This is a genomic window from Cystobacter fuscus (genome assembly GCF_002305875.1).
GTDB lineage: Bacteria > Myxococcota > Myxococcia > Myxococcales > Myxococcaceae > Cystobacter > Cystobacter fuscus_A.
In genome coordinates this window covers 3960363-4016674 of record NZ_CP022098.1, presented here as the reverse complement: position 1 = coordinate 4016674, position 56312 = coordinate 3960363, and the positions used below count along the sequence as shown (strand labels likewise).

Here is a 56312-nt window from a genome sequence, read left to right as displayed (position 1 = left end):
GCGTGGTGCTGCTCGCCGCGAAGGACCTCGCGGCCCTGGGCGTGAAGCCCCCGGCGCGCGGCGCGGAGGTGATGCCGGTGGAGGTGCCCCGGCTGCCGCCCGACGAGCGCGTGGTGCTCAAGGACCCCGCCAGCCGGGCCCCCGGCGCGGACGCCTTCCGCTGGTTCTTCTTCGCCGCCAGCCCCACCTGGTCCAACACGCGCCACTCGCTGAGCAACGTGCGCATGTTGCAGAAGGACTTCCAGGTCAAGCTGCGCAACGTCTACTCGTTCTTCACCATCTACGCGAACATCGACGGCTTCTCTCCGGCCAAGGGCAACCCGGACGCCACCGAGGTGCCCTGGCGCGCCATCCAGAAGAGCACCGGCTGGCGCCCCCCCGCCCAGCGTCCGGTGCTGGACAGGTGGATCCTCTCCGAGGTGCAGCTCGCCCTGCGCGACGTCACCCGGGGCCTGGACACCTACCAGGTGTACGACGCCGCCCAGCGCATGGTGGCGCTCGTGGACGCCCTGTCCAACTGGTACCTGCGCCGCAGCCGGGACCGCTTCTGGGCGCCGGGCCTGGAGCAGGACAAGCAGGACGCGTACTTCACCCTGTACGAGGTGCTCACCACGCTCGCGGCGATGAGCGCCCCCTTCACGCCCTTCTTCTCCGAGGAGATGTGGGGCAACCTCGTGCGCCAGCCCTGGCCCACCACCCAGCCGGAGAGCGTCCACCTGGGCCACTACCCGGAAGCGGACGCGAGCCTCATCGACGAGGCGCTCTCCACGGAGATGGGCGCGGTGCGCGAGCTCGTGTCGCTCGGCCTCAAGGTGCGCACGGACAACCGTCTCAAGGTGCGCCAGCCGCTCTCGCGCGTGGACGTGGTGCTCGCGCGCCGCGAGCTGCGCGAGCGCGTGGCCCACTACGAGCACCTGCTCACCGACGAGCTGAACGTGCACACGGTGCGCTTCCTCGAGGCGGGCCAGGAGGCGGACGTGGTGCGCTACAAGGTCCGGCCCAACCTGCGCACCATGGGCAGCCGCCTGGGCCCCAAGCTCGCCCCGGTGCGCAAGGCCTTCGACGCCGCCGACAGCCGCCTGCTCCAGGCGGAGCTCGCCCGCGAGGGCAAGGTGGCCCTGACGGTGGGCGGCGAGGCCATGGTGTTCCCCGCCGAGGAGCTCGAAGTCCTCGTGGAGGCCAACGCGGGCTATGCCGCCGCGGGCTCGGGCGTGGGCGTGGTGGTGCTCCACACGGAGCTCACGGAGGCGCTCGTGGACGAGGGCCTGGTGCGCGAGCTGCTCGCCCGCGTGCAGGCGGCGCGCAAGGACATGGCGCTCGGGTACACGGATCGCATCCGCCTGTGGGTGGACGGAGACGCGCGCGTGCGCAAGGTGACCCAGGAGGCGCGTGAGCTCATCTCCCGGGAGACGCTCACCTCGGAGCTGAACGTGGGCCCCGAGGGCTTCACCACCGAGGAGGAAGTGAGCCTCAACGGGCTGCCCGCGCGTGTGCGCGTCGAGCGGGTCTGAGACTCGGCCTGCTCCCCGGGGTCGAGGGCACGGGCCCTTGCCCCGGGGCGGGTGTGCTTCAGATCTGCGCCGCGCCGCCGTCGACGAAGAGCTCGGCTCCGTTGACGAAGCTGCTGTCCTCCGAGCCGAGGAACACCGCCGTCCTGGCGACCTCGTCCGGGTCGCCCAGCCGGCCCAGGGGAATGGTGGTGGCCATCTGCTCGAAGAGCGCCCGCGCCGCCTCCTCATTCGGGGCGAGCCCATGCAGACCGGGCGTCTTGATGGGGCCCGGGCTGATGACGTTGACGCGGATGCGGCGGTCCTTCAAATCGAGGATCCAATTGCGGGCGAAGCTGCGCACGGCGGCCTTGGTCGCGGAGTAGACGCTGAACGCCGGAGTGCCCTGGATGCCCGCCGTCGAGCCCGTGAGGATGATGGAGGCGCCGTCGCGCAGCAGCGGCAGGGCCTTCTGCACCGTGAACAGCATGCCCTTGACGTTGGTGGCGAAGGTGTCGTCGAAGTGCTTCTCGGTGATGGAGCCCAGGGGGGCGAACTCACCGCCTCCCGCGTTGGCGACGAGGATGTCGAGGGGGGCCTTGTTCTGCTTCACCACCTCGTAGAGGCGGTCGAGATCGGCCAGGTTCGAGGCATCCGCCCGAACCCCCGTGGCGCTGGGGCCGATCAACTTCACCGCGGCATCCAGCTCCGCCTGGCGGCGGCCCGTGATGAAGACGGTGGCGCCCTCGGCGGCGAACCGCTTCGCCGTGGCCAGCCCGATTCCCGACGTCCCACCCGTCACGACCGCCACCTTGCCCTGAAGTTTGTTGCTCATGGTCTTTCTCCCTGTGATGCGGCGGCGGAGTTCGTCGTCGCGATGGGATAGATCTAGATTTGGAACGATGAATCCGATAGCTGGGCTTTTCGGGAACCTGCGTTCCTCTTTTGGAACGATGAGGGCGTGATGCAGGACTTGAATGACCTGTTCTTCTTCACCGAGGTGGTCGCCAACGGGGGCTTCGCGTCGGCCGGACGGGTGCTGCGGCAACCCAAGTCGAAGCTCAGCCGCCGGGTGGCGCAGCTCGAGGAGCGGCTGGGTGTCCGGCTGATCGAACGGACCTCGCGCCGCTTCCGCGTCACCGACGTCGGGCAGGCCTTCTACGAGCACTGCCAGAACGTGTTGATGGAAGTGAAGCGGGCCGAGGCGGCGGTGGCCGCGACCCAGGGCGAGCCCCATGGGACGGTCCGGTTCAGCTGTCCCCTGGGGATGATGGAGCCCGTGTCGGGCGTCCTGGCACGCTTCATGGACCGCTATCCCCGGGTGAAGCTGGTGGTGGTGGCCACCAACCGGCGGGTCGATCTCATCTCCGAGCGCATCGACGTCGCGCTCCGGGTGCGCATCTCGCTCGACACCGACGCGGCGCTCACCGTGCGCAAGCTCGCCCGGAGCCGCCGCATCCTCGTGGCGAGCCCCACGTGGGCCGAGCGCCTCGGCGACACTCGGGACGTGGAGATGCTCTCCTCGGTGCCAACCCTGAGCCCGACGGAGCAACCGGGCCAGGACGTCTGGGAGCTCATCGGCCCCGAGCAGCGGACGATCACCCTGCGTCATGAGCCTCGGCTGGCCTGCGGGGATTTCCAGGCCCTGCGGGAGGCGGTGATCGCCGGGCTGGGCGTGTCCCTGCTGCCCGACCATACCTGTGCGCTCGCCCTGCGCTCCGGCCAGTTCGTCCAGGTGTTTCCAGACTGGCACGCTCCGGACGGAACGGTGCACCTCGTCTTCACCAGCCGCCGGGGTCTGCCGCCGCCCGTGAGCGCGTTGATCGATTATCTCGCCGAGCACCTTCGCGACGCGTTGATGCTGGAAGCGGACACATGAACCTCCCCCTCGCCCAACTCGGCCCCGCGCTCGTCTGGCTCAACATCATCGGTATCGCGGTGTTCGCCGCCTCGGGCGCACTCGCCGCCGCCCGGCGCCAACAGAACCTCGTCACGTTCGCCTTCTTCGCCGCCATCACCAGCACGGGCGGCGGCACCGTGAGGGATCTGCTCCTCGACGCCCCCGTCTTCTGGATGCATGACTCGGGCGCGATCGCGGTCAGTCTGGGCATGGCGGTCCTGGTCTGGGTCACGCCCTCTTGGCTGTGGAGGGGCAAGGCGCTCGACTGGTTCGACGCGATCGGCCTCGCCGCCTATGCCGTCTATGGCGCCGCCAAGGCACGCAGCCTGGGCATCCCCGCCCTGCCCGCCGTGGTGATGGGCGTCGTCACCGCCTGCATGGGGGGCATCATCCGCGACGTGCTGGCGGGTGAGCCGTCCATCCTCCTGCGTCCGGAGATCTACGTCACCGCCGCCGCGCTCGCCGCCGCGCTGTACGTCGGGCTCGGCTCCCTGGGCGTCCCCATGCCCCTGGCCGCCGGCATCGCGGCCACCGCCGGCTTCGTCCTGCGGGCGCTCGCCATCACCCGAGGGCTCGCCCTCCCCCTTTATCGAGGTTGAACACCGTGCGCGTCCTTCCACGTGGGTGGCCTTCCGGCGGGCTCTGGAGCCACCCGGATTTCCTGCGGCTCTGGGGCGCGCAGATCGTCAGCGCGTTCGGCAGCCGCATCACCCGCACCGCCCTGCCCATTCTCGCCCTGCTCACGCTCCAGGCGACGCCCACCGAGATCGCCCTCCTCTCGGCGCTCGGGGTCGCGCCCGGTCTGCTCGTGGGCCTGTTCATGGGCGGGCACGTCGATCGAAACGCCAAACGGCCGCTCCTCATCGGCGCGGATGTCGTCAGGGCCCTGTTGCTCCTCACCCTGCCCCTGGCCGCGAGGTTCGGGACCCTGTCGATGCCCCAGCTCTACCTCGTGGCGGCAGCGGTCGGAGCCGCCACGACGCTGTTCCAGATCGCCGACAACAGCTACCTGCCCACGCTCGTGGACAAGGCGCTGCTGGTGGAGGCCAATGCCCGCCTGGAGGCCTCGGAGTCCGTCGCGGAGGCGGCCGGGCCCGGACTGGCGGGCGTGCTGGTGCAGTGGCTGACGGCGCCGGTGGCGATCGGGGTGGACGCGCTGTCGTATGTCTGGTCGGCCCTGTGGCTCGGCCGGATCCGCACCCCCGAGCCACCCGCGGCGGCCACCGGGGCCCACGTGAGCGTCCTCGGCGACATCGTGACGGGCTTTCGCGCCTGCCTCGCCCATCCGCTGATCCGTCCGGTGTTGATCGCGGAGGCCGTCATGTACTTCTTCGGCGGCTTCTTCCTCGCGCTCTACATGGTCTTCACGCTGGAGACGCTGGGCCTGACGCCCGCCACCGTGGGCGTCATCATCGGCGTGGGAGGGGTGGGCTCCTTCGTGGGGGCGTTGATCGCGCGGCCCATGGTGCGCCGGGGCCTCGGCCCCGCGATGGGCATCTCACTGCTCGTGGGACAAGGCGCGAACCTGCTGATTCCCCTCGCGAGGGAGGCGGGAGCGTGGAGCATCCCCCTGCTCGTCCTGCAGCAGTTGCTCGGGGATGCCCTGCTCGGCGCGTACGTGATTCACGCGCTCAGCCTCCGGCAGTGGGTCATGGACTCCGAGGTGCTGGGCCGCGCCAACGCGACCTTCCACGTGGTGACCGGGCTGCTGCTGTCCCTGGGGGCGTTGCTGGCGGGCCCCCTGGTGGGCGTGCTCGGGATGGTGCCCACCCTGTGGATCGGCGCGGGGGGAGGCCTGCTCGCCGTCCCCCTGCTGCTGGGCGGGTCCCCGCTCACCTGGCGGAATTAGCGCTTGTACGAATCCACCGCCTTGCGACCCACGGCGGGGTCATCGGTGAAGAAGCCATCGATGCCGGCATCGAGGTACGCCTGGATCTCCTTGATGGCGCCAGCCTCGTTGTGCGTGGAGTCCGTCCCCTCGGCCTTGAGCGGAGCGGGCAGGAAGCTGTTCTCCGGGCGGAAGGTGTAGGGGTGCACGGTCAGGTTGGCCGCGTGGGCGTTGCGCACGAGGCTGCTGGGCTTCAGGAAGGCCCCCGTCGTGGTGTCCACGTCGATGATGCTGCGCTTGTAGGGCCCGACCCCGTTCGCGTAGGTGGCGATCTCCTTCATGCCCGCCTCGGTCATCAAGTCGGCGTAGGTGCGCGCGTCCTTGGCGACGACGAAGTCATAGGGCTGCAAGGACCCCTCCTCCATCAACTGCACGAGCTTCCAGTTGGGCTGCGAGGTGCCGAGCTTCGCGCGGATGGCCTTGAGGTTGGCCACCTCGAAGGACTGGATGTAGACGGTGGCGGTGCTACGGGTGAAGTCATCCGCGCGTAGCGCCTCGATGAGCTTGTCCTCCAGCGGCAGGTTCACGGACTGGAAGTAGGTGGGGTGCTTGGTCTCCGGGTAGATGTGGATGGTGCGGCCGGAACTCTGCGACAGCTCCTTGGCGAGCGCGATCACCTCGGTGAGCGTGGGGATCTCGAACTGATCGTTGTACTGGGTGTTGCCCGGGCGCACGGCGGGAATCCGCTCACGCGCGCGCAGCTCCTTGAGTTCCGCCAGGGTGAAGTCCTCGGTGAACCACCCGGTGAGCGGCTTGCCGTCGATCATCTTCGTGGTCTTGCGCGAGGCGAACTTCGCCACGTCCGCCACGTTGGTGGTGCCGGAGATCTCGTTCTCGTGACGGGCCACGAGCACGCCGTCCTGGGTCGACACGAGATCCGGCTCGATGATGTCCGCGCCGTCCTCGACGGCCTTGCGGTAGCTGGCGAGCGTGTGCTCCGGGCGCAGGGCGCTGGCACCGCGGTGGCCCACCACGAGGAGCTTGTCGGCGAGCGCGGGCGTGCGGTCGTCACAACCCGTCAGCGCGAGCGCGCCGGCCAGGGCGAGCGGCATCATGGCGAACAGACGGCGAGAGAAACGCGAGGAAGAGCGAGAGGCGGAATGCGGGTGCACGGAAGTCTCCCAGTCAGGGGACGCGTCACGTCCCGAGAGATCCGGGCACATAGCATTGGCGGGTGACAACCCGTGGGTGACAGCCCGGTGAAAACGGGCGGCGTCATCTCCCGGCCGCGCATGTCCCCACGGAGGCGTCGACGCACGGCCGTCCAGGCCCCCCGGTCAGACGCCCGAGGACACTGCGGAGGGCTCGGGGCGCGGCTGTTCGCCACTGGACTCCGGGCCGGTCTTGCGCGAGGGAAACCCGATGCTCCAGCGGAAGAGCGGATGATCCTTGAGGAGCAGGTAGATGACCCAGGGGCCGAGCAGTCCCATCGTCCAGCCGACCACGAGGTGCACCGCCAGCGGCATGCCCGGGGACAGGTGCTCGAGCACCAGGCGCGTGCCCGACACGAAGTAGATGTGGAAGAGGTAGAAGAGCATGCTGATGGAGCCCACGGTGGCGAAGCGCCCACGCAGGGCCTTCCACACCGCGCCTCCCTCGCGCGCCCGGCTGCCCAGGAAGACCGAGAGCGAGATCAACAGGCAGAAGCCCAGCGGCCCGTTGATGACGCACACCAGCTCGTAGTCCGGTATCCCCGCGTACACGGCCACCAGCGCCGCGGCGAGCCCCAGGGACACCAGCACCTGCCGCGGCGCGGAGCGCCGTGAGAGCACCTGGCAGGCGCCCGCCAGGGCCGGCTGGATGAAGAGGCCCAGGCCGAAGAAGCGGTTCCAGTACGTCACCAGGGACACGTACTCGCCCATCACCGACGGCGTGGGACCCACCCACTCCACCAGGGCGGCGTGCATCACGATGGCGGCGCCCAGGTAGACCAGGGACGCCCAACGGCCGAGCCGCGGCGCGGCGAAGCGCCGGAAGATCCAGCTCAGCAGGGTGCACCACACCAGCACGTGCACGAACCAGAAGATGGCGTACACGGGGAACCACGCCGTGGGCACGCGCGCGAGCAGCGCCCCCCACGCCCTCACCCCGTGGGGAAGGCCCGCCGACAGCTCCTGCATGAGCAGCAGCATGGGCGCCCAGATGAGCATCGGGACGACGAGCTTATCCAGCTTCTTGCGCAGGAAGCCGATCAGCGACCGGTTCACCTTCCCGAAGGCGCTCACGGCCACGCCCGCCGCGATCAACATCACGGCCATATTGAAGCTATGGATGAAATCGTACGCGATGCGCAGGTCCGCCCGTCCCGGGATGAAGAGCTTGCGCACCCCGTGCTGGTCATCCACGCCGAGTACGTGCACGAGGACCACCAGTGCGATGCCAAAACCCCGCATGCAGAACAAATCGCCGGAGATCGACTGGCTCTCCGTCCGCTCTCCCTGCACGCCGCTCTCACCCATGGAAAACCTCGACAAGGCCGAAAGGGACGTGCCTCCAGCGTACCGCCGACACTCCGGGTCTCTACCGCCTTCCAGGCGATTCTGACCTGGATTCAAGCCCCGAACAACAGGAGTCCACTCGAGTGCAGGGTGAGCGAGCGAGCATGGGACGGTTCATCGCCGTCGCCAGTTCATCACCCGCGCGAACAACACGGTGCCAAAGACAAGCACGGTGAAGGCGGCGGTGTAGCCCAGGAAGATGAGCCAGCCGGTGGTGGCGCCCGGAATCCCCACCGAGGGGCTCATGTCTTGGAACTGCGCGCCGGAGAAGAAGCCGCAGGCGAGGCTCACCGGCAGGAAGACGAAGACGAGCAGGCCCACCATGCGATCGAACTGATCGCGCTTGTACTGGTCCAGCTCGGCTGCCTGGTCGCGCATGGACGTCACCGTCTCCTGCAGGCCGTGCAGCGAGTGCCAGGCGAGGTAGCGAGCGTTGACGTCCGGGTCCTCGCTCACGCGCGTGTGCCAGAGGGAGTTGGTGAAGAGCATCACGTCCGAGCGCACGCTGCGTGCGGGCCTCAGGCTCTGCCAGCGCGAGGTGCGGTAGCGCTGCTCCACCTCGGCCATGCGCCGGCTGATCTCGAAGGCCGAGTAGCGCTGGCCCAGGGTGAGCAGGAAGAGGAAGAAATCGCGGTCGCACGCGAGAGGCCCGCGCTCCTCCTCCTCGAGGAGGAACTCGACCCGCGCCCCGCCCGTGGACGTCAGCCAGTGCTCGGTTTCCCCGGCGGCGTCGCGCAGCACGCGCCGGCTCTCGGCGGCGGCTTCCGAGGGCAGCTTCTCCAGGGAGGGCCGCGTGCCGGAGGCGAGCGCGTGGAAGAGCCCCTGCATGGAGCGCGAGTCATCCAGCATGGACGAGCGGCCACGCGACACGCGATAGGCGCCATAGACGAGCCAGCGCTCGGGGCCGAGCGGCGCCAGCCACGGCGCGAGCGCGCGCAACGGCTCCAGCTCCCACAACGCACGGCCCTCGACGAGCTCCTCCTGCTCCAGGGCGAGCGCGTACAACGAGGTGGCCTCGGCCCGGGGCCGCTCCACCCAGACGGCGACGAGCCGGTTGGGGTAGACGGAGACGTGGACGGTGTGGGCCCCGGCGGGCTTCTCGTAGTGCAGCACGTCCGCCTCCTCCGTGGCGCCGAGGAAGGACAGGACCACGGCGGGGTGGAAGGTGGCGCCCTGGCTGGAGAGATCCCTCCGCTGGAAGCCCCGGGACACGAGCTCCGCGCCCGGCACGGGCCCACGCCACAGGAAGGGCCGGGCGAAGATGGTGTGGGCGCGCAGGACATGGACGTGGCGGCCCACGTTGAAGCGGTCCCAGAGCGTCTCCCACAGCTCGCGGCGCGACAGCCGGGTGCCCGAGTAGGGGCCGGCCACCATCGTCGCGCGGCCGGTGGGGCTCGCGTAGCCATCCGAGTACCACGGGTCCGAGTAGTCGTTGGGCTGGCGCTCGAAGCGCCGTCCGCGCTTGCGCGGGGTGCCATCCAGCAGCCGCGGCCCCTCGAGCTCGTCCAGCGTGCCCGCCAGGTCTCCCAGGGTGCCCGCGCGCTCGGGGGTGAGGGAGAAGGAGTGCCAGGGCCGGGACTGCTCGGGCCGGGCGATGTGGATGGCCATGAAGTCGAAGCCCTGGCCGTAGTGGGTGTTCTCCGTGTCGTTGCGCGCGAGCAGCCGCAGGACGGTGACGTCCTGGAAGGAGGACAGGAAGAGCGCGTCCACGCGCCGCATGGGCCCGTCCTCCGCGTCCCCCAGGGGAATGTCGAGCTGCACGCGCTGGGCGCGCGACAGCTCGGCGCGGTAGAGCAGCTCGTCCGCCTTGAGGCGCCGGGAGACGGCCGGGGGGATGCGCGCCGGGGGCAGGCGCGTGAGCTCCTCGGGCACGCGCGCCGTCTCCAGCACGGAGGCCATGAGCTCCAGCACCTCGCGCGAGGGCCGGGCCGACAGCGAGGGCCAGAGCTTCACCGCCGCGTAGAACACGGTGCCCAGCGCGCACTCGTACTCGCCCACCGTCTCGGTGTGGCCCTGCTCCCACTCGCCCACGTAGTCGGCGAGCACCTCGACGCCCTCGGGCCAGGCGCCGTGCAAGAGCCGCCAGGCGACCAGCAGCGTGGCGCACACGACGTCGAGGGTGTGCTCGTGGACGCGCAACGTGAGGGGAGGAGGCGACGCGCCGGGAGGAGCCTCCTGGAGCTGCCGGGACAGGGCATCGAGCGGCTCGGCGGAGAGGAGGACCGTGGCCGTGGTGGAGCGCACCGCGCGCCGGGTCCACTGGGGGAGCTTCCACGCCAACATGCGCGGGTGCTCGGGCAGGGCCTCGCCGCGCGAGCCCACGCTGATGAAGAGTTCACGTGCCCCGGGCTCCAGACCGGGAGGTGGTTTCTCGGTGGTCCATTCCACCTGCTCCTCGCGCAGGAGCCACTCCACGACCTGCCTCGACTTCACGTCCATGCAGCGCCTTATAGACGCTAACCCGGCTCCCGCGTGGGGGTGAGACGCAGGACCGAGCGCTCCTCGGGCTCCGAGAACGCCTCGTCCGCGGCCCGCTGGCGCAACCGCTCCAGGGCGCGCCGCTGCTGCTCGGCCCGGTGGATGTGGACCGTGAAGTCGAAGCGGCCCAGGCGGTCATCCTTGCCGGCCAGTCCCCGGAGGGTGCGCCACATGGACAGGCGCCCCTCGGTGCCCAGGCAGAGCAACTCCAGCTCCTCCAGGCGGCTCAAGGGGGAGTAGCCCGTGAGCCGTCCGTTGGGCTTGAGCCGCTCGAGCTTCTCGCCCACCCAGGCCATGCCCTGCTTGAGCGGGTCGAGCTTGAAGCCCAGCGCCCGCATCACGTTCTTCAGGGTGGCGCGGTCCGCCTGGAGCTCCTCGATCAAGGACGCGAGGTACTCCCCCACCGCGTGGTCCTCGTTCTCCGCGCGAGCCCGCTTCGCCAGCTCCAGGCCGCCCACGGAGCCCATCAGGTGATCGTTCAGATAGATGCGCAGAAGGTCCAGGTTCACGCCGCTCTCCCCGTCTTCGCCCACGTTGCGGGGGGAAGGTCGGCATGAGCGGCCTGGAGTGCAGCGCCCGCCCGGCCAGGCGGCCGGGGAGCGGGCGGAGGATCAAGCGCTCGAGCGTCCTACCGGGCGGCGTCCGGGTAGCGGAAGGACATGGGCAGCTTCACGTCCGGGTGCAGGCTGCGCGACACCGGGCAACCATGGGCCACCTCCTCCAGGCGGGTGCGGTGCGCGGCGGAGAGGCCCGCGGGCATCTCCACCTCCAGCACCAGCTCGGCGATGCGGCGCGGCGGGGGCGTCATGCGCTTCTCCACCCGGGCGCGGGCATCCCCCAGGGGGATGTTCTCGCGCGAGGCGGCCAGGGCCATGGTGGTGAGCACGCACGAGGCGAGCGCCGCGCCCACCAGGTCCGTGGGAGAGAAGGACATGCCCGTGCCGCCGTTGTCCTTGGGGGCCTCGGTGGTGATGCGCGAGCCGGACGGCCCGTGCTCCAGCTTGCAGTGGAAGCCCGGCGAGGACTCGACGGACATCGCGACGCCGGTGGGGGAAGGGGGCTGGCTCATGGTCATGGCTCCTTGGCTTGCGGGGGGAGGAACGGCTAGCGCACGTACGTCTCGTGCTCCTCCGGGTTGGGTTTGGCCTCGTCGGGGCTCCACTCGATCGTCTTGAGCAGGGACTTGTGGCGCTTCTTCACGTCCCGGTCGAGGAAGGCCACCGCCTCCTGCATCACGTCCATCAACCGGCGCGGCTTGCGCTTCATCTTCGTGTCGCTCAAGAGCGCGTGGGTGAGCCACGGGAAGACGGCGGTGACGTCGGTGTGGACGTACATCGAGCCCACCTCCACGGCCTCCATGGACACCTTGCCCCAGGTGTGGCCCTCGCCCGCCGGGCAGCTGGACAGCGCGCCGTTGTCCACCGGGTCCACGCAGAACTGCACGTCGATGTCGAAGCCGTCCGTGGGCACGCCGAGGATCTGATCCAACAGCGGCTCGCCCTGCAGCGTGTAGTTCTTGGGCACGCCGCCACCGAGGATCCAGATGGCCATCTTGTTGGAGAAGTGGTGGCGGCAGTAGTGCTGGATCGCCGACATCCAATAGACGTCGTCGTTGATGTCGATCTCGAACTTGAACTCGGCGCCCAGCAGGCGCTTGAGCTTGACGGCGTTGAGGAAGATGGAGCCGTCCTGCACGGCGCCCACGAAGATGGGCACCGCGTGCTTGTAGCAGGTGGACAGGAGCGAGGGCTGCTTCACGCCGAGCTGCTTCTCGATGGCGGCGATGTTCTTGCCGAGCAGGTAGTGGAACTCGGGCGTGGTCATCTTGCGCTGGAACTCGGGGCGGCGCAGCAGCGCGGAGAAGAGCCGGTCGGTGTCCAGCAGTGCCTCCTCCCAGAAGCCCAGATCGTAGATGCGGATGATGCGCGCCAGGCGGTACTGCAAATCCCCCGCGTTGGGGTTCACCTCGCGGATGGCGTGGCCGATGATGCGGTGGGCGTCGTGGTAGAGGTTGGCGCCGGTGGTGGTGAGCGCCGAGATGATGCCCTTCTCGATGAGCGGGATGATGCAGCTCTGGTGCAGGCCCGCCGGCGTCATCGCGCCCGACAGGGTGAGGAAGACGGAGGCGTCGACTTCCATCGAGCGGCGCATCAGCTCGAAGGCGGTGCGCTCCTGCCGTCCCACATAGGCCGAGAAGGCATGCGCGAGCAGCTCGGCGGGGGACTCCTTGCCGGTGATGGGGCGAGGGTCGGCCTTGCGTGCCCCCGAGTAGTGGGCGCGCAGATTCTTCTTCGAGTTCGAGGGGGTCTTGGCCATGGCGCGCCGATCTACCACCACCCACGCGCCGAGGGGAGGCCCGGGTTCACTTGCGCTTGCGGTCCCTGCTCTTGCCCTTGCCCTCCTCGCCCTCGGCAGGAGGCGGCGGGGCGATTCCGAGGAGCCGCTCGCGCACCTGCTCCGGGGGCAGGTGCCCGGTGTCCGCGACGACGCAGGAGACGAAGGCCAGCTCCGCCAGGGCCCTCCTCGCCCGGGCGCGCGCCGCCTCGTCGTCGGAGGACAGCAGGTCCGAGGCACTGGAGACATAGCTGCTCGCCAGGGACTCGAAGAGGTAGACGCGGTTCTCGATGGTGTCTTCCTTGGCCATGGGGGTCTCCGCTGGTGCATCCGTGACGCATCCTCCATCATCCTAGGGACGCCCCTCCCGACGGTTCAACCCGAGTGGCCTGGAGTCAGCCGTGATCGATCTGCATTCCCACACGACCGCGAGCGATGGCCAGCACTCGCCCACCGGGCTGCTGGCCCTGGCGGCGAGTGCCGGAGTGAAGGCGCTGGCGGTGACGGACCACGACACGGTGGAGGGGCTGGCGGAGGCGGCGGAGGCGGCGCGGGCGCACGGCGTGGAGCTGGTACCGGGCATCGAGCTGTCGGCGTTCGTGAACAAGCGCGAGGTGCACATCCTGGGACACTTCGTCCGGCCGGACTTCCCGGAGCTGGCCGCCTACGCGTCGCGGCTGCGGGTGGAGCGCGAGCAGCGCATGGTGCTCATGGTGGAGCGGATGCAACGGCTCGGGTTTCCCATCCGGATGGAGGAGGTGCGCGCCCTGGCGGCGGGAGCGCAGCTCGGCAGACCCCATCTGGCGCGGGTGTTGGTGGAGCGCGGGTGGTGCCTGGACGTGAAGGAGGCCTTCGACCGTTTCCTGGGGGCGGGAAAGGCGGCCTGGGTGGAGCGGTTCAAGCTGGACGGAGCGGAGGCCATCCAGCTCGTGCACCGCGCGGGGGGCACGGCCACACTGGCCCACCCCGGCAGCTCCAAGATTGAACGGTACGACATCCTACAGCTCGCGCGGGCGGGCCTGGATGGGCTGGAGGCGCTACATTCGGACCACAACCCGAGTGTGCAGCAGCGGTACGTGAAGTACGCGAAGGAGTTCGATCTGGTGCCCACGGGAGGCAGCGACTTCCACGGGGAACAGGTGACACCAGGCCGACGACCCGGAGACTCCCCCACTCCTCCCGAGAACTTCGCGAGACTGCGCGCCCGGGCCACGAGCCAGTCCCCACACGCGAGCTAGACACCATGCAAATGCAGACCCTGAGCAACATGCTGGAGCGCCTGCCGATGAAGGAGACCCACCGCCTCGGCATTCCCATCCTCCCGGGTGGGCTGCCCCTGGTGGGACACGCGCCCTTCAACCTCGGCGACACCCTCACCTTCCTGCGCGCCGCCGAGGCCAAGGTGGGCCCCATCTTCTGGATGCGCTCCTTCGGCTCCGAGATGCAGTTGGTGTGCATGGGCGAGCCCGGCTTCGAGCTGCTCAAGAACCGGGTGACCAGCAGCGAGTTCATCCGCGAGCAGGCGCCCGAGTTCATCGGCGACGCGCTCCTGTCCCAGGATGGCGCCCGCCACCGCAACCTGCGCACGCCCATGAGCGGGCCCTTCACGCCCCGGGGGCTGTCGTCCAGTGGCGCCGCCACCCTGTCCGCCGAGGTCATCGAGGCGAGCGTGGCCAGCCTGCCCGCCTCGCGCCCCTTCTCCTTGATCACCGAGACCCAGAAGTTCGCCCTCGACATCATCTTCCGCGTCATGGGCATCGACCGCTCGGAGATCCAGGAGTTCAACACGAACTACCGCGAGTTCACCCTCGGGGCGTTCCCGCTGAAGCTCGACCTGCCCTACTCGCCGCGCTGGCGCGCCCGCCGGGGGCGTGCGTGGCTGGATGCGCGCTTCTCCAGCCTCATCGCGGCGGCGCGGGGCCGTCCGGAGATGCCGGGCACGCTCTCGGCGATGCTGGCGGCGCGCGACACGGAAGGCCAGCCGCTCAAGGAGGACGATCTCATCAGCAACCTGCGGCTGCTGGCCCTGGCGGGACACGAGACGACCGCGTCGACGATGGCGTGGCTGGGCCTCGTGCTCGCCCAGCGGCCCGACCTCTGGGAGAAGCTGCGCGAGGAGGCCACGGCGGCGCCGGGCCTGCCCCGCTCGCCCGAGGAGCTCAAGCGCCACCCCTTCGCCGAGGCGCTCTTCCGGGAAGTGATCCGGCTCTACCCGCCCGTGTCGTCCACGGCGCGCGAGGCGACCGAGGACCTGACGCTGCACGGCAAGCTCGTGCCCAAGGGCACGATGATCACCGTTCCGCTGGGCACCTACGGCTACGATCCGGCCAACTTCCCCGAGCCGGAGAAGTTCGATCCCTCGCGGTGGATGGGCCGGCGCATCCCGCCCTCCTCCATCGAGACGGCGCCCTTCGGCGGTGGCCCGCACTTCTGCCTGGGCTACCACCTGGCCTGGGTGGAGGTGGTGCAGTTCGCCACGGCGTTCGCGCGCGAGCTGTCGCGCCGTGGGGTGCGGCCACAGCTGGCGCCGGGAGTCGCGCCGCCCAAGCTGCGCTACCTGCCCTTCGGCCAGCCCCCCAAGAAGGCGCTGATCGAGTTCGTGCCCGTCGTCTGAGACGGGCCCGGCGGCCGGCTACCGATCGCGTGCCACCTTGAACTTGCTGGTGAGCACGCTGAGGCTGTCGGCCACGCTCTGCAGATCCTGGGCGATGCGCGTGGTACGCCCCGTGGCGTCCACGCCCTGTTTGACCAGGTCCGCCACGTTGCGCGCGCCCTGCACGGCCTGCTCGCTGGACTGGCGCTGCTGGCGCGTGGCGATGGTGATCTGCCGCGCCGCCTCGCTCGTGCCGCGCGCCAGCTCGACGATGCGCTGGAACACGGCCGAGGCCTGCTCGGCCACCTCCACGCCACGGTCGCTCGTCGCCATGCCCACGCGCGCCTTGGTGGCCGCCTCGTTGCCCGAGTCCTGCACCTTCTCCACGATGCGCCCGATGTCGCGCGCGGACGCGGACACGCTCTCGGCGAGCTTGCGCATCTCCGCCGCCACGAGCGAGAAGCCCCGGCCCACCTCGCCCGCCTTGGTGCCCTCCAGCGCCGCGTTGAGCGCCAGCAGATCCGAGCGCTCCGCCACCTGGTTGATGACCTGGGCGATCTTCGACACCTGCTGCAGATCCTGGTTGAGGCCCACGATGGCGTCGGCCACGCCCTTGGACTCCATGCGGATGTCGTTGATGCCCGCGACCACCTGGGCCACCACCGCCATGGCCTCGGCCACCGCCTCGTGCGTGCGCCGCGCGCTGGACTCCACCACCTCGGTGGAGCTGGAGATCTGCTCCGCGGTGCGGCTCAGCTCCTCGAAGGTCGCGGCGATCTGCTGGGCGTACGCCGCCTGCTGGCTGATGACGTGCTCCTGATCCGCGGACGCGCCCGACAGGCCCCGCGAGGCGCTGGAGAGCTGCTCCAGGCGCGTGAGCAGCTCGGACACCGTGCCGCGCAGCGTGCCGAGCATCTCGTTGAAGGAGTGCGCCATCATGCGCACCTCGCCCGCCGAGGCCACGTCCACCTCGCTCTGCGACATGTCGCCCTGGGCCACCTCGCGCGCCGCCTGGGTCATGCGCGTCACCGGCTCGGCGATGGCCCGCCCGATGAAGAAGGCGATGAAGAGGCCAGTGAGCATGGCGCCCAGGTACACGAAGAAGCTGGACCAGCGCATGGCGCGCGCCTCCTGCATCACCGCGGCCGCGTTGAGGCCCACCACGTACACGTAGCCGCCGGGCAGCCCGCAGAACGCCATGGGGCCCGCCGCCAGCCGCTTCTCCGCGCAGTCCCCCTCCTTCACGGTGGAGAGGCCCTTCAAGGTCCGCGCGGACGGCAGGTTGCCCCGCTCGGCCAGCACCTCGCTCTCGGGCGTGAGCATCGCCTGGAAGGACACGGCGCCCGTCCGGCTCGTCTGCTCCACGCGATCGAAGACCCGCGACTTCACGCGCTCGAGGACGGGCGGAGGAGGGCTCATCCCACGCGCCCCGCTCTCCTCCAACAAGAAGGAGACGTCCTCCGCGGCGAGCCTGCCCACCGCGTGCGCCTGTTCCTCGAGCCGCCGCAGCCCCTGCTCACGCTGCTGCTCGGGAAAGTAGAAGCCGTTGAACACGGCCACGGCGAGGCTGGGGACCAGCACCGCGAATGCCACCTGCCAGCGTAGACTAAGCCGACCCCACATGCCCGGCGCTGCTCCTGTCTGATCGCACGACGCGTCGGGCCAGGACCCTAGGGGGCGGCGCGCGGAGCGTCAAACCCCGCCCAGGTGCCTCCTTGGCGCGCGGGGGGGAAGGCCCCGGCGGTCGCCCGGGCTTTTCGCTGTCATGTCCGGGGGTTGGCGCTCCCGGGTTTCACGTTGACACCTCTCGCGGCTGTCCCTAGGGTCCGCGAACTGATGACCCCCGCGATTGATCCGAACAATCCCCTGAGCTCCTACCTGCCGCTGGCGCTCGTGTTGCTGCTGGCGGGCGTGCTGGCGCTCGTCATCGTGAAACTGGCGGCCCTCGCGGGCCCCAAGCGGCCAAGCTCCATCAAGTCCGCCCCCTTCGAGGCCGGCTCGGCGAGCAGCGGAACGGCGCGCCAGCGCTTCGCGGTGAAGTTCTACGTGGTGGCGCTGCTGTTCATCGTGTTCGACGTCGAGGCGGTCTTCCTGTATCCCTGGGCGGTGAACTTCCAGGCGCTCGGCTGGTTCGGCTACGCGGAGATGGTGGTTTTCGCGGCGACCGTCGTGGTGGGCCTTATCTACGTCTGGAAGAAGGGCGCTCTGGAGTGGGAGCACTGAGGAACCATGGCTGAATCCGATATCGCACCCGTATTGACCACCCGCCGGGACGAAGCCATGGGCTTCATCGAGCGGATGGTGTCCAAGGGCCTGGGCTGGGCGCGCAAATACTCGCTCTTCACCTACCCGTACGCCACCGCATGCTGCGGCATGGAGTTCATGTCGGTCTCCTCCGCCCGGCACGACATCGCCCGCTTCGGCGCCGAGTTCCCCCGCTTCTCGCCGCGGCAGGCGGACATGCTGATGGTCATCGGCACCATCAACATGAAGCAGGCGCCCATCCTCAAGCGCGTGTACGAGCAGATGTGCGAGCCCAAGTGGGTCGTCGCCTTCGGCGTGTGCGCCTCGTCGGGCGGCTTCTACGACAACTACGCGGTGCTCCAGGGCATCGATCGCATCATCCCGGTGGACGTCTACATCCCCGGCTGCCCGCCGCGTCCCGAGCAGGTGCTCGACGGCCTGAAGCTCTTGCAGGACAAGATCGCCAACCAGACGCACCGCGTGGGCCACCGCGGCACCGCGCCGCACGATCTGATGGCCCAGAACTACTCGCTGACCAAGTAGCACCCCGGCGCCCGCGCCGGACGGACCCGGGCCTCGTGAACCTCCCCTCCGGAGGGTGACGGGGCCCTCGTCATGTCTACCAGCGGTGGTACGCGGGGTGGCCCGGCTTCACCGCGACGAAGGTGCCCCGGCACGTCGCGCACACCTTGCCCCCGGCGGTGAGGGTGCCCTCGACGACGACCTTGTCCCCCTCCTGGGACACGGGGCGGGCCTCGAGGCGCAGGGGCCCCAGGGGCGTGGGGCGCTTGAGCTGGATGGAGTACTCGGCGGTGACGGTACAGGGCGGCGTGTCCAGGCCCCGGTCCTTCATCAACGTGTGGGCCGCCGTCCAGTTGCAGTGACAGTCGAGCAGCGTGCCGATGATTCCGCCGCTCACCACGCCGGGGAAGGCCTGGTGGTGCTCGGCGGGGGTCCAGTCGGCGACGACCCGATCCCCCTCCACGATGCTGCGGATTCGCAGACCTTGAGAATTGGCGGGGCCGCAACCAAAGCAGGCCAGATGGGGAGCGAAGCGTTCCTGGAGGCTCTCGGGGGAGGTCGGGGACATGGCACCCACCATACGCTTCCGTTAAGAGTCATGCCGCAGGGCGGGCGGGCGTCCGCCTGAAAGATGCGCGCTGCCCGACGTCCGTGAGAGGATGCCCGCGCCATCCTCCCTACTTCCGAGGTCTCGTGGACGAATCCGGGCAGACCCACGCCCCGCTCGCCGACTCCCTGATGGAGCCGGTGGGCAGGGCGCTCGAGGCCGAACGCCAGCACAACACGGTACGACTGGCGCAGTTGCGCTGCCTCGGGGTGTCGCTCGTGCTGCTCGTCACGGTGTACCTGGGCGTGGGGCGGGGGCTGGCGGACTGGCGGGTGTACCTCGCGCCCTTCCTCGCCTACTGGCTGTGTACCGTCGCGTCACTCGCGGCGGTGGTGCGCTGGCCCCGGGTGGCGAGCTGGGCCGGGCTCTCCCTGGCGGTGGTGGATGTGCCCGCCATCTACTGGTTGCAGCACCTCGCCCTGCCCGTCTCCCCCTTCCCGGCGGGCGTGGCGGGCTTCACGCTCGGCCTCTACGCGTTCGTCATCGTCCTGTCCGCCCTGTCCATGCGCCTCGCGGTGCTCCTCTCGGTGACGGCCGTGGCGGCCCTGGCCGAGGTGCGGCTGCAGACCGAGGCCAGCGTGGGCACGGGCGCCCAGGTGGTGGCGGTGCTGGTGCTGGCGCTCACGGCGGGGGCCTCGCGCTACCTCTTCCACCGCATCCACGTGCTCGTCTCCGCGCTGACGCGCGAGGAACTCAAGCGCGCCCAGCTCGGCCGCTACTTCGCCCCCGCCGTCGCCGAGCGCTTGCAGGACCTGGCCTCCCCCGCGTCCCGGCCCGAGCTGCGCGAGGTGACGCTGCTGTTCGCGGACCTGCGCGACTTCACCGCGCTGAGCGAGCGGCTGTCGCCCGAGGCCGTGGTCACCCTGCTCAACGAGTACTACGGACACATGGTGGAGGTGGTGTTCCGCCATGGGGGCACGCTCGACAAGTTCATCGGGGACGCACTCATGGTGTACTTCGGTGCCCCCCTGCCCGAGCCCGAGCATCCCCGGCGCGCGGTGGCGTGTGCCCTGGAGATGGTGCGGGAGCTGGAGGTGGTCAACGCCCGGCGGGCGGCGCGGGGAGAGCCGGTGCTGCGCATGGGGGTGGGCCTGCACACCGGCCGGGTGGTGTTGGGCAACATCGGCTCCATGGCCCGACGTCTCGAGTACACCGCCATTGGCGACACGGTGAATCTGGCCAGTCGGATCGAGCAGCTCACCAAGCGGCACGGCACGCCGGTGCTGGTGTCCCGGGAGACGCGCGAGCAGGCGGGCGACGGCTTCCTGTGGAAGGAGCTTCCCCCCACGGCCGTGGCGGGCAAGCGCGAGCCGGTGTCCACGTTCATTCCCCTGGACCCCCGGGAAAACGCCGGGGTGGCGGCCCGCAAGCCCCGATCCGGAGAGCGCCGGCTTCTGTCTCGCGTAAGTGGCGAGGATGGCTAAGGGATTCCGTTGACGCCCCCCAAGGCGCGTCCTTATAACGCCCCGGATTCCCTAGCCAGCATCGAGGCCTCTTGAGCACCTTCGCACTCGACAGGGTCACTGCCCAGTTTCCGGAGGCGGTGGCGGAGCGCTATTTGGACCGCACGGGCGGCGCCTGGGCCGTCATCCACGCGGAGCACCTTCCCAAGGTGGCCGCCTTCCTCAAGCACGAGCTGGACTTCAAGCTCTTCGTGTCGATCGACGCGGTGGACCGGCTCCACCTGGCGGAGAACGATCCGCGCTTCGAGGTCGTCTACTTCATCAGCTCCCTGTCGCGCCGCGAGCACGTGCGCCTCAAGGTGCGGGTGAGCGAATCGCAGTTGGAGATTCCCTCGCTGGTGTCCGTGTTCAAGGGCGCCAACTGGTGGGAGCGCTTCGTGTGGGACTTCTACGGCGTGCGCTTCGCCGGACACCCGGACTTGCGCCGCGTGTTGCTCTACGAGGAGTTCCAGGGCCATCCCCTGCGCAAGGACTACGCCCTGCGCGACCGGCAGCCGCTCATTCCCGAGCGGCCCATCAAGGACATCTTCCGCGGCCCCGGTACCAGCGGCGTCTCCTGATCGCCCGCTCTTCCACCGGCCACGCCCTCGAGGACATCATGGCGGACCCCCACAAGCCCGCAGCCCATCCCCACCCCGACGTGCCCAACCCGGACACCGACGCCTATGCCCAGGAGTCGGAGCTGGAGGCGCACCTGCAGTCCAAGCCCATGTTCATCAACATGGGCCCCTCCCACCCCGCCATGCACGGCACGGTGCGCATGAAGGTGCACCTGGAGGGAGAGATCATCAAGAACGCCGACTGCGAGATCGGCTTCCTGCACCGCGGCTTCCAGAAGAGCTGCGAGAACGTCACCTGGACGCAGTGCCTGCCCTATACGGACCGGCTCAACTACGCGTCCCCGCTGATGAACAACTTCGGCTTCCTCAACGCCGTGGAGAAGCTCATCGGCCTGGAGATCCCCGAGCGCGCCCAGTACATCCGCGTCATCGGCTCGGAGCTGCACCGCATCCATGACCACCTCACGTGCGTGGCGGCGACGGGCATGGAGCTCGGAGGCTTCGCGCCCTTCCTCTTCGCCATGGAGGCGCGCGAGCTCATCATGGATCGGGTGGCCGAGCTGACGGGCGCGCGGCTGACCACCAGCTTCGGCCGCGTGGGCGGGCTCAACCGCGATCTGCCCGAGGGGTGGATCGAGCGGACCCTCAAGTCGCTGGACAAGATCCGCGAGCTGAACATCGAGGTGGAATCGCTCCTGTCGCGCAACCGCATCTTCGTGGACCGCATGAAGGGCACCGGCATCATCAGCGCCGAGGACGCCATCGACTACGGCTGGACGGGCCCGTGCCTGCGCGCCTGCGGCATCGACTACGACCTGCGCAAGACGCGGCCGTACTGGGTCTACAACCAGCTCGACTTCGACGTGCCGGTGGGTGAGCACGGCGACAACTACGACCGCTACCTCATGCGCATCGAGGAGATGAAGCAGTCGGAGCGCATCCTGCGCCAGGCGCTGGCGAAGATCCCCTCCGGGCCCATCATCGTGGACGACTGGCGCATCGCGCTGCCGCCCAAGCCCGAGGTGTACGGCACCATCGAGGGCGTCATCTCCCACTTCAAGCTGGTGATGGAGGGCATCCAGGTGCCCGCCGGCGAGGTCTTCGACGCCACCGAGTCCGCCAACGGCGAGCTCGGCTGGTACATCGTGAGCGACGGCGGCGGCCGGCCCTACAAGGTCCACGTGCGCGCGCCGGGCTTCCCCATCCTGTCCGCCGTGTCGTCCATCGTGACGGGCAACATGCTCGCGGACCTGATTCCCACGTTTGACACGATCAACATGATCGGCGGCGAGGTCGAGCAGTGAGCGACAACGACACCAAGAAGCCCACCGGCGACGCGCAGCCGCCCGTCAAGGGCGCGCCCACGGACACGCCCGCGGCGAAGATCGGCTCCGAGCCCTCCAATCCGCCCGCGGGCCCCAAGCTGGACACGCCGCCCGCCGCGCACAGCGCCCCCACCCCTCCGCCTCCGGCCGCCGCGGCGCCGCCTCCGGCGCCCAAGCCGCCCGGCCCGCCTCCGCCGAAGAACCCGGGCTTCGTCACGTGCACCATCGACGGCAAGGAAGTCATCGCCAAGCCGGGCACGAACATGATCGAGGCGGCGCGCAAGGTCGGCTCGATCATCCCCTACTTCTGCTACCACCCGCGCCTGTCCATCGCGGCCAACTGCCGCATGTGCTTCGTGGAGGCGTCCAACGCCCCCAAGATGGTGCCCGCGTGCCAGACGCCGCTCGCCGAGGGGCAGGTCATCAAGACCAACACCCCCAAGGTCAAGGAGCAGCAGCGCGCGGTGATGGAGTTCCTGCTGCTCAACCACCCGGTGGACTGCTCCATCTGTGACCAGGCCGGTGAGTGCAAGCTGCAGGACTACTACATGCGCTACGACTACCGCCCCTCGCGTCTGGAGGGGGCGAAGGTCCTGAAGAACAAGCGCAAGGTGCTCGGGCCCCGCGTGGTGATGGACCAGGAGCGCTGCATCCTGTGCAGCCGCTGCGTGCGCTTCATGAACGAGGTGGCCAAGGAGCCGCAGCTGGGCATCTTCGGCCGCGGCAGCCACGAGGTCGTCGACACGTTCCCCGGCAGCGAGCTGAGCAGCAACTACTCGCTCAACACCGTGGACATCTGCCCGGTGGGCGCGCTGCTCGGCCGCGACTACCGCTTCCGCGCCCGCACGTGGTTCCAGTCCGCCGCGCCCTCGGTGTGCACCGGGTGCTCGCGCGGCTGCAACACCTACGCGGACTTCATGGGCCAGGAGACGTACCGCTACCGCCCGCGCGAGAACGAGGCCGTCAACAAGAGCTGGATGTGCGACCACGGCCGGCTCACGTACAAGGGCCTCAACCTGGGCCGCGTGCTCAACGCCGTGGTGGGCCGCCAGCAGGGCGGCACCGCCCGTCCCGAGGTGGCGCGCAAGGAGGCCATCCAGGCCGCGGGCCGCGCGCTCGCGGACGCCAAGGGCAAGGTGGCCGTGCTCGCCTCGCCCGTGGCCTCCAACGAGGATCTGCTCGCCGCGCTCACCTTCGCCAAGACGACGCTGGGCGTGCGTGAGGTGTACGTGGGTGGCCGCCCGCAGGGCGAGGCCGACCACTACCTGCTCACGGCCGACCGCAACCCCAACCGCAAGGGCCTGGAGCTCATCGCCCAGGGCCTGGAGCTCAAGCTCCAGCCGTTCGAGGCGCTCGTGCAGGGCATCGACGGCGGCAAGGTGAAGGCGCTCTACGCCGTGGGCAGCGAGGTGCCCGGAAGCGAGGCCACCTTCGCCCAGACGGCGGCGAAGCTGGACACCTTCGTGGTGCAGGCGACGAACGAGTCGCCCCTCACCGCGCAGGCCACCGTGCTGCTGCCGGCCTCCGCGCACGTGGAGTACGACGGCTCGTTCGTGCAGGTGGACGGGCTCGTGCAGCGCTTCCGCAAGGCCTACCCCTCCAAGGGCGAGGCCGTGCCGCACGCGCAGCTCGTGGCGGAGCTCACGCGGGAGCTGGGGGGCAGCACCTCCTGGACGACCACGCGCGAGGCCTTCCGCGAGCTGGGCAAGGCCGTGCCCGAGTTCGCCTCGTTCGACTGGGACAAGGCGGCTCCGCCCGATCGGGAGAAGCCTGGCATCAATCCGCTGCCGTCCGGTGCCGACGGTCGGCCAGCGGGCTACCGTGAGTTCGGCGCTCCCAGGGTTCGAGGTCTCTGACAATGAAGCGCGTTCTCGCCATGCTCACCATGCTCGCCGTCTTCATCGGCCTGTACGCCGTGATGACGGGCGTCGCCTACGTCCTGGGCGGCCTCGTGGAGAAGGAGCTCTTCACCGGCGCCAGCCGGATCGTCAACATGCTCATCCTCATGCTCGCCGTGGTGATGGGCACCGCCGCCCTGCTCACCATGGCCGAGCGCAAGTGGAGCGCGCTGATGCAGGATCGCATCGGTCCGAACCGCGCGCGCATCGATCTGCCCCTGCTGCGCGACACGGCCCTGGGCGGCATCCCCCACTTCCTCGCCGACGGCGCGAAGATGCTGTTCAAGGAGGATCACCTCCCGGCGGCGGCCAACAAGCTGCTCTACAACCTGGGCCCCATGCTGGCCTTCGGGCCGGCGTTCGCCCTGTTCGCCGTGGTGCCCTCGGGCCCCAGCGTGTCGGTGTTCGGCCAGCACGTGGACATGGTCGTGGCCACGCCCGACTTCGGCATCCTCTACGTGTTCGCCATCGCCTCGCTGGCGGTGTACGGCACGTCGCTCGCGGGCTGGTCCTCCAACAACAAGTTCGCCCTGCTCGGCGGCGTGCGCGCCTCCTCGCAGATGATCTCCTACGAGGTCGCGCTCGGCCTGTCGCTGGTGGGCCTGATGATGGCCTTCTCCACGGTGCAGCTGCCCGCCTTCGTGGGCAACGTGGCCAATGAGCTCGGCCTGGGCGGCGAGGCCACGGGCCAGGCGCGCTACCTCTGGTCCACGAACGTGGGCGGCTTCGACATCGGCATCCCCGCGTGGGGCTTCCTCCTGCAGCCGCTCGGCTTCTTCATGTTCTTCGCCGCGGCCTTCGCCGAGACCAAGCGCGCCCCCTTCGACAGCCCCGAGGGCGAGTCGGAGATCATCGGCTACTTCGTCGAGTACTCGGGCATGAAGTTCGGCCTGTTCATGATCTCCGAGTTCGTGGAGGTCGTGATCCTCGCCGGCATCATCACCGCGTTGTTCTTCGGCGGCTACCACCTGCCCTTCGGTGGAGAGTGGCTGTCCAACCTGCCCGTCATGAAGGAGCATGGCTGGCTGTACGGCACCATTCTCGGCACGGTGTTCTGGGTGAAGACGCTGTTCTTCATCTGGTTGCAGCTGATGATCCGCTGGTCCTTCCTGCGCTTCCGCTACGATCAGATCCAGACGCTGGGCTGGAAGATCCTCCTGCCGCTGGGCCTGATCAACGTGTTCGTCACGGGCGCGCTCATCCTCTGGGATCCCTCGCTGCGCTACCTCGCCCTCTTCGGCATGTTGCAGATCGGCGTGCTGGTGGCCCTGACGACGTCCTCGGCCTCGAAGGAGGAGGACACGCACGGCACCGGGCTGGCGGCCCCGTCGGCGCCCACTTCGGCCGGAGTGCACGCGCGTGCCTCCACGGCCTCCTCGCACTAGTCGGAGCGAACAGTCACCATGGCTTACAACGCATCCCAGGATCCCCGCACCGACATCCGCGAGCGGACCTATCTGCCGGAGCTGCTCCGCGGCCTGGCCATCACCACCCGGCACTTCCTCCGCAACCTCTTCGGGACGCGCGAGACCCAGACGCCCTTCGAGGAGCGCACCGGCACCAGCCTGGTGACCACGGTGCAGTACCCCGAGGAGAAGATCCCCTATCCCCCGGGCTACCGCGGACTGCACCGGCTGGTGCCGCGCGACGATGGCAAGCCGCGCTGCGTGGCCTGCTACATGTGCGCCACCGTCTGCCCGGCCCAGTGCATCTACATCGAGGCGGGCGAGTACCCGGTGGACTCCGCGGATCAGAGCTCGCGCGTCATCGAGAAGTACCCCACCCAGTTCGTCATCGACGAGCTGCGCTGCATCGTGTGCGGCCTGTGCGTGGAGGCGTGCCCCAAGGACGCCATCCGCATGGACACGTACGTGCACACCCCGCCCGAGTACAACCGGCAGGGCTTCGTCTACGACATCCCCAAGCTGCTCAAGGGGCCCGCGGTGTCCCACCCGTCGGATCCCTGGAACAAGCGCTCGGACTCGAAGCAGCCGGCCCACGCGCACAAGGAGGCCCACACCCGCATCGGCGAGGGCCACGATCACGGCCACCCGGCCCATGCGCAGGCGCTGACCTCGGGCCACGCGGAGCCGGCTCCCGTCGCCAACGGCCGCACCGTCGTCTCCAACGACGGCCCCGTGCCGGTGACGAAGTTCCTCAAGTAGTCCCCAGGCGTCCAGAGGCGCCCTCCGCCGGCCCGCCCCCTCCGCCCTCGCGCGGCGGACGGCGGGCCGGTGTCATTCCAGCCGTGCGCAGCCCCTCGCCGGCCGCACGGCCCTTTCCCCCACCTCGGCAACTCCCATAGGGTGGGCCTTCCTATGAAGCGCTACCGCCTCTCCGTGTGTAAGGGCTCGAGTTGCAAGGCCGGTGGCTCCGACGCCGTGGCCCAGGCCGCCCGCGAGGAGCTGTCCGCCCGCTCCCTCCAGCCGCGCTGCGAACTCTACCGCGGGGGCTGCTACGGCTTCTGTCACATGGGGCCCAACGTCGTCATCCGCGAGGAGACGGGCCGCAAGAGGGATCCCCTCTCGCCCGAGGACTACCAGCTCATGGGCTGGGAGGGCGAGGCGTACTACTCACACATGACGCCGGAGAAGATGCGGCGCGTGGTGGCCGAGCACATCGCTCAGGACAAGCCCGTCATCGAGCTGTTCGGCCACCCCGAGGAAGCGGAAGGCTAGCGCCGGCTCACGGCCCTTCGAGCACGAACACGCCGTCCCAGTCCTCCGCCGGGCGCTTCTGGGCGAAGACGCGGCAGCGCTCGATGTAGACACGCGCCACCGGATCCTGGAACTCCTCCACGCTCCGGGTGAACAGCGCCAGCGCCTCGTCGAAGCGCCGCTCGTGGTACGCGGTGAGCGCCTGCTCGTGCAGCGACAGGTGGGCCTGGGCCGCGGCCTGCACCTCGCCCTTGCGGCCCACCAGCTCGTGCAGACGCGTGGACTCGGTGCGCCCCTTGGGGCGGACCCGATCCACCTCGCGGAAGACGTAGCCGTCCTGGGCCAGGCGCGCCACGCCGTCGCCCACGAGCACGAAGGTGCCGTAGCCGCGGTTGAGCCCCTCCAGGTACATGGAGAACTTCACCGAGCGGCCCAGCACCGAGTACTTCGACTCGAGCGCGCTGCCCATGCCGCCCACCAGCACCTCGCCGCTGTCGATGCCGATGCGGCACTGCACCGCGTGGCCGTACGTCTTCGTCCAGTACTCCTGGCGCGCGAGCAGCGTGGAGCGCACCACCAGGGCGGCCTCGCAGGCGTGGTGGGCGTGGCGCTCGGTGCGCACGGGCGCGCCCCAGAAGGCCATCACCGCGTCCCCCATGTACTTGTCCACCTGCCCGCGCGTGGCGCGCACCACGTCCGTCACTTCCGTCAGGTACTCGTTGAGGAACTGCACGAGCCGCTCGGGGGGCAGCTCGCCGGACAGCCGCGAGAAGCCGTCCAGGTCGCAGAAGAAGACCGTCACCTCGCGCAGCTCCGGACGGGTGAGCTGGCGCAGGTCGCGCGTGACGAGCCGCGCCACCTCGGGGCTCACGTAGCGGCCGAGCACGTCGGTGATGAAGTGGCGCAGCTGCTGCTCGCTGCGCGAGGCCTGGACGATGGTGAAGAGGAAGGTGAGGCCCATGGCCAGCAACGGGCCCACCATGGCCACCCACAAGAGCCGGTGGACGAAGACGTACCAGGCCCCCACGGCATAGCCCACCCCCACCGCCGCCATGACGAACAGGTACAGGAACGCGTCCCCCGAGGAGCGCAGGCCCCGGTTGACGGTGAGCGCGACGAAGGCGCCCAGAAGCGCCATGCCGAGCGTCAACCCCAGGTCCCACCGCCGCGTGGCGCGCGAGAGGCTCTCGGACTGCAACAGGTTCACCAGCGACTGCGCGAGCACCGCGCCCGTGGGCGTGTGCTCGCCAATGGGGGTGTGCAGGAAGTTCATGGCCCGGCGCGAGGTGTTGCTGAAGACGATGAGCCGACCGTCGATGTCGTGGGCGGCGCGCGGCGGCACCCCCTCGCTCACGGCGAAGAAGTTGAGCAGCACGTTCCACGCGGGAATGGCCCGGGCCACCGAGCCGCGCGAGCCGCGCCCCACCTCCGCCGCGTCCCAGCGGATGAGGCTGTAGCCGGACTCGTCCATGGGCAACGAGAAGCGCTCGCCCACGTACAGCCGCCCGTCCGCGTAGCGCAGCTCGCGCGTGTTCGCCTGGAGCATCGCCGCCACCAGGGGCATGGAGGGCAGCACGTGCCGGTTGCCGTCCCGGCTGCGGTAGCTCACCAGGTGCGGCACGGCCCGCACCACGCCGTCGGGATCCGCCGGCAGGGTGATGGCGCCATAGAGGCTCGCCGCGCCGAGCAGCGGCGCCACCGGGTGCTCCACCTGCCGCACCTCCGCCAGCTGCGACGCGTCCAGCCCCTCCACCTTCACCTCGGCGAGCGAGATGAAGAGCTCGAGTGGCCCCACCCGGTACACGTCGTCGGAGATGCGCCGCTCCTGGATGCGCGGGGGCTCGCGAACACCCTGCGCCAGTGCCACCCGCTGGCCCTCCTGCTCGCTGGCCACGCCCGCCCACACCTCCACCCCGTCCTTGCCGGGCAGGAGGAACGCCGGGCGCTGGTCGGCGAGGATCTTCTGCACCCGGCCACGTGCCTCGGCCTCGGTGGGTGAGGTGCCGAGCCGGACGCGGTACGGCCACAGCCGGCTGCCCGGCGGCACGCCCCGATCCGCGGACCACGAGAAGGCCAGCACCGACTTCCGGGGGACCTCGTCCAGGAGCGAGCGGAACACCCGGTCATCGTCCCGCTCCTCCTGGCCCGGCGCGCCCGGCAAGAGGGGGGCGCGGGGACTGCGCTCCGTGAAGGGCAGATCGAGCAACACCAACTCGGCGCCCTCGTCGAGCAGCCGCTTCGTCAAGCCCCCGAGGATCTCCCGGGACCAGGGGTAGGAGTCGATGCCCGCGTGCTCGTCCTGGCGCGCCTCGGCGAGCGTCTCGTCGTCGAGCGCCACCACCACCACGCGATCCGAGCGCGAGCCCCGCGCGCCCAGCGAGCGCGCGCGCCAGTCATAGGTGACGTTCTCGGCGGCCTGGAGCCACGACGCCGGGCGCGCGAGCAGCGCGAGCGGAGGGGCTTCCTCGGAGAGCCGCGCGCGCGGGACGCGGTAGTAGACGAGCAGCCCGAGGATGACGCCGAAGAGCGTGGCCTGCAGGAGCGAATAGCCGAGCCGTTGCAGGAAGCGGAGGCCGGTGGAGTAGATGGGAAGGCTGCGCACGGGAGGCGCGAAGATAGCGCGTCCCGCCCACGACCCCAGCCCGCAAGAGCACCGGGACGCTCAGCCCGCCTCCACCTCGAGCACGATCTGGCCCTGGAGGTTGAGCCGCAACAGATGCCCGGCGAAGCGCTCGGACTCCTCGCGCGAGAGGATGGCGCGGAACGCACCGCCCTCGGCCACCTCCACCTCCATCACCGGCCCGCGCTGCAGCAGGCGGAAGAAGTCCTCGCCGCCGCCGGGACGGGGCACGAAGACGGGCAGGAAGCCCTTGACGGGCAGCACCTCCCCGGGCGAGCGCAGCCGTGCTTCCAGGGCGGACGGCTCCGGACGCACCTCGTGGGGCGCCACCCCCTCCTCCGCGTAGAGCGGCGCGGGCGGCAGCGACACGTCGTCCGTGGAGTCGTCGAAGAGAAAGCCGTGGCGCGAGGGGATGCGCCCGGTGAAGAGGTAGAGCAGGAGCACGGGGGTGTCCCCGCTCACGCGCTCCACGTGGAGGACGGCGCGCGTGGCGCCCACCTTGCGCAGCAGCAGGCGCAAGCGCGGAGGCGCCGCGGCCAGGTGGCGCCGCACCCGCTCCCTCACCGTGGTGCGCCACTCCTCGAAGGCGGAGAGGTGGCGCTGCTCGCTGTCGGCCTGCTCCCGCGCGAGCGCCTCCTTCGCCCGCGCCAGCTTCTGCTCCGCCTGTCCGAGGAAGTCGCGCAGGGGGCCCTCCCCGGCCACGAGCGCCGACCCCGCGGGCGCCGCTTCCACCGCGGCCGGCTCCACCGCGGCGCCCTGCTGCGTCGAGGCCTGCCGGACCGCGCCCACCAGGAACGAGCCCTGTTGATCCAGCCGCTCGAACTCCCGCTGGTAGTGCTCGCGCTCGGCGAGGAATTCCCGCCGCGACTCGCTCCACGCGTCGTAGGCGGACTCCAGCGTTTCCAGGCCATGGGTCCGGGCCAGGAGCCGCTCCTGGGCGGGGGATACCCGGGGCAGCTCCCTGGGGGTATCCCGGCGAGGCTCTTCGTCGTCGCGCGATGTCACGCCCTGACCTTTCGCATGAAAAAGCCCGAGGGGCGACCCGCTTCGAGCGGATCGCCCCTCCCATGGCCGCCAGCCGGGTGGCGCTGGCGGCGTCCGGACGTGCCTGGACGTCAGACGTTGCGGGTCGCGGCCTCGGTGCGGCTCTGGCCGGTGGCGTTGGCCAGGGCGTCCTGGCCCTCGCGCAGGCGGTTGCGCAGGTCATCGCGCAGCTGGGCGCCGGGCTTGGGGGCGATCAACAGGCCGAGGCCCGCGCCCAGCAGGATGCCCACGGAGAAGGCGCCCAGGGTGGGCAGCAGCCAATCCGCGGGACCCTTCTTGGTCTCCAGCCCGAGCAGATCGAGCACATCATCCTTGCTGAAGTTCTTCAGATCACTGGCATTGAACATGGGGGGCTCCGTATGCGGCGAGAGGAAGAAACGGATGAAACCTACGGCTCCTAGTGGCCCTGGGAACGCGCCGGGCCGCCCGAGGGCGAGCCCTGCATGTCCGCCACCCGGCTGGCGCCCGCCTCGACGCCGCGCATGGCGGCCTCGGCGATGCCGAGCAGCTCGTCCTTGACCATGGGCAGCGCGGCCAGCCGCACGCCCAGGCGCAGCAGCCGCCCGGTGGTGCGGGTGAACAGCCCGCCTCCCAGCACATAGCCCACGCCCACGGCGGCGGCCACCATCAGGTACGGATGGCGCTCCACGCGGCCAGCCAGGTCCATGGAGTCACGCAGGTCCGTCACCGCGCCGCGCGCGTTGTCCCACAGGTGCTGGGCGTCCGAGCCGATCTGATCCACCCGCTGGCCGAATCCCGAGCCCTGGTTGTTGGAGGACTGGCCACCGTTGCCCGAGGGACCGCCGTCGCCAGAGCTGCTCTGGAAGGTCGTCATGTCAGAACTCCGAGTCGTCGAGGAAGAGGCACGGGTTAGCGGCGCGAGGCGATGCGTCCGATGATGAAGCCCACGGCCACGGCGCCCAGCAGGCACGTGCCCGGGTTGGCGCGGATGAAGCTCACCGTGCGCGCGTTGAGATCCTCCAGGTTGCGCCGCGCCTCGTCGATCTGCGGCAGCACGTTGTCCTGGATCTGACGGGCCTTGTCCTGCAACTGCTGGGAATTGATGTTCATGGAAGCGCCTTCCTCGTGAAAGGTGTCGGGGTTGGTTCTGAAAGGTGGGGCGTGTCAGCGCCGTTGGCTATTGCCGATGACGAATCCGATGAAGAAAGCCGCGCCCACGCACGCCAGGGGCCGGCGCATCACCCACTCGCGCCAGTCGGTGCGCCAGGCGACCTCCTCGCGCAGGGCGCTCACGGAGTGACTGAGCTCGGCGCGGGTGCGCTCGATCTCCGCGCGGATCTCCTCGGGGGTGCGCGGCGTGGCGCGCGCCTTGTGCTCAGCGGCCATGAGGACCCTCCGACTGAGCGAGCGCCGTCACACTGCGATTGAGTTCGTTCTTCGTTTCGTCCATGACCCGATGTGCCTTGAGGCGGGCGGCCGAGCGGGACACGCCCACGATTCCGCCCACGAGGTTGAGTCCGCCCACCAGCGCGAGCGACCCGGCGAAGCCCAGCCAGTTCGCCAGCGCCACGGCGAGCGCCGCGCACAGGAAGCCGTAGCCCACCAGCACGAAGGGGACGAAGGCGGCGAGGCGCGCCAGATCCGAGCCCACCAGGCGCGCGTCCTCCACCAGCTCCGCGCGCGCCAGCGTCAGGTGCTGCGACACCAGCCGGGTGAGACCATCTGTCAACCTCGCGACGAGCGGGCCCAGCCCACGCTCCGTCTGTTCGCTACTCACAGCCATCTGCTCCCCAGTCGCTCTCATGCGGAGGCTGCAACCTAGGGTGCTCTCGTCATCCGCCACAACCCCGACACACGGCAATGGCGACAATGTGTCCACCGGCCATCAGCTTCGTCCCGCTCGAGCGGCGCCCGGGGCGCCCAGGCCGATGAGCTGCACCGGAGCGGAGTCGGACACCTGGGGCTGAGGCCGCGTCTCGAAGCGCAGCACGAGCGGCAGGTGATCCGAGGCCAGCGCGGACAGCGGGGTGCGGTGGGCCTGGAGCGACAGCGGCCTCACGCCCTCGTCCACGTAGATGCGATCCAGCCGCAGCAGCGGAAAGCGGGAGGGGAAGGTGCGATCACGGCGCTCCAGCTCCAGGGCCGCGTCGTGGATGGCCTGACGAGCCAGGCCGCGCACCGCGCCGGGCCCCCAATAGTTGAAGTCTCCACACACCACGAGCGGCACGCTGCGCACGGCGTCGCGGAGGATGTCGGAGGACAGCAACAGGGACTCCTGCCGGCGGCGCTCGCGGATGCCCAGCCCCAGGTGCAGGCAGAAGAGGTGCAACTGCTGGCCCCCGCCCAGGTCGAGATCACAGCGCAGGGCGCCCCGGGGCTCGTTGTCGCCCACGCTCAGGTCGTAGTTGCGCGAGCGGAGGATGGGCAGGCGGGAGAGGATGGCGTTGCCGTAGCGGCGGCCAGCGCGCTCCACGTTGGAGCCGAACGCCAGGTGCAGCCCCAACTGCCTGGCCAGGTGCTCGGGGTGATCCTCCCGGGGCGTCAGGCCCCGGTAGTCCCCCACTTCCTGGAGCGCGATGAGGTCCGCGTCGACTTCACGCAGCACCTCCTCCACCCGCTCCAGATCGAAGCGGCCATCCGTCCCGATACCACTGTGGATGTTGTAGGAGACGAGCGTCAGCCCCACGGCGCCCCCGTCCCGCTCAGACCTGGACCAGCCGCAGGCGCGCGGCGGCCATGCGGGCCGCCTCCATGGGCAGGGACAGGAGCCGCCCCGTGGCCCGGGTGGCGTCCTCGATGCCCGACTGGACGGCGCGGAACTGGCGCAGCGCCTCGCTGAACACGTCGCGCAGGCTCTTGCCGCGCTCCACCATCGGCACCTCGGCCAGGGGCAGCGCCCCGATGGGCTGGCCCCGATTGGTCGCCGTGGGCTTGAGGGGTGAATCCGCCGACAGTCCCGCCAACGCCTCGAGCTGCGCGTTCATCGCGCGCACGTGGAACAGCTCCTCTGTCTCCGCGTGGGCACGGCCGTAGTGCGGTGCGGAATCCGACGAACGTTGCGACGCGCGCTTCTCGGACAGGTGCTGCTTGTCCCGGCGGCGAAGACCCCGACTCGGGGTGGACCTGGCAACGGTAAATGGCTCGAAGCGATAAGTACGCGGCATCCGATTATCTCCCCCTCAGAAAACGCCCTGAAAATCCCCTCGAAAACGGATGGACAGAAGCTAGGTCGCCCCCCGGCCGGAGGGAACGATGGCGCAACCGGGGCCCTGCCCGCTCGCCTGTCCTCCTGGAGATGAGACGTGCCCCGCCCGGCCTCCCGGAAGCCGCCCAGGGGGCCGGGCCAGCGAGCGGGGGCCACCGCCCGCCCGTCCTCCCGCGTTGACGCCCCCCCGGCGGCCCGCGCATATCTCCCCGCCGTGCTCAGCCTGTCCTGTCGGCGTCTGCCCCTCGTCCTGCTCGTCCTCGGTCTGTCGGCCTTCGCCGCCGAGCCCTCGCCCCAACTCCTCCTCCAGCCCTCCCGGGCCCGGCCGGGCGACCCGGTCCTCATCACCATGCGCGGGCCGAAGGAGGCACCCACGGGAACACTGGGAGAGCGTCCCTTGCGCTTCTTCGCCGTCCCCGGGGGCTTCGCCGCCCTCATCGGCCTTCCCGTGGAGCAGGTGCCGGGACAGTTGCCGTTGACGGTGCTGGTGGCGGGTGCGCCGGGCGCGGAGCCCACGCGCCTCACCCACATGCTGGACGTGGGGGAGCCCGGTTGGCGCACGCGCACCCTGAAGGTGGCCAACAAGTTCGTGAAGCCCCCACCCGAGGTGGAGGCCCGCATGGAGGCGGATCAGGCCGCCTTCAGCACGGCTTTCGCGCAGCCCTTCGCCGACCCCCTCTTCGACAAGGCCTTCGTCCTGCCGCGCAAGGCGCGCGTCACCGCGCCCTATGGAGACCTGCGCACCTTCAACGGGCAGAAGCAGAGCCAGCACTTCGGCACGGATCTCTCCGGGGGCACGGGCACGCCCGTCTCCGCCGCCAACGGGGGCACGGTGGTGATGACGCGCGACAACTACGCCGCGGGCAACACGGTGCTCCTCCACCACGGAGCCGGCCTCTACACGGCCTACTTCCACCTGTCGGCCATCGCCGTGAAGGAGGGCGAGCGCGTCAAGCGCGGACAGCTGCTCGGCAAGGTGGGCAACACGGGCCGCGTCACCGGGCCCCACCTGCACTGGGGCGCTCGCATCGACGACCTGTGGGTGGACCCCACGACGCTGCTCCAACTCCAATTCACCGCTAGCGATCGTTCCACTTCGGGGGCCGCTTCTCGCGAAACGCGCTGATGCCCTCGGCGGCGTCCTCGGCGAGCACGTTGAGCGAGAGCTGCGAGGACAGGTACTCGAGCGCGGCGGGCAGGGGCAGATCCTCGGCGGTGAAGAAGGCCCGGCGGCCCAGGGCCAGCACCGCCTGGCTCTTGCCGGCGAGCTTGCCCACCAGCTCGGCCACCGAGGCCTCCAGTCCCTCCGCGGGCACCACGCGGTTGAGCAGGCCCAGCCCGAGCGCGTCGCGCGCCGACAGCCGCTCGCCCGTGAGCACCATCTCCAGGGCGCGCTTGCGGCCCACGTGCCGGTGCAAGAGCGCCATCATCATCATGGGGAAGAGCCCCACGTCGATCTCCGGCGTGCCCAGCTCGGCGTGCTCGGCGGCCACGGCCAGGTCGCACGCGAGCACCAGTCCCAGGCCTCCCGCGAGCGCATGCCCGTTGACGCGCGCCACCGTGGGCTTGCGCACGTCCTGCAGGCGCAGCAGCAACTGGCCGTAGGCGCGGCGCCCCTCGTGCGTGGCGAGAAAGCCCCCTTCCCCACCGAGCTGCCCGAGATCTCCCCCGGCGCAGAACACCCGCTCCCCCGCGCCCGTGAGCACCACCACGCGCACCGTGGGGTCCGCCTCGGCGCGAGTGAGTGCCTCGAGCAGGCCGTGCAGCACCTCGGGGGAGAGCGCGTTGCGCGCCCGCTCCCGGTGGATGATCAGACGCGCTTGCCCACCTTCGGCTTCGTACCGGACGACGGACTCTCCTGCTTCCATGACGTCTCCGTGAGCGGGGCGGAGCTGGGAAGCACGCCGCGCAGAAAGGACTCGGCGATCTGCACCTTCGCCCGGTCCAGGGCCTCGGGGCTGCGGTCTTCCATCAACCCGGACACGAAGGCGGTGAGTCCCATTTCGATGGCGCCGCACAGGAGCGAGGCGCAGAGCATGGGATCCAGCTCCGGGCGCAGCTGCCCGGCGGCCTGGGCGCGAGCGAACATGTCCGCCGCCATGCGGATGACGTCCAGGAAGGCCTGCTGCCGGCTGGCGACATGGCCGCCCGCGGGACTGCGGGCGATCTCCAGGATGAGCACCTTCACCGCGCGGGGATCCACGCGGTAGGCCTCGAAGGCCACGTCGGCGATGCCGCGCACCTTGGCCTCGAGCGAGCTGCTCTCCTCCTCGGCCACCGCGCGGATGCGCGAGACGAAGCCGCCCCAGCCCGTCTCGGCGACGGTCTCGAGCAGCTCGTCCTTGTTCTTGAAGTAGTGGTAGACGAGGCCGTAGGCCACGCCCGCCTCACGTGCCACGTCGGCGATGCGACAGCCGTGGTAGCCCTTGCGGGCGAACACGTCGATCGCCGCGCGCAGGATGGTGTGGCGGCGCTCGTTCTCCCGGCTCCCTGCCTCCACCGACTTGCTCTGCCGCTGACTCACGCGCTGTCTCTCCCCGGCGGATGATTCCGCCATCGGCCGGGGAGACGGTACGGACGAGGGAGCCCGGGGTCAATGCCCTTGGCGGGCCGCGTCACTTCAGGAAGTCACCCGCCACCGGAGGCGCCTCGACCGGAACGGCGTAACCATCCACGGGCGAGGCCGTGAAGGAGCACCGGGCCGTGACCGACCACTTGATGGTGTTGGCGGGGTAGTCCGGCGCGGTCGTATTGGTGGGATCGCGCACATCCTTGATGACGTAGCGCAGCGCGGTATAGGGCGGGTAGGTCAGGGCCCTGCCCGTGGTCAGCTTGCTCACCTCCACGGGGCCCACCGCGCCCGCCTCGCACCCGTCATCATCCCCGTTGCGCGCGATGCTGTTGAACCAGGGGTCCGCGACGATGAACTCGGCGAGCATCTGGCCGAACTTGTCCAGTTTGTTCCCCGTGGCCGGGGTGATCGGATTGACCACGGGCCGGGGATTGCGGGCAATCGTCGCGCGATCATCCGCGTGCGGAACGCCCGTCCACAGGATGCGCTCCTGGACCCAGATGAGCGTGACGGGATCGAACGTGCCGTTCTTGCCATCCCACTGGCCATTGCCGTTGGCGTCGACGTAGCGCTCGCCTGCGTCCCAGGTGCCGTTGTCGTTGTTGTCGACGAAGGGCTCGGTGAGATCGACGAAGGGCTCGCCCTCGTCCCAGGTGCCGTTGTTGTTGCGGTCGTCGAACGCCTCCTCGCCCGAGGTGACGGCGATCATGCTGACCAGGTTGTCGCGCGGGTTGTTGGTGAGCGCGACGCCCTTGGTGTCCTTGCGGATGGGATCCGGCCGGCGCGGCTCCACGCCGGTGCCCTCGACGCCGAAGTTCTTGACCGGATCCTCCACCCACTGGAACGGGTGCATCCACAGCGGCGCGAGGTACTCGCCCGTGTGGGTCAGGTCATTGACGGGAGTCCAGGAGAAGGTGCCTGGCGCCACGTCGTCCGGCAGCGGCAGCGACGTCTTGTAGAGGACCTTGGCGTTGCCCACCACGTCGGTGACGCTGACGGAGCTGGGGCCGATGGTGCCCGCCTCGGTGAGGAAGGACACCTGGGCGCCGGCGATGCCATCGCCGTTGCGATCCGCCACGTGGGCGATGCAGTCGAGCTTCACGCCGGCGATGAGGTGACGCGTATCGTCATAGGCGTTGATGGCGTGCACACCACCCGAGCCCTCGCCGGAGAGGGTGCCGCACTGGAAGGTGAACTGGCGCGAGGTGGAGTTGGAACCGGCGAAGGTGACGGCCGGGCTGATGGCCGACTTGTCGCCCACCCGAGCGATCACCACCACGGACGACACACGGCCGCCCTTGGCCACCACCTGGGTGGAGGCGATGCCGTTGCTCACGTCGGTGGCGGCCACCGTGGGGTTGAGCTCCACCCCGGGCACGGGTGCCTGGACCTCGAAGTTGATCTGCACGCCGGCCTGCGGCAGACCTCTCGAGTCGATGGCGCGAAAGCGCAACGTGGTGATCTCCCCCAGCCGGGGCTGGGCAGGAGACTGGTCCACGAATTCCAATGTAGCGGGCTGCGGAGAAGAGCAGGCCGCGAGCAGCCCTGTCGTGAGCGCCACGAACGTGGCGAGACCCAAACGCATCTGAAGAAGGCTCCGGGGCAGAGGGAATGAAGACCACGCGACAGTGACGCGCAGCCAACAGTCCCATCTTCCCGGGCCCCCCGGCGTCCCGTCAAGCGACGGGCACCGACTTCAGCAGACGCCCAGGCTCAGGCCACGGAGCCGTTGAACATGGCGCGCGCCACGCCCAGCAGGCGATCCACGTCCCGGGCGGTCAGGCCCCGGGCGCGGGCGAAGTCCGACAACGGCCGCAGCAGATCCTCCGTCTGGGCCGGCGTCTCTTCTGTTCCGGCGAAGAGCTCGCCGAGACTCACGCCCAGGGCATTGGCCAGGGCGGCAAGGGTTTCAACATGGGCGACCCGCTCTCCCCTTTCGATCATCGAAAGAAAGGAGACGCTGATTTGTGCCCGTTCCGCGAGCTCTTCTTGGGTCCAGCGCTCCGGGCGCTGGGTGCGAAGTTCACGAATGCGCTGTCCGATACGTTTTCCGAGTTCCGACACGAAAGACCTCGTCCTCCTCAAAGAGGGGATTTCCTCAGGCAGTGAAGAACTACACACGCACGGCTGTGATTCCTCAACCCCCAGTCCCAAACGTCCCGACTCCGGTCACGGTGAGGTTCAGACCGAACTCGGGGCATGCTTGCCCCCTCGCGAGCCTGGCCAGTCCTTCGACACGCCAGCAGTTACACGCCGGTCCGTAGGATACACCAAATGTCTGCTGTAGGAGAGGGGAGTCGGTGCGTGTTTGAGGCTGCAGGAGCGCCTCGTACCGCAGTCCAATCCCGACGCCGAAGGTCGCCTGGGTCCCCGCTGTGAGGAACTGTGCTCGCTGGGCACTCCTTGGCGCAGGCCCTACGAGGGCATCCAGGCCACGGCGCAGGCGATCCGAGCCCTCGCCCAGCAGATCGTCATACCGGGCATAGAGGTTGGCGTGAGGCACATCCACCCGGAAATCCGCGCTGAGTTGAGTGATTTGCCGGGAGTTCGGGTCATAACGCAGCACCCCCGTGCCGCTGAATCGACCCAGCCGGGCGCTGAGGCGGCCAAAAGTGTCCCGTGCGAGGGGTTGGTCGCTCTCGCTCGGGCCGCCGCCTGGCGAGGGAGCGAACCGGGACAGGTCGAAGCCCTGCCCCACGCTCAGCCGGAGGAGTTCCTCGCGGGAGGAGCCCCGGCGGGTGTGGAGGGTCTGGTTCAACTCCACCACGGCATGGAGGAAGCGGCGCGCCACGCCCGCCGACGTCGAGGGCAGCGCGGAGTCGATCTCATCGTAGGGCTGCCCCGGGCTGTCGGGCAGGGCACCCGGCGAGGGCAGGCCTCCCCAGACGATGGGCACGTAGCGCAGGGTGATGGACGGCTCGATCGAGTGGAGCAGCGAGACGCCGCCCAGCTCGAAGGTGCGTCCGAGACGCGAGTCCAGCACGAGGTCCAGGATGGGATAGCCGCGCTGCGCGGTGCGCCCCGTCACCTCGCCCAGGTAGAAGTCCTGACGCACGGAGAGCGCGGGGGACAGCCGGGCGAAGGAGCCGAGGGCGAAGGAGGAGGACAGGCGGGGAAGCAGATCCACCCGGTCGCGCGCCTCGCGATCGGCGCCATCGAAGATGCCATTGCCCTGGGCCACGTCGGGCTCGCGCACGGTGCCTCCCGGCACCACCCACTGGCCATCGGACTCGAAGTGGCCGTCCAGGCCCTCGTCACCGAAGAGCGACAGCAGGGGAGAGAGCCGGGTGAACTCCACCCGCATGCCCCCGACGAGACGGCTGCCACCGAGTGGCCGCTCGGCGAGTACCCAGCTCAGGGTGGGCAGCTTCTGGAAGGTACGGGGCGCGGCGGTGATGGCCGGGGAGCCCGAAGCCCCGGCGGGCACCGTGGAGCGCCCGAAGAGATCGTAGCCCCAGCGGATGTCCTGGCGCAGGCCCACTTCCAGGCCCACCCACTGGTCCTCGCCCCGGCGGTAGATGACGCCGGAGCTGCTCAGGTACTGGGCCGCGCGGGCCACGATGTCGGCGGTGAGGTCGCGCGTGTAGAACCCATCGGAGATGGCGAAGGCCTCGATGCGGTCGTACCACCCGCCGCCCAGGTCCTGACGGTGTTGCAGGGACGCCTCGCCCCGCAGCCCGCGCGGCGTGCGGAGGAGGTCCCCCGTGTCCGTGAGGAAGAAGCCCGCCGTCACGGGGTTGCGCACGGGCCGCAGATCATAGAGCAGACCGAGGGAGACACGGCCCTCGGTTCCCACGGCGGGCGCGTAGCGGAACTCGGTGAGCAGACGCGGGCCGCGGATGCCATAGCTCTGCGGCTCCTTGCGGGTGATGTCCTGGTTGCCGATGTTCCGCGTGACGTCCACCTCGCCGCCGCCCAGGTAGAAGCCCGGCGAGAGGGTGAGGTCGTAGCTCCGGCCGAGCGTGATGAACACCGGCAGCTCCAGGCCGAAACCGGAGATGGCACTCGACGTGGGCCGGGGGAAGAGCAGACCCGATTGGCGCTCGGACAGGGGCAGGTACAACCAGGGCACCGCGAGCACCGGAACCGAGCGCACGAACACCACGGGCAAGGTGAGCGAGGCATACCGGCCCATCTCCACGCGGGCGCTGCTGGCCTCCACGCGCCAGGAGGGCACGCTCTCCCCGCACAAGCACGGGGCCAGGGCAATTCCCTCCACCTGGTAGGTGTTGTCGCCGGTGCGCTTGATGCGCCTGCCGCTCATCAACACGGGCGTCTCGCCCAGGTCACGCAACTCCTGGGGCGTCTGGGCCTGGAGAAGCTGCTGGGGCGTGACGCCACGCTTCTCCATGAAGAGGCCCCCCTGGACGACGGCCTCGGAGGACTCGAGGTCCACGGACAGCTCGTCCGCCACGGCCGCCATCAGCCCGTTGACGAGCATGACGTTGCCCCGGGCCACGGCCGTCTCGTGGGCCTGATCGTAGGAGATCTCGTCGGCGCGCAGCACGACGGGGCCGGAGCTGAGCACCGCGTGTCCGCGCGCGGTGAGCACTCGCTGCTCCTGCGCGTAGGAGACGTCATCGGCCGCCAGCTGCGCGGTCTCTCCCGTGGGCAGTTGCAGTGGGGTGGACAGGGGCAGCTGTGCCGAGACGAGCAGCACGACCGCCACCGGCATCAGCAGGCTCATGGCCCGCCCCTATATCAACGGGAGGCCGGGCGCTGGAACTCGATCGACAGCTCGTTGCCCTCCTGACGTGTCTCGTAGGGCACCTGCTGCTTGAGCCGGATGGAGACGCGCACCGAGCGCGAGGGGCCCGGGTTGGCGTCCACCGAGGCCACCGCCGTGTTGAAGAAGGAGGTGTCCATCGCGCGGGTGTTGTTCTCCTCGGCGATGACGGTGTTCTCCAGCTCCACCACCACCAGCTTGTCGCCCGCGGGCGAGACGGAGTAGCGCACGGGCTCGTTGGTGCGCACGAAGACGCGCGAGGCCCCCCGCTCCTGCTTGAAGCCCACCAACGTCATCGTCTTGCGGCGCGAGGACACGGAGGGAGGACCCTCCTGTCGTGCCGGTTCCCTCCGGGGCGTCTCCGCCTGGGCGACACGCGCCGCGCGCGCCTCCCGGGCCTCCTCCTGCTGGCGCCGCCGCTCCTCGGCCGCGGCCTGGGCCTCCGACTCCCGGCGGGCCCGATCCTCGGCGGCCTGGCGCCGCTTCGCCTCGGAGGCCTGGGCCTCCGACTCCCGGCGGGCGTCGGCCGCGGCCCGCGCCTCCTCCTGCTGCCGTTGCTTCTCGGCGGCCTGGGTCGCGCGCTCCTGCTGGGCGCGCTCCTCCTCGGTCTTGCGCTCGGCCGCGGCTCGAGCCTCGGCCTGACGCCGCGCCTCCGCCTGCTCCTGCTCGGCGGCCTGGGCCGCGGCGAGTTCCTGCCGCTTGCGCTCCTCCTGCGCCGCCTGGGCGGCCTGGGCCGCGGCGGCCTCCTGCCGCTTCTGCTCTTCCTGTGCCGCCTGTGCCGACGCGCCCGCCTGCTGCGTGTCGGTGCCGGTGGCCGCGGGCGCAGCGTCCGTCGTCGGCGCCGGGCCGGAGGGAGCCGCCGCTTGGGCCGCCGTGCCCCCCGCCACGCTCACCACCAGGGAGTTGCCCCGCGCCTGGATGTCCGTGTCCACCTCGCGCTCGTAGCCGATGAGCACCCGGGCGATGGCCGATTCATCCGAGCCATAGCTCGCCGTGCGGATGGCGGTGATGGTGCCATTGCCCACGGTGATGTCCTCCTTCACGCCGGAGAAGACGGCCTCGGAGATGTCGATGACGAGCCGCGGCGGATCCGTCAGCGTGAAGGTGGTGAAGTTGGGCTTCTTCGTGCCCACGATCTCCACCGTCCCTCCCCTCACGTTCACGCTGGAGATGGAGTTGAGATTGCCCGCGCCCGACTCCTGCGCCAGCGCCCGGGCCGATCCCAGCACGCACGTGATCAAGAGGAGGACGAAGGCACTCGGAGACGACTTGATGGTGGACGAACGCATGACACACCCGACGCTAACACGCGACGTCAAGGCTCCAACTTTTCCCTCGTCCTGAAGCCGCCGGAAACGTCCGCTCTACTTCTCTATCCGGGGCAGCGCGGGCCCGCGCGTACGGTGGGTGCGCGCGTACTCGATGAGGTTCTTGATGTCGTAGCAGATCTGCCGGATGTCGTGCCCCATCGTCAGCTCGAGGTGGCTGTTGCCCTTCACCGGCCGCCAGAGGAGGTACTCGCTCTTGGCCGCGTGGTACACGCTGCGTGTGGACTCCAGCGACGCCAGCGGATCCATGTCCCCGAAGATGATGGCCATGGGGATGTGGATCTTCGAGAAGCCCCGCTTGAAGTCGAACCCCGTGCGGTAGCACACCATCTCCCCGCGGCGGATCCACGAGGCGAACTGCTCCACCACCTTGCGCGGCTCGCGCTCCCCGCCCTCGCGCAGCAGCCAGCGCACGTCCTTGGCGCTGGCGCGCGCCGGATTGCTCAGCCGGTTGATGCGCGTGGTGATGCGGTTGACGAGCGGGTACTCCTCGGCGCGGGCGAGCTGCCGCTCGGCGAACTTCAGCCAGTCATCCACTGGAATGGCGCGGAACTGGCGCTCGCGCGGAGCCTCCTTCGGACTGAGCCACTGGGACAGGCCCTCGTGCAGGGGCGCGACGCCGCGCGCCAGCAACCGCCGGCCCTCGTACCCCACGCGCTCCTCCAGGTTGCGCCCCGCGAACGCCAGGTCGATGCTCGAGCCGATCACTCCCGTCCACATCGACAGCATCCGCAGGAGCATCGTGCCCCGGCCCAGGTCCGCCGCGGAGCCGATGGTGATGAGGCCCTCGAAGTCATCGTGGATGCCCGCGTACCCGTAGCCGAGCATCCCGCCCATCGAGTGGCCGCAGTAGAAGATGCGCTCGCGCCGGGTGATGCGCTTGACGCCCGACACCGCGGCCGGCAGGTCATAGAGAAAGTAGCTGTCGATGTCCCAGCCGTAGTCCAGGTCCGCGGGCAGCGGACGGCGGAAGCGCGCGGCGCGATCCTTCTGGAACTCGATGGAACTCTTGCCGTGGCCGCGCAGTTCCAGGATGTGGATGTCCACACCGAAGAACAGCAGGTTCTTGACGAACTGGCCGCTCGTCCACGCGTGGCGGTTCTGCGAGAAGCCATGAACCAGGAGCAGTGGCTCACCGAACAGGGGCTGCGCGAAGGGCTGCTTGACGGGGCGGTAGCGGGTGATGACCAGAGACCAGCCATCGGCGGTCTCCACGACGTACTTCGTCTTCTGGTAGAGCGACCGGAAGTCGACCTCGTCGACCGTCGGTGTGTGGGGACCCGTTGGAGTCGCCGCTCTCCAATCCGGCAAGCGCATAGGTGTAATCTACGAATGCTGATGCAACGCGCCAAGGTTTCCGCCCCATTTGGCGCGGACCGAGCCCACCAGGAACAGTGAACCCGTACACAGGAGTACGTCCGAGGGTGCGGCTTGGGCGAGTGCCCCCGCGAGCGCCGCGTCCAGGGAGGCGTAGGAGTAGGCATTCTCGCACAAGGCACGGGCCTTGTCGAGGTAGCTCTCGGGAGAGAGCGAGCGTGGGGTGTCCAGCGGCGTCAAGTGGACCGAGGAACAGGCGGGAAGGAGCGCGCGCAACATGGGGCCCCGGTCCTTGTCGGCCACCACACCGAAGACGCAGTGCACCCGGCGCCCAGGATAGAGCGAGCGCAGGCCCTCGAGCAGCACGCCCACCCCCGCGGGGTTGTGTGCGCCATCCAGCAACACGGGGGGCGAGCCACCGAGTTCCTCCAGGCGTCCAGGCCAGCGGGCTCCAGCAAGCCCGGTCCGCAGGGCCTCGGGCGGGACGCGCACGCCCCGCGCGGAGAGTTGCTCCAGCGCGGCCAGGGCCACCGCGGCGTTCTGCCACTGATGCTCGCCCCGCAGGCTGAGGGACAGGCCCTCCAGCGACAGTCCGCTCCCCTCGTAGGCGAGGCCGCCTCCGGGACGCTGCCCCAGGTGGAAGTCACGGCCCTCCAGGAGCACGGGAGCCTGACGCTCCCGGGCCAGACGCTCGAGGACCTCGAGCGCCTCGGGCGCCTGGCGGCTGAGCACCACCGGCACGCCCGGCTTGAGGATGCCCGCCTTCTCCGCGGCGATGGCCCCCAGGGTGTTGCCCAGGTACTCCATGTGATCGAAGGACACCGGGGTGATGGCGGTGACGAGCGGCACACAGGCGCGCGTGGCGTCCAGACGGCCTCCGAGCCCCACCTCCACCACGGCCACGTCCACGGCCTCGCGCGCGAAGTGCCAGAAGGCCACCACGGTGCCGAACTCGAAGTACGTGAGCGAGGTGGCCGCCTCGGGGTGGCGCTCCAGCACCTCGAGGATGCGCTGACCGAAGGTCTCGTCGGAGATCTCCACCCCGTCCACGCGGATGCGCTCGTTGACGCGCACCAGGTGGGGTGAGGTGTAGAGCCCCACCCGGTGGCCCGCGGCGTGGAGGGCCGCCGAGGCGAACGCGCAGGTGCTGCCCTTGCCGTTGGTGCCCGCCACGTGCAGCGCGGGGAAGCGCCGCTCGGGATGGCCGAGCGCCTCCAGGGCCGCCTCCACGCGCTCGAGGCCGAGCTTGATGCTGGAGGGGCTCAGCCGGGAGAAGAACTCCAGGGCCTCGGCGGGCGTCCGGGGGAGCATGGCGCGGCGCGGAAGGGACGACTAGCCGAGCAGCCCGATGATCTGCCCGAGCTTGGCGCGCAGATCCCTGCGCGCGACGATGGCGTCGAGCATGCCGTGCTCCACGAGGAACTCGGAGCGCTGGAAGCCCTCGGGGAGCTTCTGGCGGATGGTCTGCTCGATGACGCGCGGGCCGGCGAAGCCGATGAGCGCCTTGGGCTCGGCGAGCATCACGTCCCCCAGCCACGAGAACGAGGCCGCCACGCCGCCCGTGGTGGGGTGCAGCAGCACGGAGATGTAGGGCTTGCCCACGTTGCGGAAGCGGGCGATGGCCGCGCTCGTCTTGGCCATCTGCATGAGGGAAAAGATGCCCTCCTGCATGCGCGCGCCGCCCGAGGCGGAGAAGACGATGGCGGGGCACTTGAGCTCGTGCGCGCGCTCGAAGACGCGCGTGCACTTCTCGCCCACCACCGAGCCCATGGAGCCGCCCATGAACTCGAACACGAAGCAGCCCACCGACACCTGCTTGCCATCGATGCGCCCCACGCCGGAGATGAAGGCGTCGTTCTCCCCGAGCGCCTTGCGCGTGGACTTCAGCCGATCCTTGTACTTCTTCGAGTCGGTGAACCCGAGCGGATCCTGCGGCTCGAGCTCCTTGTCGAACTCCTCGAAGCTGTCGGGATCCAACAGCGTGGCGAGGCGGGTGCGCGCGGGCCAGGGCAGGTGGTGATCGCAGTGCGGGCAGACGTTGAGGTTCTTCTCCAACTCCTGCCGGTAGAGGATCTCGTCACAGTTCTCGCACTTGGCCCACAGGCCCTGCATGCGGCTGGGGGCTTCGACGGGTTCGGGAGCGGTGGCGATACGGGGCTTCTTCGAGAACCAGGCCATGGGAGGGCCCGGTTAATCCCAACTGCCCGGGGGCCGTCAACTCCCATGCTAGAACTCGAAGGTATCCCCGAGTTCCAGGACCTCGACGGGCATGTCGGCCACTTCCTTCTTCACCTGCTGAACGAAGGCGGGCTTGAGGTGGTAGAGCAGCACGGTGCACCCGTCGCGCTCGAACTTGGCCAGCTCGCTCTTGAGCGTGCGGGGCGTGAGGTGGCCGGAGACGTCGGAGAGTTGCTGCAACGCGTTGGGGAAGCTCGTCTCGATGAGGAGCGCCTTGAGGGTGGGCGTCTGGTTGAGCACCTTCCACAGCTTGTCCGTGGGGCCGGTGTCCCCGCTCATGGCCAGCGACGTGCGGCCCCGGGTGATGACGAAGCCGCAGGACTCCACCGGGTGGTGCACCGGGATGGACTGCACCGTGTAGGGGCCCACCTGGAAGGTGCTGCCGGCGCGGAAGGGCTTGATGCGCAGCACCGGCTCCTTGCGCGTGGGAATGCGCGTGAAGTCCGGCCACAGCGCGTTGTTGAACATGTTGTCGCGCAGCGCCCGGGCGCACTCGCGCGAGGCGTGGATGGTCACGGGCGTGTCGCGCCGGCCGATGATGAGATCGGCCATCAGCGGCAGATCCTTCACGTGATCGAAATGGCTGTGGCCGACGATGATGTCATCGATCTTGCACAGCTGCTCCAGCGACAGCGTGCTCGTGAGCGCGCCCGCGTCCAGCGCGAGCACGTCGTCCACGAGGAAGCACGTGGTGCGGCACGCGGGCAGCTCGCCACCATGGCAGCCAAGGACGTGAAGCTTCACGCTAGAGGTCTCCGAACTTCCACTTCATCTCCAGGTATTGGAGGAAGTCGTGCAGGCGCGCCGTATCCTGCACGGTGACCCTGTCACCCGCGCGCTCCAGCAATCCCGCCCGCTCCAACCTGTCCAACACGTGCCGGATGGCCGGCTCGCCCACGCCGATCTGCTGGGGCATCTCGCGCAGGGGCAGATCGATCTCCATCCCCTCCTCCGTGGGCCGCCCCCGCGTGCGGCACGTCTGGAGCACGTGGTGCACCACGCGGCTGGCCGGATCCGAGTGCAGCAGGTTCTCGATCTGCGCGTCCGCCTCCGACAGGCGCTCGGCCAGCTTCTTGATCATCCGCACGGCGATCTCCGCGTTGCCGCGGATCATCCCCTCGAACGTCTTGGGATCGATCACCAGCAGCTTGGCGTCCTCGCTCACGGTGGCCGTGGCGTTGCGAGGCCGGTTGGAGATGATGGCCATCTCCCCGAAGAACTCGCCGGGCCCGAGCACCGCCAGCATCTTCTCCTCGTCGCGCACGCGCTTGGAGATGGCGATCCGCCCTGATTGCAGGACGAACATCTCCCGACCCGCCTCTCCCTCGCGGAAGAGAACCGTGCCCTTCGAGAACTCCTTGCCAAAACGCTGAAAGAGGGTTTCCTCGGCGCCCATCGCGGAGCCGAGTTAAGCCCTCCCTGTCGACAGGGTCAAATTCAGACTGAGTTCCCCTGTCGTCCCCCCGCCATGTCGCCTGGACGCCTACCCCGGGGAGCCCGAGTGGAAACGGTTCACCGCCCCGAAGAATGAGACGGCGGGCAGGCATGGGCCGAGACAGGGGCGGGGCAAAGCCGGTAGAAGGCGCCGCGTGGGAACGACCTACAAGCAGTCGGGAGTGGACATCGAGGCCGGGGACGCCTTCGTCGAGCGCATCAAGCCGCACGCGGCGCGCACGATGAGGCCGGAGGTGGTGGCGGGAGTGGGAGGCTTTGGAGGCCTCTTCGCCCTGCCGCCGGGGAAGTACCGCGAGCCGGTGCTGGTGGCGGGCACGGACGGGGTGGGCACCAAGCTGAAGGTGGCCTTCCAGGCGGGCCGGCACGGCACGGTGGGCATCGATCTGGTGGCGATGTCGGTGAACGACATCCTCACCTGTGGCGCCGAGCCGCTCTTCTTCCTGGACTACTTCGCCACCGGGCGGCTGGAGGTGGACGCCGCGGCCGAGGTGGTCAAGGGCATCGCCGTGGGGTGCGAGCAGGCGGGCTGCGCGCTGCTGGGTGGGGAGACGGCGGAGATGCCGGGCTTCTACGCGCGGGGCGAGTACGACCTGGCGGGCTTCTGCGTGGGCGTGGTGGAGCGCTCGGAGATCATCGACGGCAAGAGCGTGGCGCCCGGTGACGCGCTCATCGGCCTGACGTCCTCGGGCCTGCACTCCAACGGCTACTCGCTGGCGCGCAAGGTGCTGTTGGAGGACGCGAAGCTCGCCCTGGACGCGGTGCCCGAGGGGCTGGACCGGCCGCTCGGCGACGCGCTGCTGGAGCCCACGCGCATCTACGTGAAGGACGCGCTGGCGCTCATGAAGGCCGTGAAGGTGAAGGGCATGGCGCACATCACCGGCAGCGGCATTCCGGGCAACCTGCCGCGCTGCCTGCCGGACGGCACGCGCGCCGTGCTCGACGAGAAGGCCTGGAAGCGCCCCGCCCTCTTCGAGCTCATCCAGAAGCTCGGAAACGTGGCGCGGGAGGAGATGTACAACACCTTCAACATGGGCCTGGGCCTCATCGCGGTGGTGGCGAAGGAGGACGTGGCGGCGGCGCTGTCGGTGCTCCACGCGCGCGGCGTGGAGGCCAGCGAGGTGGGCCGCGTGGAGGCCGGTCAGGGCGAGGCCACGGCGGTCATCCACCCATGAGTGGCCGCGCGAAGCTGGGCGTGCTGGTGTCGGGCAGTGGCAGCAACCTGCAGGCCCTGCTCGATGCGTGTGCCCGCTCGGACTACCCGGCCGAGGTGGCCCTGGTGGTCTCCAACGTGCCCACCGCCTTCGCCCTGGAGCGGGCGCGCACGGCGGGCGTGGCGGCGCGGGTGTTGGATCACAAGACGTTCGGCTCGCGCGCGGACTTCGAGAAGGCGCTGGGCGACGCGCTGGAGGCCGTCGGCGTCGAGTGGGTGTGCCTGGCGGGCTTCATGCGGCTGCTCGGGGCGGACTTCCTCGGGCGCTTTCCGGGCCGGGTGCTCAACATCCACCCCTCGCTGCTGCCGGCCTTCCCCGGGCTGCACGCCCAGCGGCAGGCCCTGGACAGGGGCGTGAAGGTGGCCGGGTGCACGGTGCACTTCGTGGATCCCGGCATGGACACGGGCCCCATCATCGCGCAGGCGGCGGTGCCCGTGCTCGCCGGGGATGACGAGGCGGCCCTGTCCGCGCGCATCCTCAAGGAGGAGCACCGGCTGTACCCGCTGGCGGTGAAGCTCGCGGTGACGGGCGCGGTGCGGCTGGAGGGCGGACGCGCCGTGTCATCGGTGGGCCCCAGCGTGGACGCGGCGGGCCTGCGCAATCCCGGCGAGCCGGGCTGAACCGAGCGGGGAGGCAACCACCCCCCGGATGACTCGACCGCGCGGGGAGCCCCTGTTAAATCCCAGGGTTCCGTCAACGCGAGCGTGGGCTGTCATGGCGATCATCCTGGGACATTCCGTCGAGCCGCCCGGCGAGTGCAGCTACCTGCCGGATCAGAGCTCCTCGATGGAGCAGTTCGTGATGAAGGACGTGACGCCCGAGGAGTACGAGCGGATGCTCGTGCGCGGCTGGCGCCGCTTCGGCCCCATGTACTTCCGGCCCGCCTGCCAGGCCTGCTTCCAGTGCGTGTCGCTGCGCATCCCCACGGCGACCTTCCAGCCCAACCGCAGCCAGCGCCGGGCCCGCGCCGCGTGCGCCCACCTGCGCGTGGAGGTGGGCCCCCCTCGGGTGGACGAGGAGCGGCTGGCGCTCTACCGGGCCTGGCATGCCGAGCGCGAGCAGACGCGCGAATGGAACGCCTCGCCCATCGGCCCCCGTGAGTACTTCCTCCAGTTCGCCTTCCCCCACCCGTGTGCGCGCGAGGTGGCCTGGTACGACGACACGGCCGAGGGCGGCCCCCGGCTCGTCGGCCTGGGCATCTGCGACGAGACGCTCCGGGCCTGGAGCGCGGTGTACTTCTTCTACGATCCCGCCTACGCCCGGGCCTCGCTGGGCTCGGCCAACGTGGTGTTCCAGGTGGAGCTGGCGCGGGCCCGGGGCATTCCCCACGTGTACCTGGGCTACCGCGTCCAGGAGTGCGCGTCCCTGCGCTACAAGGGAACGTTCCGCCCGCATGAGCTGCTCGAGGGGCGGCCCGACCCGGACGAGCCGCCCCGCTGGACCCCCGCCGACGACTCCGGGGACCCCGTGCCCTGAAGCGCGGGAAAGCACTGCGAGCCTCCTGGCAACGTGTGTAGTGTGCGCGGCGAAATGCCGACGCCCGCTTCCCGCTCCAAACCGCTCCCCTCCGCCACGGCCCCTTCCCGGCACGTCTATGACGTGATCGTCCTGGGCAGCCAGTTGGGCGGGGCACTCGCCGCGGTGCTGCTCGCCCGGCGTGGCTACAGCGTCCTCCTGGTGGAGCACGACGGCACGGGGCCGGGCTACGAGCACGACGGCTTCCTGCTGCCCTACGCCCCCTTCATCACCCCGGCCCTCAAGACGATGCCCGCGGTGGAGGAGGCCTTCGCCGAACTCAGCCTCACCCCCCAGCTCCAACGCGGCCAGCAGCCCCACGTGCCCGAGCTGCAACTGGTGCTGCCCCGCCACCGGGTGGACCTGCACGCCGACCCGGCCCGCCGGAGCGCCGAGTTCCTCCGCGAATTCGGGACCGAGGGGGAGCGCATCCTGGCGGACCTCGCCGCCACCATCCGGCAGCACGAGCCCTCGGATGCCTTCTTCAAGGAAGGCCCGCCCCTGCCGCCCGACGGCATGCTGGAGTCCTGGAACCTCAAGAAGCGCCTGCGCCAGCACGGCGGGCTCGAGGCGGAGCCCCGGCTGGGCGGCACGGACGAGCCCTCGCGGCTGCTGCGCGGCCTGCTGCCCTTCACCGTCCACATGGATCAGCCCGGCTCGCCCCTGGCGCGCACGCGGCCCCTGTCCCAGGCGCTGCAGACACCCTGGCGCTACCCGGGCGGACGCGACGGCCTGCGGCAGTTGCTCTTCGATCGCTTCACGGAGCTGGGCGGCGACCTGCTCAGCCCCGACAACACGGACACGTACGTGGCCGAGGAGCTGCACTTCGACGGCAACCGCTTCTCCGCGCTCAAGCTGCTGCGCTCGGACACGCTCTACCGGGCCTCGTGCCTGGTGTCCGCCACGGACGCGGGCGCGCTGCGGCGCCTCATGACGGGGCGCAAGAAGCACCGCGCCCTGAGCGAGCAGCTCGACCAGTCCACCGTGAAGTCCTTCCTCTTCTCGGTGAACTGGGTGGTGCCGGAGGTGGCGCTGCCGCGCGGCATGGGCGAGCTGCTGCTCATGGACACCCAGCAGGAGGGCGAGCTGGGCAGCCTGCTCGTGCAGCTCCTCCCCGCGCGCGACCACCAGGGCAAGGAGAACCCCGCGCTCCGGGTGGTGTGCGCCGGGGGCTTCGTCCCCGCCAGCATCCGGGACCTGGGCGAGGGCTACCTGCAGAACCTCGCCCTGCGCATCGACGCCCATCTCGACGCGCTGATGCCCTTCACGAAGGACAAGCGCCTGCTGCGCTCGGCTCCCTACCTGGACGCCAGCGCGGTGCGCGGCAGCCGGCTCATGCCCCACCCCCACTACGTCTTCGACTCGGAAGCGGTGCTGGGGATCACGGGTTTGAAGCAGCAGACGCCCTCGAAGAACCTCCTGCTCGCCGGACGGGAGGTCCTCCCTGGGCTGGGCCTGGAGGGCGAGTTCCTCGCGGGCATCCGGGCCACGCGGCTGGTGCAGGAGATGCTCAAGAAGAAGCCCGTCCTCAAGCGCTGATCCTGATCGCGCTGGATTTTCCGGTGGTTTGTGGATAGGTTCCGCCGCTCTCATTAGGGCGGCTGTTAATTCGCCCCTGATTTCAAGGAGTTGGCAGTCATGGCCTGGAAATGCGACATCTGCGGGAAGCGGCCGCTGGTGGGCAACAACGTCAGCCACGCGAACAACAAGACCAAGAAGCGGACCCTCCCGAATCTGCAGAAGATCCGGGCCTCCGTGAACGGCACCCCGGAGCGCGTGCTCGCCTGCACCCGCTGCATCAAGGCCGGCAAGGTCACCAAGGCGGCCTGAGCAGGGCCGAGGACTCGCGGGTGGGCAAGGCGCGTTCCACAAGCCACGCGCTCCCGCCCAGCGAGCAGGTTCATCCCCTGGCGGAGGATCTGGACCTCGTCCCTCCGGAAGAGGTCATCCGCCGTCTGCATCGAGAAGACGTGGCCGCGGTCCGAGCCGTCCGCCCCGCGCTGCGCGGCATGGCGCGAGTGGCACGCTCCGTCGCCGATGCGCTCCACGCCGGAGGCCGTCTGGTCTACGTGGGCGCGGGCACCAGCGGGCGCCTGGGCGTGCTCGACGCGAGTGAGTGTCCCCCCACCTTCGGGACGTCCCCCACCCAGGTCCAGGCGGTGATCGCCGGAGGCCCCCGGGCGATGACGCGCGCGGTGGAAGGCGCCGAGGACGACGCCGAGGCGGGCGCCGGCTCCATGCGCCGCCTGCGCGTGGGCCCGCGCGACGTGGTGTGTGGCATCTCCGCGAGCGCGCGCACCCCCTTCGTGCGCGGCGCGCTCCAGGAGGCGCGGCGGCGCGGAGCGCGCACGGTGCTGGTGTGTTGCGGCCCGCCAGCTCCTGGAATGGAGGCGGACGAGGTGTTGCTGGCCCGGACGGGACCGGAGCTCGTCGCGGGCAGCACGCGGCTCAAGGCGGGCACGGCGACGAAGCTGATCCTCAATGCCCTCACCACCACGGCCTTCGTGACGCTGGGCAAGGTGTACCGTGGGCGCATGGTGGACATGCGCCCGGGCAACACGAAGCTGCGCGCCCGGGCGGCGCGGATGGTGGCGGAGCTGACGGACCTCGCGCTGCCCGCGGCCCAGCGCCTGCTCGAGCAGGCCGGCCACGAGGTGAAGGTCGCACTGGCGATGCACTTCGCGGGAGTGTCCGTGGAGGAAGCCAGGCGCCGCCTGAAACACTCCGGTCTGCGCGACTTGAGCGCTCGAGGGCCGACGAAGGCGCCCGCCCGGAGGCCACGCGCCCGGCGCACCTAGCGCATCGCCCGGAAATACACATCACGCACGGTGCCAGGAGCATCCGCGTGTTGACTCTCCGCACCGAGGGCGCCGTGCGTCATGGGCAGACGCTTTCGCGTGCTTGACAAGCCAAAGAGGCGGACAGTAAGAACGACGGGGGTTTGGTGCCTGTGCGTTTCGTGTGAATGGGTTCGAGAATCCAAACCCTTGCACGAGAGGGCACTCCGGAGCGGATGTCCGCGTGACATTCATTGTCTTCACCTGACACGCACCCTCCGCCATTCGGTCACGGGTGCGCGCTCACGTCCTCGAGGTTCCCGCCGCCGTGAACACCGTCCGTTATCCCGATGGCCATGTGCTCTTGCGCAACCTCGCGCGAGACTTCCCCGTCATCTCCCACGGCCAGGGCGTCTATCTCTTCGACAAACAGGGCAAGCGCTACCTGGACGGCTCGGGCGGCGCGCTGGTGGTCAGCGTGGGCCACGGCAACCGCGAGGTGGCCGACCGCATCCACGAGCAACTGCTCCGGGTGGCCTACGTCAACGGCACGCACTTCACCGCGGACGTGACGGAAGAGCTGGCCTCGAAGCTGTGCGCGCTCGCGCCCGAGGGCCTCGACCGGGCGGCCTTCCTCAGCTCCGGCTCCGAGGTGACGGAGGCCGCGGTCAAGTTCGCGCGCCAGCTCTGGGTCGAGCGCGGACAGCCCCAGCGCTCCAAGGTCATCACCCGCATGCCGGGCTACCACGGCAACACCCTCTACGCCCTGTCCATGTCGGGGCGGCCCCACTACAAGAAGTTCTTCGGGCCCCTGCTCTCCGAGGTCATCACCACGCCGGCGCCCTACCCCTACCGCTCGGGCCTCGCGGACTACGCGCGCGACGGGGCCGAGCACTACGCGCGGCTCCTGGAGGAGACCATCGAGCGCGAGGGCGCCTCCACCATCGCCGCCTTCATCGCCGAGCCCGTCATCGGCTCCTCGGCGGGCGCGTCCCCTCCCCCGCCGGGCTACTTCGAGCGCGTGTCGGAGATCTGCCGCCGCCACGGCATCCTCACCATCGCCGACGAGGTCATGTGCGGCTGCGGGCGCACGGGCCAGTTCTTCGCGAGCACCCAGTTCCAGTTCCAGCCGGACGTGCTCGTGCTGGGCAAGGGCATCAGCGGCGGCTACGTGCCGCTGAGCGCGCTGCTCGTGCGCCAGAGCCACCTCGAGGAGATGCGTCAGGGCTCGGGCGGCTTCATGCACGCGCAGACCTACCTGCAGGCCCCCGTCATGACGGCCGCGGGGCTCGCGGTGCTGGACTACTACGAGCGGCATGGCCTGGTGGCGCACGCCGCGCGCGTGGGCGAGTACCTGCAGCGCCGCCTGCGCGAGGTGCTCCTGCCCCTGCCCCACGTGGGCTCCGTCCAGGGCGTGGGGCTGATGGCGGGCGTGGAGTTCGTGGAGGACAAGGCCAGCAAGCGGCCCTTCCCCCGCGGGCGCAAGGTGGTGGAGGGGCTGCTCTCCGAGCTGTTCGCCCAGGGCCTCATCCTCTGGCCCAACACCGGCCATGCCGATGGCACCAACGGCGATCTGGTGATGATTGGCCCGCCGCTCGTCATCACGGAATCGGAAGTGGACGAGCTGGTTGAAGTGCTCGCCCGGGGAATCAACCACTACATGGAGAGGCCATGAGCTTTCGCATCACCTATTCCGTCCTCGATGCCGACCTGTCGCAACTGCACGCGGAGTTCGACAAGGCCCTCTCGGCCGTGCGCGGAAAGCTGGGCGCCGAGCACCCCTCGTTCATCTCCGGCGAGCCCTGGCGGGGAGGAGACCTGCTGGACAGCCGCAACCCGGCCAACCAGGAGCTGCTCGGCCGCTTCCACCGCACGCCCCTGTCCGAGGTGGACCGGGTGGTGCGCGTGTCGCGCGAGGCGCAGAAGAAGTGGGGCGCCACGCCCTGGCAGGAGCGCGCGCGCATCCTCAAGCGCGCCGCGGACCTCATCTCCGAGCGCCGCATGGAGCTGGCGGCCATCATGACGCTCGAGGTGGGCAAGACGCGGCTGGAGTCGCTCGGGGACGTGGAGGAATCCGCGGACCTGTTGCGCTACTACGCGGGCCAGCTCGAGGAGGCCCAGGGCTTCGTCAAGCCGCTGGCGCGGCTGTCGCCCAAGGAAGACACCCGGAGCGTGCTGCGGCCCTACGGCGTGTTCGTGGTCATCTCCCCCTTCAACTTCCCGCTCGCGCTCGCCGCGGGCATGAGCGCGGGCGTGCTGCTCGGGGGCAACACCGTCATCCTCAAGCCCAGCGAGGAGACGCCCTGGTGCGCCGAGGGCCTCTACCAGGCCCTGCATGACGCGGGGCTGCCCCGGGGCGTGTTCCAGCTCGTGCACGGCGAGGGCGAGTCCCTGGGCGCCGCGCTCGTGTCCCACCCGGGCATCGACGGCGTCAACTTCACCGGCAGCCAGCCGGTGGGCATGGAGATCCACCGGCGCCTCACCGCCCAGTCCGTGCGCCCCTGCTTCCTGGAGCTGGGCGGGAAGAACCCGGCCATCGTCTGCCGCGACGCGGACCTGGAGGCGGCCATCGAGGGGTGCTACCGCTCGGGGTTCGGACTCTCCGGCCAGAAGTGCAGCGCCCTGTCGCGCATCTACGTGCACGAGGACCTCAAGCGCGACTTCATCGCGGGGCTGGCGGAGAAGGCGCGCGCCACCCGTGCGGCCGACCCGAGCCTCGCCTCCACCTACCTGGGCCCGGTCATCAACGACGCCGCGGTGAAGCGCTTCGAGCGCGCGGTGGCCGAGGCCCGCCAGGGCGGCACCGTGCACGCGGGCGGAGGCCGGCCCCAGCTGGAGGGAGCACTCGCCCAGGGCCACTTCGTGGAGGCCACCGTGGTGGAGGTGCCCCACGGCCACCGGCTGATGCGCGACGAGCTCTTCCTGCCCTTCGTGGGCGTCACGAGCTTCCAGACGCTCGACGAGGCGCTCCACATGGCCAATGACTGCATCTATGGCCTCACCGCCGGCGTCTTCAGCCGCAAGCCCGAGGACGTGGAAACCTTCATGGATCGCGCCGAGGCGGGCGTGCTCTATGCCAACCGCCGCACCGGCGCCACCACGGGCGCCTGGCCCGGCGTGCAGTCCTTCTGCGGTTGGAAGGCCAGCGGCGGCTCCGGCAAGGGCGGCTGCGGTCCCTATTACGTCTCGCAATTCATGCGCGAGCAATCCCAGACCCGGATGGGCTGAGACAAGATTCCCATGAGCAATCTCTATCCCGAAATCAAGGTCGCGCCCCCGGGCCCCAAGGCCCAGGCCGTCATCGAGCAGGACAAACAATTCACCTCGCCTTCCTACATCAAGGAATACCCCCTGGTGGTGGACCGGGGCGAGGGGCCCTGGGTGTACGACGTGGATGGCAACCGGTACCTGGACTTCATGGCGGGCATCGCCGTGACGTCCACGGGCCATGCCCATCCCCAGGTCGTGCGCGCCATCCAGGAGTCCGCCGCGCGCTTCCTCCACATCTGCGGCACCGACTTCTATTACGACTCGTTCGCCAAGCTGTGCGCCAGGCTCGCCAGCTACCTGCCGGGCATGGGACCCAAGAAGGTCTTCCTGACCAACTCGGGCACCGAGGCCGTGGAGGGCGCGCTCAAGCTGGCGCGCTACCACACGCGCCGCCAGTACGTCATCGCCTTCAAGGGCGGCTTCCACGGCCGCAGCTACGGCGCGATTTCCCTCAATTCCTCCAAGGTGGCCCAGAAGGCCTTCTTCGGCCCCCTGGTGCCGGGCGTCATCCACATCCCCTACGCCTACCCGTACCGCTGTCCCCGCGGGTGCGCGCCCAATGCCTGTGACGAGTCGTGCAACTGCGCCCAGGTGCTGGAGAACGACTGGTTCATCAACC

Annotated in this window: 55 protein-coding genes (2 of these 55 cut by a window edge); 25 read left to right on the top strand and 30 right to left on the bottom strand. The window is 69.9% G+C overall.

The genetic code is table 11. From position 1 onward, the window contains the following. Positions 1-1511 carry the 3' portion of an isoleucine--tRNA ligase gene (ileS, locus tag CYFUS_RS16570; RefSeq protein WP_095986106.1) on the top strand. It extends 2218 nt beyond the left edge of the window, so 1511 of the gene's 3729 nt are visible here — the last part of the coding sequence; the start codon falls outside the window, past its left edge; it ends in the stop codon at positions 1509-1511. A 58-nt stretch (positions 1512-1569) separates the two neighbouring features. Here ileS and CYFUS_RS16565 read toward each other — a convergent pair whose 3' ends face one another. Next, positions 1570-2322: an SDR family NAD(P)-dependent oxidoreductase gene (locus CYFUS_RS16565; protein ID WP_095986105.1), complete on the bottom strand. Its 753-nt coding sequence runs from the start codon at positions 2320-2322 to the stop codon at positions 1570-1572. 129 nt (positions 2323-2451) lie between these two features. Between CYFUS_RS16565 and CYFUS_RS16560 the strand changes: the two genes are divergently transcribed. Genes CYFUS_RS16560 through CYFUS_RS16550 form a run of 3 tightly spaced genes read left to right on the top strand, consistent with a single transcriptional unit; the run spans position 2452 to position 5236 of the window. Continuing rightward, positions 2452-3366, top strand: a complete 915-nt coding sequence (locus CYFUS_RS16560) for a LysR substrate-binding domain-containing protein (protein WP_095986104.1) — start codon at positions 2452-2454, stop codon at positions 3364-3366. Beyond that, a complete protein-coding gene (locus CYFUS_RS16555) occupies positions 3363-3986 on the top strand; it encodes a trimeric intracellular cation channel family protein (protein ID WP_095986103.1) in 624 nt (207 codons plus the stop codon). Before CYFUS_RS16560 ends, CYFUS_RS16555 begins: the two co-directional genes overlap by 4 nt. Before the next feature lie 5 nt (positions 3987-3991). Next, on the top strand, positions 3992-5236 hold the full coding sequence (locus tag CYFUS_RS16550; RefSeq protein WP_095992055.1) for an MFS transporter: 1245 nt from the start codon (positions 3992-3994) through the stop codon (positions 5234-5236). Here CYFUS_RS16550 and CYFUS_RS16545 read toward each other — a convergent pair. The 7 genes from CYFUS_RS16545 to CYFUS_RS16515 all read right to left on the bottom strand — a co-directional run bounded on the left by CYFUS_RS16545 (position 5233) and on the right by CYFUS_RS16515 (position 12895). Next, on the bottom strand, positions 5233-6387 hold the full coding sequence (locus CYFUS_RS16545) for a glycerophosphodiester phosphodiesterase (RefSeq protein WP_198316595.1): 1155 nt from the start codon (positions 6385-6387) through the stop codon (positions 5233-5235). The two genes, CYFUS_RS16550 and CYFUS_RS16545, sit on opposite strands and share 4 nt — an antisense overlap. 165 nt (positions 6388-6552) lie before the next feature. Beyond that, positions 6553-7734, bottom strand: a complete 1182-nt coding sequence (locus CYFUS_RS16540; protein WP_232537607.1) for an acyltransferase family protein — start codon at positions 7732-7734, stop codon at positions 6553-6555. Between the two features lie 153 nt (positions 7735-7887). Further along, entirely contained in the window at positions 7888-10212 is a 2325-nt protein-coding gene (locus CYFUS_RS16535) for a hypothetical protein (RefSeq protein WP_095986102.1), read from the bottom strand. A gap of 17 nt (positions 10213-10229) precedes the next feature. After that, on the bottom strand, positions 10230-10760 hold the full coding sequence (locus tag CYFUS_RS16530; RefSeq protein ID WP_095986101.1) for a hypothetical protein: 531 nt from the start codon (positions 10758-10760) through the stop codon (positions 10230-10232). Positions 10761-10879: 119 nt separating this feature from the next. Then, entirely contained in the window at positions 10880-11320 is a 441-nt protein-coding gene (locus CYFUS_RS16525) for an OsmC family protein (protein ID WP_095992052.1), read from the bottom strand. Positions 11321-11355: 35 nt separating this feature from the next. Beyond that, a complete protein-coding gene (locus CYFUS_RS16520) occupies positions 11356-12567 on the bottom strand; it encodes a deoxyhypusine synthase family protein (protein ID WP_095986100.1) in 1212 nt (403 codons plus the stop codon). Positions 12568-12613: 46 nt separating this feature from the next. Continuing rightward, positions 12614-12895 carry a hypothetical protein gene (locus tag CYFUS_RS16515; RefSeq protein ID WP_095986099.1) on the bottom strand — a complete coding sequence of 94 codons (282 nt, stop codon included), beginning with the start codon at positions 12893-12895 and terminating at the stop codon, positions 12614-12616. A 91-nt stretch (positions 12896-12986) separates the two neighbouring features. Between CYFUS_RS16515 and CYFUS_RS16510 the strand changes: the two genes are divergently transcribed. Together CYFUS_RS16510 and CYFUS_RS16505 are read left to right on the top strand one after the other, a co-directional pair. Further along, complete coding sequence (locus tag CYFUS_RS16510) at positions 12987-13823, top strand: PHP domain-containing protein (RefSeq protein ID WP_095986098.1); 837 nt, start codon at positions 12987-12989, stop codon at positions 13821-13823. Between the two features lie 5 nt (positions 13824-13828). Continuing rightward, positions 13829-15199, top strand: a complete 1371-nt coding sequence (locus CYFUS_RS16505) for a cytochrome P450 (RefSeq protein WP_095986097.1) — start codon at positions 13829-13831, stop codon at positions 15197-15199. A gap of 18 nt (positions 15200-15217) precedes the next feature. Here the strand turns inward: CYFUS_RS16505 and CYFUS_RS16500 are convergent, their stop codons facing one another. Further along, the gene (locus CYFUS_RS16500) at positions 15218-16801 is read right to left on the bottom strand and encodes a methyl-accepting chemotaxis protein (protein WP_095986096.1); all 1584 of its coding nucleotides are present in this window, start codon (positions 16799-16801) and stop codon (positions 15218-15220) included. Between the two features lie 213 nt (positions 16802-17014). On the opposite strand from CYFUS_RS16500, the gene CYFUS_RS16495 reads away from it, so the two are divergent. Next, positions 17015-17401: an NADH-quinone oxidoreductase subunit A gene (locus CYFUS_RS16495; protein WP_095986095.1), complete on the top strand. Its 387-nt coding sequence runs from the start codon at positions 17015-17017 to the stop codon at positions 17399-17401. Positions 17402-17407: 6 nt separating this feature from the next. Further along, a complete protein-coding gene (locus CYFUS_RS16490; RefSeq protein ID WP_095986094.1) occupies positions 17408-17965 on the top strand; it encodes an NADH-quinone oxidoreductase subunit B in 558 nt (185 codons plus the stop codon). A gap of 76 nt (positions 17966-18041) precedes the next feature. On the opposite strand, the gene CYFUS_RS16485 is transcribed toward CYFUS_RS16490, so the two are convergent. Continuing rightward, positions 18042-18512, bottom strand: coding sequence for a PaaI family thioesterase (locus CYFUS_RS16485; RefSeq protein WP_095992051.1), 471 nt, complete (start codon positions 18510-18512; stop codon positions 18042-18044). Between the two features lie 125 nt (positions 18513-18637). On the opposite strand from CYFUS_RS16485, the gene CYFUS_RS16480 reads away from it, so the two are divergent. The 7 genes from CYFUS_RS16480 to CYFUS_RS16450 all read left to right on the top strand — a co-directional run bounded on the left by CYFUS_RS16480 (position 18638) and on the right by CYFUS_RS16450 (position 26475). Further along, positions 18638-19975 carry an adenylate/guanylate cyclase domain-containing protein gene (locus CYFUS_RS16480; protein WP_332468377.1) on the top strand — a complete coding sequence of 446 codons (1338 nt, stop codon included), beginning with the start codon at positions 18638-18640 and terminating at the stop codon, positions 19973-19975. Positions 19976-20046: 71 nt separating this feature from the next. Next, complete coding sequence (locus CYFUS_RS16475) at positions 20047-20574, top strand: NADH-quinone oxidoreductase subunit C (RefSeq protein WP_232537606.1); 528 nt, start codon at positions 20047-20049, stop codon at positions 20572-20574. Between the two features lie 38 nt (positions 20575-20612). After that, positions 20613-21878: an NADH dehydrogenase (quinone) subunit D gene (gene nuoD / locus CYFUS_RS16470; RefSeq protein WP_095986093.1), complete on the top strand. Its 1266-nt coding sequence runs from the start codon at positions 20613-20615 to the stop codon at positions 21876-21878. Beyond that, positions 21875-23755, top strand: coding sequence for a 2Fe-2S iron-sulfur cluster-binding protein (locus tag CYFUS_RS16465; protein ID WP_095986092.1), 1881 nt, complete (start codon positions 21875-21877; stop codon positions 23753-23755). Before nuoD ends, CYFUS_RS16465 begins: the two co-directional genes overlap by 4 nt. A gap of 2 nt (positions 23756-23757) precedes the next feature. Further along, positions 23758-25182, top strand: a complete 1425-nt coding sequence (locus CYFUS_RS16460; protein ID WP_095986091.1) for a complex I subunit 1/NuoH family protein — start codon at positions 23758-23760, stop codon at positions 25180-25182. 18 nt (positions 25183-25200) lie between these two features. Next, on the top strand, positions 25201-25962 hold the full coding sequence (locus CYFUS_RS16455) for a NuoI/complex I 23 kDa subunit family protein (RefSeq protein WP_095986090.1): 762 nt from the start codon (positions 25201-25203) through the stop codon (positions 25960-25962). Positions 25963-26115: 153 nt separating this feature from the next. Beyond that, on the top strand, positions 26116-26475 hold the full coding sequence (locus CYFUS_RS16450; protein ID WP_071898634.1) for a (2Fe-2S) ferredoxin domain-containing protein: 360 nt from the start codon (positions 26116-26118) through the stop codon (positions 26473-26475). 7 nt (positions 26476-26482) lie between these two features. On the opposite strand, the gene CYFUS_RS16445 is transcribed toward CYFUS_RS16450, so the two are convergent. From CYFUS_RS16445 to CYFUS_RS16405, 9 genes are all read right to left on the bottom strand, one after another. Further along, a complete protein-coding gene (locus tag CYFUS_RS16445) occupies positions 26483-29056 on the bottom strand; it encodes an adenylate/guanylate cyclase domain-containing protein (RefSeq protein WP_095986089.1) in 2574 nt (857 codons plus the stop codon). Between the two features lie 60 nt (positions 29057-29116). Continuing rightward, on the bottom strand, positions 29117-30079 hold the full coding sequence (locus CYFUS_RS16440) for a hypothetical protein (RefSeq protein ID WP_332468376.1): 963 nt from the start codon (positions 30077-30079) through the stop codon (positions 29117-29119). Positions 30080-30189: 110 nt separating this feature from the next. Further along, on the bottom strand, positions 30190-30465 hold the full coding sequence (locus CYFUS_RS16435; RefSeq protein WP_095986088.1) for a YtxH domain-containing protein: 276 nt from the start codon (positions 30463-30465) through the stop codon (positions 30190-30192). A gap of 50 nt (positions 30466-30515) precedes the next feature. Beyond that, the gene (locus CYFUS_RS16430; RefSeq protein ID WP_095986087.1) at positions 30516-30953 is read right to left on the bottom strand and encodes a hypothetical protein; all 438 of its coding nucleotides are present in this window, start codon (positions 30951-30953) and stop codon (positions 30516-30518) included. A 35-nt stretch (positions 30954-30988) separates the two neighbouring features. Continuing rightward, positions 30989-31189 carry a hypothetical protein gene (locus CYFUS_RS16425; RefSeq protein WP_002623558.1) on the bottom strand — a complete coding sequence of 67 codons (201 nt, stop codon included), beginning with the start codon at positions 31187-31189 and terminating at the stop codon, positions 30989-30991. Positions 31190-31243: 54 nt separating this feature from the next. Continuing rightward, a complete protein-coding gene (locus CYFUS_RS16420) occupies positions 31244-31465 on the bottom strand; it encodes a DUF3618 domain-containing protein (protein ID WP_095986086.1) in 222 nt (73 codons plus the stop codon). Beyond that, on the bottom strand, positions 31455-31862 hold the full coding sequence (locus CYFUS_RS16415; protein ID WP_232537605.1) for a phage holin family protein: 408 nt from the start codon (positions 31860-31862) through the stop codon (positions 31455-31457). Before CYFUS_RS16415 ends, CYFUS_RS16420 begins: the two co-directional genes overlap by 11 nt. Positions 31863-31964: 102 nt before the next feature. Continuing rightward, the gene (locus CYFUS_RS16410; RefSeq protein ID WP_095986085.1) at positions 31965-32765 is read right to left on the bottom strand and encodes an endonuclease/exonuclease/phosphatase family protein; all 801 of its coding nucleotides are present in this window, start codon (positions 32763-32765) and stop codon (positions 31965-31967) included. Between the two features lie 16 nt (positions 32766-32781). Next, a complete protein-coding gene (locus tag CYFUS_RS16405; RefSeq protein WP_157758477.1) occupies positions 32782-33072 on the bottom strand; it encodes a hypothetical protein in 291 nt (96 codons plus the stop codon). A 426-nt stretch (positions 33073-33498) separates the two neighbouring features. On the opposite strand from CYFUS_RS16405, the gene CYFUS_RS16400 reads away from it, so the two are divergent. After that, entirely contained in the window at positions 33499-34410 is a 912-nt protein-coding gene (locus tag CYFUS_RS16400; protein WP_095986083.1) for a M23 family metallopeptidase, read from the top strand. On the opposite strand, the gene CYFUS_RS16395 is transcribed toward CYFUS_RS16400, so the two are convergent. The 11 genes from CYFUS_RS16395 to CYFUS_RS16345 all read right to left on the bottom strand — a co-directional run bounded on the left by CYFUS_RS16395 (position 34364) and on the right by CYFUS_RS16345 (position 46861). Then, positions 34364-35152, bottom strand: a complete 789-nt coding sequence (locus CYFUS_RS16395) for an enoyl-CoA hydratase/isomerase family protein (protein ID WP_095986082.1) — start codon at positions 35150-35152, stop codon at positions 34364-34366. The two genes, CYFUS_RS16400 and CYFUS_RS16395, sit on opposite strands and share 47 nt — an antisense overlap. Then, complete coding sequence (locus tag CYFUS_RS16390; protein WP_095986081.1) at positions 35095-35808, bottom strand: TetR/AcrR family transcriptional regulator; 714 nt, start codon at positions 35806-35808, stop codon at positions 35095-35097. The genes CYFUS_RS16395 and CYFUS_RS16390 overlap by 58 nt, the downstream gene beginning before the upstream one ends. A gap of 91 nt (positions 35809-35899) precedes the next feature. Continuing rightward, a complete protein-coding gene (locus CYFUS_RS16385) occupies positions 35900-37441 on the bottom strand; it encodes a hypothetical protein (protein ID WP_095986080.1) in 1542 nt (513 codons plus the stop codon). A 128-nt stretch (positions 37442-37569) separates the two neighbouring features. Beyond that, on the bottom strand, positions 37570-37920 hold the full coding sequence (locus CYFUS_RS16380; protein WP_002623549.1) for a helix-turn-helix domain-containing protein: 351 nt from the start codon (positions 37918-37920) through the stop codon (positions 37570-37572). 73 nt (positions 37921-37993) lie between these two features. Beyond that, positions 37994-40543 (bottom strand): LPS-assembly protein LptD, encoded by a 2550-nt coding sequence (locus CYFUS_RS16375; RefSeq protein WP_095986079.1) that lies wholly within the window; start codon positions 40541-40543, stop codon positions 37994-37996. A gap of 14 nt (positions 40544-40557) precedes the next feature. Next, positions 40558-41871 (bottom strand): AMIN domain-containing protein, encoded by a 1314-nt coding sequence (locus tag CYFUS_RS16370; protein ID WP_095986078.1) that lies wholly within the window; start codon positions 41869-41871, stop codon positions 40558-40560. Positions 41872-41946: 75 nt separating this feature from the next. Continuing rightward, a complete protein-coding gene (locus tag CYFUS_RS16365) occupies positions 41947-43227 on the bottom strand; it encodes an alpha/beta fold hydrolase (protein WP_095986077.1) in 1281 nt (426 codons plus the stop codon). Between the two features lie 9 nt (positions 43228-43236). Next, a complete protein-coding gene (locus CYFUS_RS16360) occupies positions 43237-44538 on the bottom strand; it encodes a bifunctional folylpolyglutamate synthase/dihydrofolate synthase (RefSeq protein WP_198316593.1) in 1302 nt (433 codons plus the stop codon). Positions 44539-44559: 21 nt separating this feature from the next. Further along, a complete protein-coding gene (gene accD / locus CYFUS_RS16355) occupies positions 44560-45405 on the bottom strand; it encodes an acetyl-CoA carboxylase, carboxyltransferase subunit beta (protein ID WP_095986076.1) in 846 nt (281 codons plus the stop codon). Between the two features lie 48 nt (positions 45406-45453). Then, the gene (locus tag CYFUS_RS16350) at positions 45454-46209 is read right to left on the bottom strand and encodes an MBL fold metallo-hydrolase (protein ID WP_095986075.1); all 756 of its coding nucleotides are present in this window, start codon (positions 46207-46209) and stop codon (positions 45454-45456) included. 1 nt (position 46210) lies between these two features. Further along, positions 46211-46861: a Crp/Fnr family transcriptional regulator gene (locus CYFUS_RS16345; RefSeq protein WP_095986074.1), complete on the bottom strand. Its 651-nt coding sequence runs from the start codon at positions 46859-46861 to the stop codon at positions 46211-46213. A 193-nt stretch (positions 46862-47054) separates the two neighbouring features. Here CYFUS_RS16345 and purM point away from each other — a divergent pair, with 193 nt between their 5' ends. The 9 genes from purM to CYFUS_RS16300 form a co-directional block, all read left to right on the top strand. Beyond that, positions 47055-48092: a phosphoribosylformylglycinamidine cyclo-ligase gene (gene purM, locus CYFUS_RS16340; RefSeq protein WP_095986073.1), complete on the top strand. Its 1038-nt coding sequence runs from the start codon at positions 47055-47057 to the stop codon at positions 48090-48092. Further along, positions 48089-48751, top strand: a complete 663-nt coding sequence (gene purN, locus CYFUS_RS16335) for a phosphoribosylglycinamide formyltransferase (RefSeq protein ID WP_095986072.1) — start codon at positions 48089-48091, stop codon at positions 48749-48751. The genes purM and purN overlap by 4 nt, the downstream gene beginning before the upstream one ends. A 94-nt stretch (positions 48752-48845) precedes the next feature. Beyond that, positions 48846-49607, top strand: a complete 762-nt coding sequence (locus tag CYFUS_RS16330) for an arginyltransferase (RefSeq protein WP_095986071.1) — start codon at positions 48846-48848, stop codon at positions 49605-49607. A 54-nt stretch (positions 49608-49661) separates the two neighbouring features. Then, a complete protein-coding gene (locus CYFUS_RS16325) occupies positions 49662-51185 on the top strand; it encodes an NAD(P)-binding protein (RefSeq protein WP_095992045.1) in 1524 nt (507 codons plus the stop codon). A gap of 99 nt (positions 51186-51284) precedes the next feature. Next, positions 51285-51476 carry a 50S ribosomal protein L28 gene (gene rpmB / locus CYFUS_RS16320; RefSeq protein WP_002623527.1) on the top strand — a complete coding sequence of 64 codons (192 nt, stop codon included), beginning with the start codon at positions 51285-51287 and terminating at the stop codon, positions 51474-51476. Between the two features lie 20 nt (positions 51477-51496). Further along, positions 51497-52444, top strand: a complete 948-nt coding sequence (locus CYFUS_RS16315) for an N-acetylmuramic acid 6-phosphate etherase (protein WP_095986070.1) — start codon at positions 51497-51499, stop codon at positions 52442-52444. Between the two features lie 307 nt (positions 52445-52751). Next, entirely contained in the window at positions 52752-54098 is a 1347-nt protein-coding gene (locus CYFUS_RS16310) for an aspartate aminotransferase family protein (protein WP_232537604.1), read from the top strand. After that, positions 54095-55651 (top strand): aldehyde dehydrogenase family protein, encoded by a 1557-nt coding sequence (locus CYFUS_RS16305; RefSeq protein ID WP_095986068.1) that lies wholly within the window; start codon positions 54095-54097, stop codon positions 55649-55651. Before CYFUS_RS16310 ends, CYFUS_RS16305 begins: the two co-directional genes overlap by 4 nt. A gap of 12 nt (positions 55652-55663) precedes the next feature. Further along, positions 55664-56312, top strand: partial view of an acetyl ornithine aminotransferase family protein gene (locus CYFUS_RS16300; protein ID WP_095986067.1) — the 5' portion only. It continues 725 nt past the right edge of the window; 649 of the gene's 1374 nt are visible here — the first part of the coding sequence; its start codon is at positions 55664-55666; the stop codon falls past the right edge of the window.

Bases quoted from the DNA above. Each gene is read 5' to 3' on its own strand.
- CYFUS_RS16370 (WP_095986078.1), bottom strand. From the start codon at position 41,871: ATGCGTTCGTCCACCATCAAGTCGTCTCCGAGTGCCTTCGTCCTCCTC.
- CYFUS_RS16460 (WP_095986091.1), top strand. From the start codon at position 23,758: ATGAAGCGCGTTCTCGCCATGCTCACCATGCTCGCCGTCTTCATCGGC.
- CYFUS_RS16540 (WP_232537607.1), bottom strand. From the start codon at position 7,734: ATGGGTGAGAGCGGCGTGCAGGGAGAGCGGACGGAGAGCCAGTCGATC.
- CYFUS_RS16425 (WP_002623558.1), bottom strand. From the start codon at position 31,189: ATGAACATCAATTCCCAGCAGTTGCAGGACAAGGCCCGTCAGATCCAG.
- CYFUS_RS16450 (WP_071898634.1), top strand. From the start codon at position 26,116: ATGAAGCGCTACCGCCTCTCCGTGTGTAAGGGCTCGAGTTGCAAGGCC.
- CYFUS_RS16415 (WP_232537605.1), bottom strand. From the start codon at position 31,862: ATGGCTGTGAGTAGCGAACAGACGGAGCGTGGGCTGGGCCCGCTCGTC.
- CYFUS_RS16375 (WP_095986079.1), bottom strand. From the start codon at position 40,543: ATGAGCCTGCTGATGCCGGTGGCGGTCGTGCTGCTCGTCTCGGCACAG.
- CYFUS_RS16365 (WP_095986077.1), bottom strand. From the start codon at position 43,227: ATGCGCTTGCCGGATTGGAGAGCGGCGACTCCAACGGGTCCCCACACA.
- CYFUS_RS16535 (WP_095986102.1), bottom strand. From the start codon at position 10,212: ATGGACGTGAAGTCGAGGCAGGTCGTGGAGTGGCTCCTGCGCGAGGAG.
- rpmB (WP_002623527.1), top strand. From the start codon at position 51,285: ATGGCCTGGAAATGCGACATCTGCGGGAAGCGGCCGCTGGTGGGCAAC.
- CYFUS_RS16420 (WP_095986086.1), bottom strand. From the start codon at position 31,465: ATGGCCGCTGAGCACAAGGCGCGCGCCACGCCGCGCACCCCCGAGGAG.
- CYFUS_RS16505 (WP_095986097.1), top strand. From the start codon at position 13,829: ATGCAAATGCAGACCCTGAGCAACATGCTGGAGCGCCTGCCGATGAAG.
- CYFUS_RS16485 (WP_095992051.1), bottom strand. From the start codon at position 18,512: ATGTCCCCGACCTCCCCCGAGAGCCTCCAGGAACGCTTCGCTCCCCAT.
- CYFUS_RS16430 (WP_095986087.1), bottom strand. From the start codon at position 30,953: ATGACGACCTTCCAGAGCAGCTCTGGCGACGGCGGTCCCTCGGGCAAC.
- CYFUS_RS16345 (WP_095986074.1), bottom strand. From the start codon at position 46,861: ATGGGCGCCGAGGAAACCCTCTTTCAGCGTTTTGGCAAGGAGTTCTCG.
- CYFUS_RS16435 (WP_095986088.1), bottom strand. From the start codon at position 30,465: ATGTTCAATGCCAGTGATCTGAAGAACTTCAGCAAGGATGATGTGCTC.
- CYFUS_RS16490 (WP_095986094.1), top strand. From the start codon at position 17,408: ATGGCTGAATCCGATATCGCACCCGTATTGACCACCCGCCGGGACGAA.
- nuoD (WP_095986093.1), top strand. From the start codon at position 20,613: ATGGCGGACCCCCACAAGCCCGCAGCCCATCCCCACCCCGACGTGCCC.
- CYFUS_RS16495 (WP_095986095.1), top strand. From the start codon at position 17,015: ATGACCCCCGCGATTGATCCGAACAATCCCCTGAGCTCCTACCTGCCG.
- CYFUS_RS16330 (WP_095986071.1), top strand. From the start codon at position 48,846: ATGGCGATCATCCTGGGACATTCCGTCGAGCCGCCCGGCGAGTGCAGC.
- CYFUS_RS16455 (WP_095986090.1), top strand. From the start codon at position 25,201: ATGGCTTACAACGCATCCCAGGATCCCCGCACCGACATCCGCGAGCGG.
- CYFUS_RS16525 (WP_095992052.1), bottom strand. From the start codon at position 11,320: ATGAGCCAGCCCCCTTCCCCCACCGGCGTCGCGATGTCCGTCGAGTCC.
- CYFUS_RS16305 (WP_095986068.1), top strand. From the start codon at position 54,095: ATGAGCTTTCGCATCACCTATTCCGTCCTCGATGCCGACCTGTCGCAA.
- CYFUS_RS16395 (WP_095986082.1), bottom strand. From the start codon at position 35,152: ATGGAAGCAGGAGAGTCCGTCGTCCGGTACGAAGCCGAAGGTGGGCAA.
- CYFUS_RS16560 (WP_095986104.1), top strand. From the start codon at position 2,452: ATGCAGGACTTGAATGACCTGTTCTTCTTCACCGAGGTGGTCGCCAAC.
- CYFUS_RS16520 (WP_095986100.1), bottom strand. From the start codon at position 12,567: ATGGCCAAGACCCCCTCGAACTCGAAGAAGAATCTGCGCGCCCACTAC.
- purN (WP_095986072.1), top strand. From the start codon at position 48,089: ATGAGTGGCCGCGCGAAGCTGGGCGTGCTGGTGTCGGGCAGTGGCAGC.
- CYFUS_RS16360 (WP_198316593.1), bottom strand. From the start codon at position 44,538: ATGCTCCCCCGGACGCCCGCCGAGGCCCTGGAGTTCTTCTCCCGGCTG.
- CYFUS_RS16555 (WP_095986103.1), top strand. From the start codon at position 3,363: ATGAACCTCCCCCTCGCCCAACTCGGCCCCGCGCTCGTCTGGCTCAAC.
- CYFUS_RS16515 (WP_095986099.1), bottom strand. From the start codon at position 12,895: ATGGCCAAGGAAGACACCATCGAGAACCGCGTCTACCTCTTCGAGTCC.
- CYFUS_RS16565 (WP_095986105.1), bottom strand. From the start codon at position 2,322: ATGAGCAACAAACTTCAGGGCAAGGTGGCGGTCGTGACGGGTGGGACG.
- CYFUS_RS16385 (WP_095986080.1), bottom strand. From the start codon at position 37,441: ATGCGTTTGGGTCTCGCCACGTTCGTGGCGCTCACGACAGGGCTGCTC.
- CYFUS_RS16325 (WP_095992045.1), top strand. From the start codon at position 49,662: ATGCCGACGCCCGCTTCCCGCTCCAAACCGCTCCCCTCCGCCACGGCC.
- accD (WP_095986076.1), bottom strand. From the start codon at position 45,405: ATGGCCTGGTTCTCGAAGAAGCCCCGTATCGCCACCGCTCCCGAACCC.
- CYFUS_RS16500 (WP_095986096.1), bottom strand. From the start codon at position 16,801: ATGTGGGGTCGGCTTAGTCTACGCTGGCAGGTGGCATTCGCGGTGCTG.